Genomic DNA, 40,756 nt, shown 5'->3' with positions numbered 1-40,756 from the left:
AGTACTAGCCGGACTTCAGTGCTGGAATGATCCGTTGGTAGCCCGAACTGGCAGTCCTAGTTAGTAGGTCGACGATGCGGGCATCTTTACCGATCAGCACTCGAGGTCGGCGCCGTTCCACACCGCGCAAAATCGTTTTGGCAGCGGCCGCTGGATCCGTTCTCGCGATGGAACCCTCGAAGGATTCGACGACTTCCGAATGGTCGAGAGTTGTCGCCACACGCGCTGTACGTGCAATTGAAGTCTTGATTCCTCCGGGAAACACACAAATCACAGCTATTTGCCGGTGATGAAGAAGCATCTCCTGGCGGAGCGACTCGGTGAAGCCGCGGACCGCGAACTTCGCGGAGTTGTAGGCCGAGTAACCAGGCGCGGCCATGAGACCGAAGGCCGATGAGATGTTGACGATGGACCCACGATCCGACGCAATAATGTACGGCAAGAAGGCTTTCGACCCATTAACTACGCCCCAGAAGTCGACATTCATCACGTGCTCGATGTCTGCGTAGTCGGAATCCTCCACGGTTCCGGAATACAGAACGCCAGCGTTATTGAAGATCGCATCAACATGCCCGAACTGGGCGAGCGTTGCCGCGGCACACTCCCCCATCGCTTCTCGGTCCGTGACATCCGTCGCCGAGATCATCACCGAGTCGGCGCTGATTCCAGTCAGCTCGACCGTTTCCTCTAGGCCACCTTGGTCGACGTCGATTAGTGCGAGCTTTGCGCCTTGGGCGGCCAGTTGGATGCTTAGTTGCCGCCCGATTCCCGCTCCGGCGCCGGTAACGACTACAACGCGTCCTATGAAATACCCCATGCCGTAAGTATTCCTCGTGAGAACGGCGGTTTCGCGGAACGGGCTTAGTTGGGTGGGTGCGCAAAATTGACTCATGCTGACGTTGCTCGATTGAAATGTCGAGTGAGAGGTGCGACCTACGTGCGACCTACGTGCGGGCCGCCAGGTGCGGTCGAACGGGTGACGTAGTCGTCGAGCCGTGGCGTTCTCCGCCTCACGTCCAGGCATTTTGCGCCATTGCGTCGAACTGAAGAAATGCCAGCATTACTGTCAATAGCAGTAGAGAGTTGAGGGCGAGATCCGGGAACCTGTAATCCCAGTAACACCAGCAATACCAGTAATGCCGTCAATGTTGGTGTGGCAGTCTCGGCTTGTTTCGATTCTCCGCGAACCCCGCCTGCCGTAATGACAGTAATACTGCTATTGGAAACATGCAGTTCACGGTGCTGCCACGGCGAACTGTGCGTAATGCCAGCATTGCTGCCATTACTGGTTTTGAGGCCAGATGTGTTGCTACGACCTGACCGATGGCCGATAGCAGCAATACTGGCATTATGCGAGAACGGCGGTTTCGCGGAACGGGCTTAGTTGGGTGGGTGCGCAAAATTGACTCATGCTGACGTTGCTCGATTGAAATGTCGAGTGAGAGGTGCGACCTACGTGCGACCTACGTGCGGGCCGCCAGGTGCGGTCGAACGGGTGACGTAGTCGTCGAGCCGTGGCGTTCTCCGCCTCACGTCCAGGCATTTTGCGCCATTGCGTCGAACTGAAGAAATGCCAGCATTACTGTCAATAGCAGTAGAGAGTTGAGGGCGAGATCCGGGAACCTGTAATCCCAGTAACACCAGCAATACCAGTAATGCCGTCAATGTTGGTGTGGCAGTCTCGGCTTGTTTCGATTCTCCGCGAACCCCGCCTGCCGTAATGACAGTAATACTGCTATTGGAAACATGCAGTTCACGGTGCTGCCACGGCGAACTGTGCGTAATGCCAGCATTGCTGCCATTACTGGTTTTGAGGCCAGATGTGTTGCTACGACCTGACCGATGGCCGATAGCAGCAATACTGGCATTACTGCTATTGATTGCATTGCTGGCGATGGCGTGGAATGCTGGTAATGCCGTCATATGTGCCAGCGCTGTCGAGGGAGAGCAATGCAGACCGACTTTCACGAAACACGCAAAAGGGTGATCGCCGTAATCAACGGCAAGGGTGGTGTCCTAAAGACGACCCTGACAGCTAACGTCGGTGGAGAACTGGCAGCGTCGGGGCAGAAAATTCTGCTCGTCGACCTCGATCCTCAGGGGAACCTCGCCGAAGACCTCGGGTACACCAGTGAAACCGGCGATGACCAGGGAAGGTCGCTTGCTAGCGCAATCGCTTTCGGCGGTGACGCAAAACCCATCGAAAATGTTCGCGCTAATCTCGATGTTCTCCCTGGGGGAGTTCACCTCGAACAAGCAACAGCAGCGCTTGCCGCTATGGCATCCAAAGATCCCGATGGCGCAAAACTTGCCCTCGCGAGGGTCCTTGCTCCAATGGCGCCCGCATACGACATGATCCTCATCGACTGCCCCCCGGGCGACGAAACCTTGCAGACAGCAGCGCTAGCCGCCGCAAAATGGGCATTCGTGCCAGTCAAATCCGATGCGTCCAGCCGAAAAGGGATGGCAGCCGTTGCACTACGCATCGACGCTGTCGCTGCAATCAACCCCGACCTCGACCTACTGGGCGTCGTTCTCGTAGCCGTCGGTACATCAGCGAAAACCGTGCTCAAGCAAGCCAGGTCTGCAATTGCAGAGGCGTTCGGCAACGACGACGTCGTTTTCACTGCCACCGTCCGTCACTCAGAAGCGACAGCCCAAGCAACACGCGAGCGAGGCATGCTCGCAGCCGAACTCGACGCAGTCGTCCGAAGCGGCCCGAAATGGTACGACGTCATCAAAGGCAACGCCGAGCCTCAGACTCTCGCACCGAAATCGTCCAAATCCGTTGCAGACGACCTCTTTGCAGTTGCGCAAGAAGTTGTCACCCGCGTTGCAACAGCGGAAAGAGAGGAAGCACGGGTATGAATGACCGGCCCGAACGAAAGCTCACGGCGCTACCTCCGCGGAACGTGACTGGTGACCTGTCTCGAATGCAGAGGTCCAACCGCACGGCCGCACAGGTCCCGCCGCCTCCACAGCCCACGCCGACAGCTGTGGAAAAGCCCAAGCCCAAACGTATTACGGTCTACGTCGATCAAGCCGTATTCAGTCGCGCCCGAGGTGCTTACCGAAACACCAGCCACCTTGAGGACGACAAATCCTGGTCGCAATTCGTAGAGAAAGCACTAGCGGCAGAGGCAGAACGCCGGGAAACCGCGCACAACAGCGGAAACCAGTACGAAGCAGAGACTGGCGCACTTCCCAGCGGGCGCCCCATCTCAGACGACTGACCCACACATCGAAGGAGCCTCGCCGGTTGCACCCGACGAGGCTCCAGACCGGGAAACCCCTGGAAGGAAAGAACCCAGTCATGACCGACTTTAGCCTTCGGGCAGCTCGTATTCAGCTAGGCGCATTGCTTGCTGCACTCGCACTCGCGATCGTCATTGCGCTCGGTATCACCACCGGCGCATTCGTACTTTCCTTCGCCGTGCAACGCGACCTCGCGCGGCAAGCACTGATCCCCGAACACCTGACCTGGATCTTCCCAGCGATCGTCGACAGCGCCATCCTCGGCGCCACCATCGCCATCGTCATCATCAGCAAGCTCAACATGAACAAGCGCGACAGGGGCTTCTACATCGCACTCGACGTCAGCGTCGTCGTGATCAGCATTCTCGGAAACGCCTACCACGCCTATCACGCAGCAATCGCCGCGCAGGAGTCGATCGATGGTGGGGGAGACCTTGGGTTCATTCCACTCGCGCCCGCTATTGCAGCGGCCATAGCGATCATTCCGCCGGCCCTGGTCTTGGCTTTCACGCACGGAATCACAATTCTGGTGAAGGCAGTCGGAATGGCGTACGCCGCTTACCGTGCGATCGTCGAAAGTGCCACCGACAGTGAGGATGCAACGAGTATTGCATCTGACCTCACCGTAGGCCGGGGACCGATCCGCGTCCCTCAGCCCCGCGAGAAGATCGCCCACAATATTGCGGAGCAGGAGGACGACGATCTAGACGTAGACGCCAAAGCGGTGGATGCGAAGGCCGGCAACGAGGACGCTTTTGCGGACTTTGCGGAGCCGTTTTTCGTGGACGAAATGACGAATGAAGGCCTCGACGACATCCTCGATCCCCAAGACGCCGCTACGGAGTTCCCAGACCGCCGCGCCGTCGAAGAAGCACAGGCCGACACGGATGCCGACATAGACGACCTCATGTCTTTCATCGCCCGGTCGAATCTCGCGAAGAACGTCAAAGACACAGCGGTCCGCAAGCTGACAAACCCGAACCTCACGTGGGAAACCATCGCTCTGGAATCGAAGCCGCCTGTCGCGACATCGACCGCATGGCGCCGGTACGAGAAGTTCGATGCCGCAGCTCGAGAAGCAGGCTTCGACAGTCCACCATTGCCCGACCTGCGAGCCGCCGAGAACCCGATGCGCAGCGAACTCGCCACCGTTTGACCCACACCCACCAATAAAGGGGTGGCCCTGGCGGTGCTGTAACACCGTCAGGGCCGATGACCACAGAAAGCACCTGTGACCATGAACAATCATACCGACCGCTCCGAAGGCATCGACCACGGCAAAACCGGCCGACCACCTATGCAGCCACGAGCGAAAATCACCCGAGAAGCGATCCTCGAGGTGTCCGCCACCCTCTTCAGTCGAACCGGGTATGCGGGCACCAGCATCAATGACATCTTGGCGATCTCTGAGACCACCAAAGGTGCGATGTACTTCCACTTCTCGAAGAAGGAATCCATCGCGAGCGAGATGCTCTGCCGCTGGTCCGCCGCAGTCTCCGAGACAGTGGGGAAGGCCGCAGCGACAGGTCAACCCGCCGATCGGCAAGTGATCATGATCTACCGGGACCTCGCCCGCCGCACCCAAACAGAAGCGATCACCCGAGCTGGACTCACCCTGTCCGTCGACAAGTCGCTCAGTGATGCGTGTGCCACCTACGAATCGTGGACCGACGCGATCACACCGATCGTCATAGACGCGATCCGTTCCGGCGCCCTCGACTGCGCGGAAAGCATGTCCAGGCTCGCAGACACTCTCTGCGCCGGATTCGTCGGCGCAGTGCAGGTTGCAGCTAGCCTCGACGAGAACCACACCATCACCAAACGAGTCGACGATCTGCTGCTGATGTGGCGCGGAACCGACCCGGCCGCCGTCCGTATGGTCGAAGGAGCATCCCTGTGAACAGCCCCAACGAACCGGCACACACCACGGAAAGCACTTCCGCCACGCCAACCCGCCCCCGGATCGGGCGCATCCCCGGCAGCAAGAACTCGGCAATGCAGGACCGTGCAGTGCGGACACGAGAAGCGATCATCGCCGTCGCGGCACGGCATTTCGACACCGACGGATACGGCCACACCAGCATCAACACCATCAGCGGTACCGGAAAATTCGCCAAAGGCGCTATGTACTACCACTTCCCATCCAAAGAAGCGATGGCCGAACACCTCATCTCGGACTGGAACCACACCCTCGACGAAACCATCAGCGAAGCACTGGCGGCCGGTTCGAGCAGCACAGCAGGGGAGAAGCTGGCAGCGATCTTTATCTCGCTCGCACAGCACATCGGCGAAGACACCAACCTCCGCGCCGGCATGAAACTCACCCTCGAACCCACCATCAACAACGGCGCAGCATTCGCACACTGGGTCGACGCCATCAGCGACATCATCGAACCCGCCATCACCGCAGGCGAACTCACCGACACCCCCACCACACCCCGACTCGCATGGAACCTCTGCGCCGGCACCCTCGGAGCCGCCCACGCATCCGCAACCTTGCGAGAGGACATCGACCTCGCAACCCGCATCGCAGACGCGGTAACAGCGCAGCTGCGCAACGCACTCATGCCTGCATGACAAAATCTCGTTCGACAGAATCCGATGCGGGCCAATCGAGAGCAACTCAGGCAACGATCGGATCAACCCTTCATCCGTCCGGAGCTATGGGACTGAAGCGAGATGCCCCGGCCAGTGGAGGCCGGGGCATCTTCGCTACCGAACCGGGCTACTTTCCCGGCCCTTCCCTGAGCCCCTGGCCAATGAGGGCGAAGAAGGCGCACTCAACCAACCAAAGCCCCGTCTGCCCCTGATAGGGCAGATCTGCTACCCCATAACTCTCGGCAACAGATCGATTGGGGTCGAAGGCATCTCGCATGATCTGACGAGCGAGTAGCAACTCTGCCTCCGCGATCTGGCCGTCTGGCAGCCCCGGATCCAGGTTGGTCAAAAACGCCCAGTCCACCTGCCCATACAGATTGGGAAAAGACTGACGTATCAACTTGGAAGCCGTCTTGGCGATGTGCTGCGACAGATCCTCGGCGAGGCCGAGTTGTGCGAACACAAAAGCAGTTTCGGCGTCACCAAAGAAGTCCTGCAAACCGAAAACGACTGTCGGATCGAGCAAATGCCGCTCAAGTATCTCGTCAACATTGGCGTGAATTTGCAACGGGTTGAGTACCAAGGACTGTCCGTCGGTGACCGAGGCCTCCCGGTAGTCCGGATCAATAAAACGCGGTAAACCCTTATCTCCGAATGACATAGCTGAACCCCCACCTTGCGGAAAAATAGAACCGTCACCCAATCTACCTAATTGTGAACGTATTTGGGTGGAGTGCGGACAAGGCCGATGTCAAGCAGTTTCCGAAGCCCTACGATCGTGGTCATTGCGCTCAATTCGGGCAAGCTGAATATTCGAATACAGTGCCGAACGCTTCAAACCCGTGTTCTTGCAAAGAGTTTCGATTTTGAACTGTCCGGTTTCGTGCACCTGCAACAGGTACGCACGCTCTTCCGGCGTGAGCTTATGTTGACGGCCTTTCATCTTGCCGGCCGCGGCAGCCGCTGCCACTGCGTCCCTGGTCCGACTTCGGATCAGGTCTGACTCGAATTCGGCCATCAGCCCGAGCACTCCGATGAACATTTTGCCCATCGGATCCGACGGGTCGTAGATCTTCCCGTCGATCGACAACGCAACACCCTTGTCCGCCAGTCGCCCCACCGTTTCGTGGAGATCCTTCGCGGACCGGGAGAGCCGGTCGAGTTTGGTCACGCAAAAGACGTCGCCTTCGCGGGCCGCGTTGATCGCATTGTCGAGCCCGGGCCGTCGAGTCTGCCGGCCACTGATTCCGTGATCGACGTAGACCCGGTCTCGGTCGACTCCCTCCTTGGCGAGAAGCTCGACCTGAATCGACGAATCTTGAGCCGCCGTACTGACCCGTGCGTAGCCGATCTTCATTCCACTCCCGATCGTCACCGTTCACGATGTCCCGCACACAAACTGTCCGTTAGAAACTATGCCATACCGGATTTTTTCAACGGACAACAAAATGGACGGAAGGCGCTGAAATTTCCCCAGGTGAATGTCAGTTTCAGAAGACGGCTGCACGATGTCAGAAGTGCACTGCAGTGCAGCTCCGAGTTCTTGAGCACACGTCCGGCCTTATCCAGTGAGCGCTGCGATCCCTGACTGGATAGCGCATTGATGGTCAAATTTCGCATCAAGTTTTACTGGCCGTCGGTGAGCTGCGGGTCTAGCGTCGCGGCCGGCCGTGGACGGCTGTTGTCGCGCGAAGTGCTCGATCGGACACTTGCGGCATGGGCGGCGAGAAAGTTGTCGACGATTTGGATGCAGTCGTCGGCGTGGATGTGGCGCAGTCCTGTGAGGCGAGCGAACACTATCGGTCCGAGGAGCTGAATGAGGGCGAAGGTGGTGTCGATCTCGCCGAGCACAGTGCGGGCGTCAGGGGCCGTCAGGATCTGATCCAGGGACCTGCGGTATTGCTCTATGACACGGGCCCGAAGCGAGACCACCGCGCCAGGATCGAGATCGCGCCGGCTGGCGTCGCCGCTGTTGACGGGTCCCATTGCCAGCCAGGCCAGCGTGGTCATCTGCACCGGAGCTTGGTCGATGAGGTCGGCCTGGGTGGTGAGCACCGAAATCAGACGTTCGCGTAGCGGACCGGTATCGATATCGGTGTCGACTGGGGGTAGTAGTCGCTCGAAGGTTGCAGCGAGCAGGTCAGTGGTACTTCCGAAGTGTCGGTACAGAGTGGCACGTGCAACCTTCGACATGCGGGTGACCGCCTCCACGGTGACCGCCTCGACGCCGCCGGTGGCTAGCAGCTGGCCCGCCGCTTCGAGTAACCGGTTACGTGAGCGCGCCAGCCGGGGGTCGGCCGGGCCCTCGGCCGCAACGAGAGGGTCGACCATGAACGGGCTCCGCTCCATTTTGACTGACAAAACATGTCCTAGCATGACCATTCTGTCACACCCGCAAAGTTATGATACTAATAGTCTCGCACCGAGACGATCAGTCTCAAACTGGGAGGCTGGCCGTTGAACGAACGTAGATCCGACTCTGCCAGCGTCGCTCGATGGAGCGGTGCCCAGTGGTGGATGTTGATTGTGTCGTGCATGGCAGTCGCGTTGGTGGTGGCCGCAATGGCGGCATTGTATTCAGCGTTGCCACAGATCGCGGTCGCGACAAGGGCGACGCAAGCTCAACTGACCTGGATAGTCGACGGTTATACGCTGGTATTGGCGTGCTTCGTTCTGCCTGCCGGTGCGATCGGTGACCGGTACGGTCGCCGGGGGGTGCTCGTGGCGGGGTTGGCGTTGTTCGCTTTCGCGTCGGCATTGCCCTTGTTTCTCGCCGACCCGGCGTGGCTGATCGCTGCTCGCGCGTTGGCTGGGGCGGGTGCGGCGCTGGTCATGCCCTCGACGCTGTCGATACTGACCGCGGGATTTCCACCGGCGCATCGCGGTCGCGCTGTAGGTGTGTGGGCCGGGGTTGCTGGATCCGGGGCGGTCCTGGGCATCCTCGGGGCTGGAGTGCTGCTCGAGCAGTGGTCGTGGACCTCGGTGTTCGTCGGGTTGACCGTCGCCGGAGCGGTTCTGGCCGGGTTGGCATGCAGTATCGCGGAGTCCCGCCAGCAGGAGCATCCACCGGTCGATTGGGTGGGCGCGGTGACCGTAGTTGTCGCGGTCGGGGCGATCGTCTTCGCTGTGATCGAGGTTCCGGCCCGTGGCTGGTCGGATTCGCTCGTCGCCATCAGCACTGCGGTGGGCTTGTTTGCGGTTGTGGTGTTCGTCGTCGTAGAACTACGTTCCTCGGCACCCCTACTCGATGTCCGGTTGTTCGCCCGCCGTGGTTTCGGTGCCGGCGCGCTGTCTGTCTGTATCCAATTTCTGGTGACCTTCGGGGTGTTCTTGTTGTTGGTGCAGTATCTGCAGTTGATTCTCGGTTATGGACCGCTCACCGCCGCGTTGGCGTTGACCCCTATGGTCGTGCCGCTCATCGTGATCTCGGTGATTGCACCCTGGCTGTCGAACATTGTTGGGCTGCGGGTGATGACCACTGTAGGTCTGCTCACCATCGCGGCGGGACTGGTGATGGTGAGCAGACTGACCGTCGCGGCGACTTACCCTGACCTGCTGTGGCCCTTGCTCATCATGAGCGCGGGTTTGGGGTTGTGTACCGCCCCTGCGACTTTCGCCATCGTCTCGGACACTCCTGAGGCCAAGCACGGGGTGGCTGCCGCGGTCAACGACGCAGCTCGCGAAATCGGTGCCGCGATTGGGATTGCGGTAGCCGGTAGCGTGCTCGCGGCCGGTTACGTTCAGCACATTCAGCCGGCTCTGCCCCAGCTACCCGAGCCTGCCCGTGGTCCGGTGGCCGATTCTCTGGCCGCCGCGTTGCAGGTCGCCGACCGCGCAGGACCAGCTGGTCAGCCGCTGGCCGAGTTCGCCAGAGCCGCATTCGTACACGGAAGTGGTCAGGCGACGCTGTCGTTGGCGGCGCTGACCGCCGCTGGGGCACTCGTCCTCGCCGTCTTTGCGCCAGGTAGACGCAGCCGTACGACAGCCACCGCGGGTGATGGACGTCGGTGAAGGTCGGCCAGGGTGTCTATTCTTCGGTGTGATTCGTGTCTGTGGCCCGGAGTTGGGCTCGGGCTTGGGACTGCATGAAGTGTTCGACCTCGACCACCACGAACAGGGCAGTAGCGGTGGCTACGGAGCTGCCCTGCGCATCGTCCATCGTGGCCGTGAGATCCAGTTTGCGCCCATCACGAGACCGAACGGCAGCACGCAACACGTATGGAGTGCCGAGCAGAACCGGCGCTAGGTAGTCGAGCTCGAGACGCCGCGTCACGGCGAGCTCACCCACTGTGTAAAGCAGGAAGCCGAACAGATCGTCGAGAACGGTCGCCACCGCGCCGCCGTGTGCTATCCCGGGTGCCCCGACATGACGTTGATCGAACACATGGTGAGCTACCACGCCGTTCTCGTCACGCTGGACCGACAGGGCGTGGCCGTGCGGGTTCTCCGGCCCACAACCAAGACAGTCGGGGTGGTGGGGCGGTAGATCAGGCGACTCGGAAGTCGTGCTCCAGAACGAGCGCGCCCAGTTCTCGACAGCGGGGCCGGCCGACCCGCTGACCTCGTCCGGAATTCTTTTCATGGTCGGACCTCTCTGTCGTGAAACCGTGCCGAGTCTGTCGCGTCTTCGCGCGCTCGGCCTGCACCGCAGCATCCGGTCGGTCGTTCGTCCGACCGGTCGGCGCACTCGCCCCCGCCATGATTACCACGAGCGGGAGTCTTCTCACTCAACGCACCTCCCGGCCCGATAGCGCACACGACGCGGCCGTCGAGCCGAAAATGGTGACCGCGAAACATCGAGGGCTTCCGTCGGCGGGCTGAATTGTTGTCGGCGTGGGGCAGGGATCAGGGTCTGTTGCCGAGTAACGACACGGCATCGATGCAGCGTCCACCGAGAGGCGTCCGACTGTTCCGTCCGGCAACTCTTCGGTCGTTCGGTGCCTCCGCACGCCTGGGGCGATCCGGCGCGGGCGGCTGCAGCACAGTGCGATGCGCCGTTTACCGCGAGGTGGTTCGGTCGGGTTCAACTCCCGAGACTTCGAGCCCTTCTGGTGGGGGGTAGGGGAGGGCTCATCTGGTTGCCACCTTTAAACTCGATAGCCCGCGGAAGGACAGCCCGGTACGCCAGCGAGGCTGTTCGACGAGCTGGAGACCGGGAAAACGAGCCACCAGGATCGGGAACAGTAGGGATCCTTCGAGCCGGGCCAGCGGCGCGCCGAGACAGAAGTGAATGCCGGCGCCGAACGACAACGGTGGGACTCCGGTTCGGGTGATGTCGAGCTTATCCGGGTCACAAAATCGGTCCGGATCTCTGTTGGCCGCCCCGAGCAAGGTCAATACGATCTGACCGGGATGTAGATCGACTCCTGCCAGCCGTGTCGGCTCGAGCACCGTGCGCCCGTTGGTCTGGACGGGGGAGTCGTAACGCAACAATTCTTCGACGGTATTGCTCGCCAAGTCGGGCCTGGCACCCAGTTCGCGCATTTGGTCGGGGTGAGCGAGCAGCGCGGCGACACCGTTGCCGATGAGGTTTGTGGTGGTTTCGAACCCTGCGGCGAACAACAGAATCGCGGTGCCGACGCATTCGTCGTCATCCAGGATGTCGTCGCCGTGCGCGACGGCGAGTCGGCTGAGTAGGTCATCGGCGGGGCGGGCGCGTTTGACCGCCAACAGGTCAGCGAAATACATGGCAAGTTGGTTCTCGGCTTCACAGGCGGCGGTCAGAGCCTCAACATTGGCTCCGGGTTCCAGTGAGGCGAGCAGGGCACGCACCAATGGCGCGGCAACTGCCCGATCGGCCGCGGGAACTCCCAGAAGTTCGCCTATCACATTCACAGGCAGCGGGAGCGCCAGATCGGTGATGATGTCGACGAAGACCTGTACCTCCATGACGTTAAGTAGGTGATGGATCTGTGTGATGATGCGGCTGCGCAACTCGTCAATGTGTCGAGGGGTGAACACGTCGGCCACCAGTCGACGCAGCCGGTGATGGTCAGGGGGGTTACGGAACAGCATGGTGCGCCGGAATCGATGCATGGCCCGACGTTGCAGCTCGTCAGGGATCTCGGACAAGCCGAAGCCCAGCGACTCGTCGGCCTTGCCGAGTCTGCGGTCGCGGAGCGCCGCCGCGCAATCGTCGTAGCGACTCAATACCAGCACCCCCGATCGCGTAACCAAGACGGGGCGCGTCTCTCGCAGCCGTCGGAACGCTTCGTAAGGTCCGGCTGCGCCGTGATCGGTGAGTAAGGCGTCCAGGAGCAGTTCCCTCTCGGTCGGTACATTCATGCTTGCCTCTTAGTATTCGCCTGTGACTGCAGGAAATGTTCGACGTCGACCAGGATGAACAGGGCGGTCGCCGTGGTGACCGATCGACCCTCTATATCCTCGATCCTGGCCGCGAGATTCAATTTCCGGCCATCGCGAGACCGTGTATCGGCGTGCAGGGTGTAAGGCGTGGCAAGCAGAACCGGCGCGAGGTAGTCGAGTTCGAGACGGCGCGTCACGCCGAGTTCTCCGACCGTGTAGAGCAGGAAACCGAAAAGATCGTCGATTACGGTCGCCACCGCGCCGCCGTGTGCTATCCTGGGCGCCCCTACGTGACGTTGGTCGAAGAGGTGGTGAGCAACGACGCCGTCTCGGCAACGCCGTACCGACAGGTAATGCCCGTGCGGGTTCGTCGGCCCGCACCCAAGACAGTTGGGGTGGTGGGGTGGCAACTCAGGCGAGCTAGATTCTTCCAGCGGCCGGAATGAGCGCACCCAGTCCTCCATGTCTGGGTCGACCGACCCCCCGACCGCATCCGAAGCTTTGCCCATGGTCCGACCTTCCTGTCGATGAAACCGCGCTTAATGCCGGTCTCGAGTGTGACCGTTATGCAAATACACCTGAGCGCACTCCGGAGAGTGCGGTGGCAGCCCTTCGCTCAACTCCACGTTGGTCAGGCGAGGTGTCCCGCCCAACGGGAGATCACGACCCCATCTCCTTCACCAGTGCCGTAGTCTGCGATGGACGCCGGTGTCGTGAAAAACTTCCCGCCCCGCGTTCCATCTGCCTCGTCCTATTCAGAACTCCGGTTGGAAAAAAATTTCCTAGATTTCGATGACAGCTAGCTCTCCTTCGGCGTGCAGGGAGCGTAGGCGCTTCTTGTCGAACTTGCCGACTGAGGTCTTGGGCACCTCGGAGATGAAGCACCAACGCTCGGGCAGCCACCACTTGGCGACCTTGCCGTCGAGGAAGTCGCGCAGATTAGCAGGTGTGGGCTCGTGGCCCTCACGTGGAACGATCACCGCGAGGGGGCGTTCTTGCCACTTCTCGTCCGGCACTCCGATCACAGATGCCTCGAGCACGTCTGGATGACCGGCAAGCAGCAGTTCGAGCTCGACCGAGGAGATCCACTCCCCGCCGGACTTGATCACGTCCTTGGCGCGGTCGGTCAGCGTCACGAAATTGCGTGCATCGATCCGCCCGACGTCGCCGGTGCGTAACCACCCTTCCTGAAACTTCTCACTGTCATGCTCCTCGCCGACGTACGAGCCGGTAATCCAGGGCCCGCGTGCTTGCAACTCACCGACCGCTTCGCCGTCGTGCGGGAGCTTATTGCCCTCGTCGTCGACAATCCTCAGCTCCACCCCTGCAACCGGGCGGCCTTGGGTGGCGCGCAGGCGCCAGCGCTCCTGCACATCGAGCGATACCGGTGGGCGTGCGATGGCGGCCAGCGGCGAGGTTTCGGTCATTCCCCATGCCTGGACGACCTGCACGCCGTACCTCTCCTCGAAGGCCTCCATCAGGTGAAGGGGTACTGCGGAACCACCGCAGGCGACCAGACCGAGAGAGGAGATGTCATAGCTGGAGTTTGCCTCCAAGAAGTTTAAGACGTCATTCCAGATCGTCGGAACTGCGCCCGCGACGGTCGGCCTCTGCGCGTCGATGAGCCGCACCAGCGGCTCAGCCTGCAGGAACCTGTCAGGCATGAGTAGGTCGGCGCCCGACATAAGGGCGGCATAGACTAGTCCCCAAGCGTTGGCGTGGAACATCGGCACGATGGCAAGGATCCGATCATCGCAGCTGACTCGCAGTCCGTCGGCGGCGCAGGCCGCCATCGAATGCAAGTACGTCGACCGGTGGCTGTAGGCGACCCCTTTGGGGTTGCCGGTGGTACCCGAGGTATAACACATAGCGGCTGCGGACTGCTCATCGAGATCAGGCCAGTCGAACGTATCGGACTGAGAGGCGAGGAACTCCTCGTACCCCACGACCCTGACCCCGTCACGGTGCAGCGGGGTAAGGTCCACTTCGCCGGTCACGACGACGGTGTGCACGCTGGTGAGCTGCAGCAGTACAGGGGCCAGCAAGGGCAGCAGGCTTCCATCGAGAATTACGACCTGATCCTCGGCGTGGTTGCCGATGTAGACAAGTTGATCAGGGGTGAGACGTAGGTTCAGGGTGTGCAGCACTGCGCCCATCGAGGGCACCGCACAGTAGGCCTCAACATGCTCCTGGTTGTTCCACATAAAGGTCGCAACACGCTCATCGCCTGTGATCCCGCAACCGCGCAATGCGTTGGCCAACTGTGCGGCTCTCCGTCCGACTTCGGCGAAAGTGCCGACCTTAACGCTCCCGTCGGACTGCAAGGTCCGTACGGTTGCCGAGCTATGCACACTCGAACCGTGGCGCAGAATCGCCGCAGTTGTCAAGGGAAAGTTCATCATCGTGCTCTGCATACCATTCCTTCATTCGATAGTGCCTGCGAACGAACAGCGATCCGCAGATCAATTCACCGGGCGTCCTGGTTAACAGCGGGCTGTCAGAGACCTGCAGCCGTAAGTGAGGTTGAAGCCAATTCCAGGGACTCGACCAGGTTCGACTCGAGTTCTGGTAGTCGGCTAGCCGCCGTGACCACCGCCGCTAAGCGAGCGCGCGCATCAATGTCGCGTTGGGTCCCGGCACGTGCAGTTTCGGTCCATGCCTGCGCACAACGGCTGGCGGCGACGGCGAGGTCGGCGGTGGCTAGATCACCGGTCAGGCGTGCGACATCCGCGCAGCCATCGGCGAGCAACCGGCGGAATAGGCCGCCGCCGGTGCCCGCCTTCTCGATGAAAGCGCCCAGACTGAACAGGAAGATCTCAAGATCTCTTGTCGGAAGGTCTGCCCAGGCTCGAAGGTCGGCCGCCAACTGCTCGACTGCAGCTAGCCCCTCGGCCCCGGCCTCCATGGTCGTGAGATCAACGATCCCCGGCTGTGACGGGTGGCGCATGTTGGCCGCGGATTGGCGAAATGCCTCTGCCGCCACTGTTGCCATGTCTGGCAGCGCGCTCGGCCAGGTGATGCGGTATGTACAGTGGCGCGTCGGTTGAGGGAAGGACGTCGAGGAACGCGCCCGAGCCAGCGAATCGAGCGGGACTTCCTGCACCTCGGCGCGATCATTGTCTACGACGAAGGCAATCCCCTTAGCTTCGTCGTAACCGATCACCACGATGTCGTGGCGACTCATCTGCAACTGGACCTGCAGGTACGGTAGCTCGGCTATGTCGCCCCACACCAGGCTGGGTCTGCCTGCGTCGATCTCGTCGAGAACCCAAGACCATCCCTCACTGGGATCGTCGGTGGTGAGAACGTGGACCTGTCCGCCTAGCCGGCGGGGTAGATCGATTTCGAAGTCGGCCCCTCGTCCCACCAAATACAATGGTGGAACCAGGTCATTCGATCGGAGGTACGCTAGCCCCAGCGAGCCGCCGAGTGCGAACACCAGACCTTCATCGGGTGGCCCTTCCCACCCCAGTCCATGCCAGTGCAGAAGATCCCGCATTGCGCCAGAACCACAGTGCCCCCCGATCTGATGGGGGTAGTCCTTGATCAGGATCTTGCGGGGCATGTATCTTCCTTTTTTGGGTGGTGGGTTCGAAGACCAGGTCAGTTGTTCCGAATTCTGTCCAGGTAGGCCTGACGTGCCCCCATGTCCACGTCGTCGAGGAATACAGAGTCTGTGTCCAGGGCCGATCCGAGCCTGGTGGCGAGCCGTTCGGGGACGAACTTCATCGCTGCGACCATGCTCCCTGCGAGGCGAGTGACGCGCACGAAGGGCCGCGGTTTCTCGATCAGTTCGGCTGTCACTCGAGCGATTTCCTCGGGCTCTGCATTGCGCAGTCCCTTGGCTCCTGCTGTCCCAGCAACGAGTTCGGTGTTGGTGAACGTGGGCCGCACTGTGGACAGCCGCACGCCTGACTTGCGGTATTCCAGTCGCGCCGCCTCCGTGAATCCGATGACCGCGAATTTGGTGCCGCAGTAGGTCGCCAGACCGGGGACGGCGAGCTCGCCGGCCAGTGATGCGGTGTTGATGATGTGTCCAGTACGACGAGGGAGCATCCGTTGAAGGGCGAGTTTGGTCCCAAAGATGACTCCCAGGACGTTGATCTCGACCTGCCGCCGGGTCACCGCGTCGTCTTCCTCGTGGGTGTGCCCGGTGGGCATGATGCCCGCGTTGTTGATCAGCACGTCGAGGGGGCCGAGGTCTCCCTCGACTAGGTCGAGAAAGTCTTTGAACGAGTCAGGGTCGGTGACATCGAGGCGGGTGACAACCTTAACCCCCAGTTCGGCGGCGGTCTCCTTAGCACGTGCCTCGTCGATGTCGCCGATGGCCACGCGGTGACCTCGTCGGATCAGCTCCTTCGCGGTCTGGTAGCCGATGCCGCGGGCTCCCCCGGTGATCGCCACTGTTTTCGCGGCGGTATGGGGATTGTGTGTCGTCACTTGCTGTGCTCCTTGTTCAGGCCGAGGCGTTGTCGTAGACCGCGACCGGCTGCTGCACGCAATACTTTTTCGGCGATGGCCGTACGTCGGGAGGTGTACGGGTACCACGTGAGTTCTCGTGTCAGGACAGGGATCCGCGGCTCGGTCACGGACTGGACCCGGCAGTATTTGTGAAGTCCGTAGGCGCCGCCTAGTCGCGCACCGATACCTGAGGCCTTCCATCCACTGTGCGGCAGTGTGGTGGCGAAGAGGTTGCTGAAGACGTCGTTGATGTTGACTGCACCCGCGTCCAGACGTTGTGCGATACGCCGCGCACGAGCATGGTCGCGGGTCCACACTGTGGCAGACAAGCCGAACGCCGAGTCGTTAGCCAGGTGGATGGCCTCGTCCTCGTCCGCGACACGCATCACAGGGATCGTGGGGCCGAAGGTCTCCTCGGTCATGCAGGCCATTGTGTGGTCGACGCCGACCACAACGGTTGGAGCGTAGTAGTTCCCGACCGCGCTTAGGGTTCCGCCGGCCAGTACCTGCGCACCTGCCGCCACTGCCTGGCTGACGTGGCGATCGGCTATCTCGACCTGTCTCGCCGTGACCATCGCACCTACGTCGTCACCTGCCGCGGCACCTTGGGTAAGTGACCGTACTCGTTGAGCCAGCCGGGCCACGAACTCGTCGTAGATCTCAGAGACCACATACACCCGCTCGACTGAGATGCAGACCTGCCCCGCGTTGAACAGACCGCCCCACGCGATCCCCTCCACAGCACGAGCAAGGTCGGCGTCCTCCAGCACGATCGCCGGATCTTTACCGCCTAACTCCAAGCTCACAGGCTTCAATTGCTCGGCACAGCGGATCGCGATTGTCCTCCCGGTGGCTGTCGAGCCCGTGAACTGAACGAAGTCAGCGGCGTCCACGACCGCAGCACCTGCTTCGCTAGCACCCACAACATGCGCCAAAACCGGTGGGGCGCCGATCTCGTGCCAGCCCTCGACGACTCGTGCACAGGTCAGTGGCGTCTCTTCCGAGGACTTCGCCAGGACTGCGCATCCGGCAGCCAGCGCAGGAGCTGCATCCATGAGGAAGAGGGTGATCGGGAAGTTCCACGGTGTGATGAGCCCGACAACCGGGTACGGGTGGTAGGTCTTGGACAACCGTTTCGGCAGACTTAGCAGACCTGCGGATCGGACTTGCTCGTCAGCGAGAAACTTCTCGGCATGGTTTGCGTAGTAGGTGATGAACTCGCACGATGCTGTCGTCTCAACCAGGGCGTCGGGGCGCACCTTGCCTGTTTCGGCTTGCAGCAGATCGGTGAGTTCGTCGGTGTGAGCCAGGATCCAGTCTCGCCAGCGATGCAACCATCGGGAGCGTTGCCGCGGGCTTGCCTGAGCCCACCCGAGCTGAGCGCGGCGGAGATCGGCCGCGATGCTGTTCACGGTCTCGCGGGTATCGATGGGGACGGTTGCGACCAGCCGGCCGTCGGCGGGGTTGCGTACGTCCAGGGCATCCGCTGTGGTCGCCGTGCTCATCGGGCCTCCGGGAGTGAGTGGAGCCCGCGGGCGATCCCGTCGGGCTGGGTGCATCTGTCGGGTGTGTCGGTGAAAGCGTCAGCGAGCACGGGGGTGCGCTCAAAGATTCGCTGTCCATAGGTATGCCGAAGCTCGGTCAAGATCGTGTTCAAAGGCAGGTCGTCGAAGACGCCGCGCTCGCGGACATACTCCATGTGCAGGGCTCCGTCGGCGGCGAAGGCGTGCAGGAGGGCGTCGTGCTCGCCGTCGAAATCCACCGGCGGCACCCCGAAACGGGCACACAACTCGGTGTTGAACGCCGGGGTCGCCTTCATCCACCGGCCGTTGACGTAGAGATGGCTGTAGCCGTGATAGACGAACAGGTCTGTGCCGCCCATGAGCGCTCGCAACGCTTCGGTCTGCAAATGATTTCGGACGTCGGCAAACCCCAGTAGCGCCGGAATCCCTGCCGCACGGCACACCGCGGTCAAGAGCACCGCCTTCGGGACGCAATAGGCGCGCCCGGTCTCGAGGACGAAGCTTGCTCGATAATGGGCGGGATCGTCCGACACCGTGTAGGGGTCGTACCGGATCTGGTCGCGGACGGCGGCGAAGAGGCGCTTCGCCTTGTCCCGGTCGGTGCCCGCATCCCCAACCGCGGCGGCGGTGAACGCCCGGACGGACTCGTGCTCGATGTCGAGGAAGTCGGTCGCCCACGAGTGCGCCAGCGGTGCCTTATTCATCTGCGCTCCAGAGTTATCGGCAACCCGTCGACCGGAATGGGGAGCGAGGTGTTGTCCCACCTCGCTTCATACTGATCGGGGACCGTCCAGGTGTAGGTGCGTAGCATGTGGTGCAGAATCGCCTTGACTTCGAGGGTGCCGAAGTGCAGACCGATGCACTTGTGTACCCCTCCTCCGAAGGGGATCCACCCGAGGCGGTGATTCTGGTCCTCACGCCGCGGTTCGCTGAAGCGGTCAGGGTCAAAGGTGTCGGGGTCGGTCCAGCACGACTCGTCGAAGTGGTTCACCGACGGAGCCACGGCCACCAGGGTGTCCGCCGGGATGTGGTGGCCGGCGATATCCACGTCTTCGACCGTCTTGCGCATCACGATGGGCACGGGCGCCACCAGACGGAGTGTCTCCTTGATCACCAGGTCGAGAGTCTCCAGTGAGTCCAGGTCGTCGATGTCCGGGCGGCGTCCACCGAGTCGGTCGGACTCGGCCCGCGCCCGTTCCTGCCAGGCCGGGTGCTTGGCGAGGAAGTAGGCGGCAGCGGTGGTGGTGATGGTCGATGTGTCGTGGGCCGCCATCATCAAGAAGATCATGTGGCTAACGACGTCCTCATCGGTGAACGCCTCACCGTCGGCCGTGCGCGCATGGCACAGCCCCGCAAAGAGGTCGCCTCCTTGGCCACTTCGAGCCGCCGGCAGGTGCCGGGTGAAGTAGTCCTCCAAGAGCGCGCGCCCACGGACTCCCGCTCGCCAACGAGTCCCCGGTAACGGGAAACGGATGATCGAGCTGGCCGCACGCACGGTGGCCACGAAGGCGTCGTTGATGGCATCGGTATCCTCGCTACCCCCCCGACCTGCCATGAAGACCTTCGTGGCGACGTCGAGAGTTAGTGCCTTCAGCAGCGGGTAGATGCGCGTGGTGGATTGTCCCGCTGTCCACCCTGGGATGCTGGCCTCCAGCGTCGGGCCGAGCTGGTCGACGTAGCCGGCGAGTCGGTCGCGGGTGAACGCCTCCTGCATGATCCGCCGATGCATCCTGTGTTCGTCGAAGCTCATCAACATCAGGCCCCGATGAAAAAAGGCATCGATGAGATAGGTCCACCCGTCCTGGGAGAACGACTTCGCCTTGGTGGTCAGCACCTCCTGTATGGCATCCGGTCCGGCAACCGCCACTATTTTCGTGCCGAAGGCGCCCATCCACGACACAGGTCCTAGCCGCTGGTACCTGGCCCGGGAGAAGTTAGATCCGAACCGGATGTAGTCCAGGGTGTGACCGAGCAGAGGCATGCCAGCGGTCCCTAAGACCGGTTTGAGGCCTGACCCCGCCGGGGGCGGGGCGAGCTCTCGGACAGGCCACCGGTCACTGGCCCCGAGCAGGGCCGCGTCGACCCGACTCGGCAGTGGCACCATGAGGACCGACGAGAGTCGCTCACGACCCTTCGCCAGCGGGAGATGGATAATGTTCGTCACTTGTGTTCCTTTCCGAAACGCAGCCCGCACTCACCATTTCGTACCCATCGCCCGAAGACCCGTCATCTCAGGCGGAGCTGGCAAGCGCCAGTTCAGTTCGGTCGATGGGGAGTTGCTGCGTGATTACCCGCTTGCTGAACATGAAGTCACGGGGGCGGTTGATGCAGTCGGCGCCAATAAGCTCTCCCTCACGGAGGTAGAAGCAGGTGAAGTCGCGGTCTCGGGTCGGGTCTCCGCTGAGGATGACTTCGTCGTAACCGGTGTTCAGACCGGCGATCTGGAGCTTGAGATCATATTGATCCGACCAGAACCATGGAAGCGCCGCTATCTTCTTGGACTTCCCACACACCGTCGCGGCAGCGACCTTGGCTTGCTCGTGCGCGCTCGGCACAGACTCCAGGCGTAGAGGGCGGCTGTAGCGAGCCATGCTGTGGCTTGCGCAATCCCCGGCGGCCACGATGTCGGGGTCGCTGGTCCGGGCCTGGTCGTCGATCACGACGCCGTTATCAATGACCAGACCTGCGGCGGCGGCAAGATCGGTGTTCGGCTCAACGCCGATGCCGACAATGACGAGGTCAGCGGGAATTGACTCGCCACCGGACAGAACTACTTCACGGACCCTGTCCTCGCCGGACAGAACCTCGACCAGCACACCCGTCCGGATTTTCACGCCCTCCTGCCGGTGAATACGGTCGAAGAACGCTGATACTTCGGGGGCAGTGACCCGCTCAAGGACGCGCCCAGTCGCCTCGAGCACGGTGACCTCCAGCCCCAGTGCACGCAACGAGGCAGCCGTCTCCAGTCCGATGTAACCGCCGCCGATGATCACTGCCCGACGTCCTGCGTGGGCGGCCACTCGGATCATCTCGACGTCTGCGACTGTGCGTAAGTAGTAGACTCCGGCCAAGTTGGCTCCCGGGGTGGGGAGTCGCCGAGGGCGGGCGCCAGTGCACAGCGCAAGCTGGTCGTAAGCTAGTGCGCCGCCGGTACTCAGTGAGAGATGACCACCCGAGCGGTCGATCGCCTCCACCGTCGCATTCAGGACTTGGATTCCCTGCTTGCTATAGAAATCGGCATTGCGGATCGCAAGCTCGTCGAGTGTGCTCTTCCCGGCCAGGTACGCCTTCGACAAAGGAGGGCGTTGGTAGGGCAACGTCGACTCATCGCCGATGAGAACGATCTCGCCGGTCCACCCTTCCTGTCGAAGACTGGCCGCGAGTTGGGCTCCGGCATGGCTGGCCCCGACGACGAGGGCCCGATGTAAGGTCATACGTCGGATTTCGGGGTGAGACGGACCATCATCTTGCTGATGCCCCTGACAAAGTTGGACTGCACATACTCGGGCTCGCCGACGACCTCGATCTTTTCGAAGCGAGAAAGCAACTCTTCCCAGAGAATCCGCAGCTGTAATTCCGCCAGTCGGTTGCCCATGCAGCGGTGGACACCGAAGCCGAAGGAGATGTGGTTGCGAGCGTTGGCCCGGTCGATGATGAAGTCGTCGGGCCGATCGAACATCCGCTCATCACGGTTGCCTGAGGCGTACCACATCACTACCTTGTCGCCCTTGCGGATGAACTGCCCGTTCAGCACGGTGTCGGCCTTGGCGATCCGGCGCATGTAGGCCAACGGTGTTTGCCACCGAATGATCTCCGAGACCATATTGGGGATCAGGTCAGGGTTCGCCTTCAGCTTCTCGAACTGGTCAGGGAACCGGTTCAACGCGAGAACACCGCCGCTCATCGAGTTCCGCGTCGTGTCGTTGCCTCCGACGATCAGCAACACAAGGTTGCCCAGGAACTCCATCGGTCGGTCGATCAGATCCTTGGTGTCTTCGTTGCTCTGCAACAGGGTGATCAAGTCGAATCCGGGTTCCTCCCCGGCAGCTGTCCGGGCAGCCTTGTCGCGCCAGAGAGTGCTGAGACCTCGCGCCATGTCGCGCATGCCGCGGAACACCTCGTCATTGTCCGAGGGGCCGCCGTTGGCTTGCTCCATCGAGGATGCGAGATCAGACCAGTAAGCGAGCTTGCGGCGCTGCTCGTAGGGAAAGTCCAGGAGGGTCGCAAGCATCCGAGCGGTCAACTCGACCGAGACGTTCTGGACCCAGTCGAACGGCTGATCCACGGGCAGGTTGTCCAGCACCTCCTGGACGCGCGATCGAATCAGACCCTCCATCTCACGCAGGTTCTTCGGTGCGACCACGCCTTGGACAGCGGCCCGCTGCGCGTCGTGTCGTGGCGGATCCATCGCTATGAACATCTCGATATCAAGAAAACGAGGTGGAACCCCGATGACGATCAACGGCTCGGCGGAGAAGACCTCGTGGTTCTTGTCGACGGCCATGATGTCGGCATGCCTTGTGACGGACCAGAACGGCCCGAACGGACTGTTAGGCTGGTAGTGGACCGGAGCCTCGTTGCGTACGCGCTCGAAGTACGACTGCCAGCGCCCCTGGCGATAGAGGAAAGGGTTGCTGAGGTCGATGTCGGCGAGTTCGACGTCCTCCACAGGAGGGATGGGGCTCTCGATGAAAAGCCTCTCTCCGTTCGCTCCGGTCACCCATCGCCGCGTCTTGTCGTACAGTTGTGCGCCCTGGATCTGCCGCTCCATCGGGATAGTCGACTGAACCTTAGCGGCGATTGCCTCAGAAAACTTCATTGCGTCTTATCGTCTCTCTCGTCGTCACATCTGAAACTCAGGCATTAGGACGGTCAGGCCGTCCCACGCCTCGGAGACCGGAATCTGGCAGGACAGTCGAGAGGTCGGTTGACGCTCAGGGTTCATCGCGAGCATCTCCTCCTCGTCGGAGCCGGAGAGGCCCACCTCCTCGGACCACTGCGGATCGACGATCACATGGCAGGTGCCGCACGCGGCCTCGCCTCCGCAGTCGCCGTCGATGCCGGGCACTGCATTGTTGGTCGCGACCTGCATCAGCGACTGTCCTTCTTGGAAAGGGACCTCGTGCTTCTTGCCGTCGTGTGAGACAAAGGTGACAACTGCCATAACCAACTCCTGATACGTTGTCCTCGCCTTGGGAACTTGATCAAAGTGTCGTCGGGGATGACCGCTACGGCTATGTTCTGCGGAGTCAAAAACTTGTGAATTCGGCTCAAAGGGATCTGGTGAACCAATGATCCTCGATGACGAGGGTGTGCCCCCGCTCCTGTTCGTGCAATTGCTCGAGCGCCAAGCATTCGACCCAGACGCCGTCGCGCGGCTTCGCAACATCATGTCTCGCGAAGGAACCGACGAGGCGACGCTGATTCAGCGCGACGTTCAGGCCCCCATACGGTGGTTTCGGGAGGTCTACCCCGAACTCGACGTCGACCAGGCAACACTGCTCGGCTTTGCGTTCGCTGAACAGGCCCAGTTGACGTCCTTCGGCCCGTTGAGTTCTCCGCTGGTCAGCGCAGGCTCGGTAGCCGAGATCGTGGAGTTGCTCACCTATCTGCCGTTGATCTCGACAGCTCTCAGTCCACAGTTCCATCCAAGTGACCACGGCCTCACCATCGGGTTCACCGCACACACAAGCGATCCGGCCCTGGACTGCCTGGTCGTCGCCTACTGCGGGTCGGCGCTACTGCGACTGCTTGACATGCTCGCCGGCGACATGCCTACCGTCACACTCCACTTGAGTTGGCCGGTGCCGCCCCTCCTGTCCAATCATGAGGACTTAATAGCCGGGCGCCTGTTTTTCGGCGCTCCGATGTCCTTCCTTCATGTTCCCGCGGACACGCTTAACGAGGTTTGCCGGTTCTCCGATCCCCTCACATACCGACTCGCCATCGGCGATCTGCAGCGAACTCTCGACCAGCGGGGCAGGACCACGTCGTTTTCGGAGAAGACGAGACGGCTGCTGGAGAAGGAGCCCGCACAGGGGAGTATCCACTGGGTCGCACGCGAGTTGTCGATATCCGTCAGCACACTCAAGCGGCGCCTCTCCGAAGAGGGGACCACTTTCCGCGAGTTGCGCCAGTCATTCCTGCGCGAGCGTGCGATGCTGCGGCTACTCGACCGATCAATGTCGGTGACTGAGGTCGCCACGGAGCTCGGATACAGTGACCTCACCAACTTCTCACACGCCTTCAAGCGATGGACCGGCCGTTCTCCGAACGAGTTCCGGCATCCATGACGCTGAGCCGCCCGGTCTCCGGCGGGTTGAGGGGGCTGGCGGATGCGGTAAATCAGTGTGGGGCCGTTCCCAGTGCATGAGATCAGTGGTACTCCAGGGGCCGACCAAGATTTCGGTCCGACAGGATCTTCCTGAGTCTCGGGGTCACCGCAACGGCGTGATCAGTGGTGGAATCCGCGTCGACGTGGGCACTTTGCAGCCAAAGCGAGGGGTTATGCCTGCTGTGTGGGCATGGGCATGTGCTCGGGCATGATCATCTTTCTCGGAAGTGACAGCTCCGCATGGGAACCTAGATTTTCCGGATTGAAGGCAGGTGCTGCGGCAGTTGTGGCCGCGGGCCGGAGCGCCAGCCGACCACCTTTGTTCGAGAACGCCTGCTTGGGCACGTCAAGACACCCCCGAAGTTGGGCGCGGCCGCGTCGAGTAACCGGTTGCGTGAGCGTGCTAGCCGCGGATCGGCCTGCTCGTCGACTGCGGTGAGTGAGTCGGTCGTGGCGTGGTCCGGGGCGGTCATGGGAGCGCGCTCCTCCGATTCGTCTCGTTCAGCCCTGGGCGTATGTGTCGACTCTATCCCGAGCCCCCACCACTATGATACGAATGGTCTCGTACCGAGACTGTTGGTCTTTGAGTTGGGAGGCGCCGGTGGACACACCTGGGACGGGCGCTGTTGAGATCGACGGGTGGACCAGGGCCGAGTGGTGGATGCTGACGGTGTCGTGCCTGGCGGTGGCGCTGGTGGTCGCGGCCATGGCGGCGTTGTACTCGGCGTTGCCGCAGATCGCGGTCGAGACCGGGGCGACGCAAGCCCAGTTGACCTGGATCGTCGACGGTTACACGCTGGTGCTGGCGTGTCTTGTGCTGCCTGCCGGAGCAATCGGTGACCGTTACGGGCGTCGCGGTGTGCTGGTCACGGGGCTGGCGGTGTTCTCGGTCGCGTCGGCGCTGCCGCTGCTGCTGGCCGACCCGGTGTGGCTGATCGCAGCGCGCGCGCTGGCCGGGGTGGGCGCGGCGCTGGTGATGCCTTCGACGCTGTCGATCCTGACCGCGGGGTTCGCCGCTGCCCATCGTGGCCGGGCGGTGGGGGTGTGGGCCGGAGTTGCGGGGTCAGGGGCAGTGCTGGGCATCCTCGGCGCCGGGGTACTGCTCGAGCGGTGGTCATGGCCTTCGGTGTTCGTCGGGTTGACCGTGGCGGGGGTGGTGCTGGCGGGGTTGGCGTGCACTATCGCCGAGTCCCGAGAGAGCGAGCATCCCCCGGTGGACTGGGTGGGTGCGGCGGTGGTGGCCGTCGCGATCGCGGCGATCGTGTTCGCCGCGATCGAGGTTCCCGCGCGGGGCTGGGCCGACCAGCTCGTCGCCGCTATCGCCGGGGTCGGTCTCCTGGCAGCGGTGGTGTTTGTGATCGTAGAGCTGCGGTCTTCTGCGCCACTACTGGACGTGCGGTTGTTCGCCCGCCGCGGTTTCGGGGCCGGCTCGCTGTCGGTGACCATCCAGTTCCTGGTTACCTTCGGAGTGTTCCTGCTGTTGGTGCAGTACCTGCAGCTGATCCTCGGCTATGGGCCGCTGGCCTCGGCACTGGCGTTGGCGCCGATGGTGGTGCCGCTGGTCGTGATCTCGGTAATCGCACCGTGGTTGTCGAGCCTCGTCGGGTTGAAAGTGATGACCGTCTCAGGACTGCTTGCCATCGCTGCCGGACTGGTGCTGGTAAGCCGGTTGACCGTGGCCGCGGACTATCCCGGCCTGCTGTGGCCGCTGCTGATCATGAGCGCGGGTCTGGGATTGTGCACCGCCCCGGCGACCTACGCCATCGTCGCCGACACCCCTGCGGCCAAACAGGGGGTCGCCGCCGCGGTCAACGACGCTGCCCGCGAGATCGGCGCCGCGATCGGGATCGCCGTGGCTGGCAGCGTGCTCGCCGCAGGCTATACCCACCACATCCAGCCCGCTCTGCCCCAGCTTCCCGAGCCCGCCCGCGGCCCGGTCGCCGATTCCCTGGCCGCTGCTCTGCAGGTCGCTGACCAGGCCGGACCGGCGGCCCAACCGCTGGCCGAGTTCGCCAAGGCAGCGTTCGTGCACGGCAGCAGCCAGGCCGCGCTCACGCTGGCCGCCCTCACCGCCGCCGGGGCGATCGTGCTGGCAGTCCTCTCTCCCGGCCCCACCACCCGCCGCTCCCGCGCGTCACGCACTCACACGAACACCCCTCCCCGCTCGAACACCCCCTTCTCGTGAAAGAGGCCCCATCATGACGGCCTATCGCACGATCCTCGTCGACACCGACGGATCCGACTACTCCTACCGCGTGGTCGACCACGCCGCCGAGCTGGCTCACGTCACCCACGCCCGACTCCTGATCATCTGCGCCCGTCACGACATCGACGAACGCGCACTCGGTACTGACGTCGACCGGCTGCGAGCTACCACACCCACCGACGCCATCCTGCGCACCGCGCACCAACATGCGATCGCCCACGGCGCCGTCGACATCGAAACTCGCATCCTGCCCGAGCCCACCGTCCGCGCACTGTTTCACCTAGCCGGCCCGACCGCCGACGACCTCATCGTCACCGCGAACCCCCACCGGTCACCACTGGCCCGGCTGCTATTCACCTCGCCGGCCGAGCTTGCCCACAAAGCCCACTGCGACATCCTCATTGCTAATGGTGAGGACACCTACGGAAGGCGTCCATGACCGAGCACACACCCAACACCAACACACCCGAGACCGCCGGCCCCGAACCTTTCGAGGCCGAGGACTGGATCCGTACCTTCGCTGTGGCGCCGCCTGAACACGTCGACCTGCCGCCTCACCACCCCCACTGCCTTGGTTGCGGACCGGCTAACCCTCACGGCCACCAGTTGCGCGTCCGACGCGACGCACACGGCGTCTACGCCCACCACAGCTTCGATTCCCGCCATGTCGGCGCCCCAGCGATTGCCCACGGGGGCGCGGTCGCCACCGTCCTCGACGACTTGTTCGGGTTTCTGCTCTACACCGTGGGAGAGCTCGCCGTCACCCGCCACCTCGCTATCGACTACCTCGCCCCGGTCCTGCTCGACACCCCCTACACCCTCCGCTCTCACATCCACTCCCGCGCAGGCCGCAAACTACACCTGCGAGCCACCATCGAAAACAACCACGCCCACGTGGTCACTACCGCCACCGCACTGTTCCTCATCGTCGACATCGACCACTTCCTGACCCCCCGACACAACGCCTCGGCGGCGACCGCGCCCACTACACACGAAGACCAACAAGGCCCTCAGATGGACAGTCCCTGACGTGTCCCTCTAGCCGATCCGCGATCGGCAGAGCGCTGTGCCGTCCGTGGCGGCAGTCGGAGACGTGATCGAACCGGGTAAATATCTCCGGCTGTACACCCCCAACCGGAGGCCGGTGCGCGCCATCAGGTCGCAGAACGCGGCGTTGCGGCCGTGTTCGGTCACGACGACGGGACGGTGCTCATGGTTTCAGGGTGAGAGATTGCGTGAGGATCGCATCCCGGTTCCGCGCACCCGTCGCCGGTGTGGGGCGACCTCGGCGGTCGGTTTCGGCTCGTGGCAGCGCAGCGTGACTAGGTGCTGATCGTTGCGCGTAGTCGATAGTCGTCTCCTGTTGAACTATGGGCAGGTGGGGCGCAGTATTTACCGATGAAAACCGAAGAGGAAGAACGACTGATCGCTCATGCGGTGACGCGGTTGTCGGTGAAGTATCCGTCGATATCGGCTGATGTCGTTGCGGACGCTGTTGCGTCTGCTCATGCTCATTTCGACGGTCACAAGGTGCGTGATTTTGTTCCTCTGCTCGTCGAGCGCATGGCGGGTGAGAAACTTTCCTCGCTGGTCGCTTCATAATGGCTGTGTCCGCGGCAGAAGAGTCCGATGTTGCGCAGGCGAGAGTGTTTCTGGCTCTGTTGAATTCGGAGATCGACGAGTTGTCGGAGCGCATCGAATCCGCGCTGCGGCTGGTGCGGGGTGCGCGTCCGGTCGCACCGGTGTTGGCGTCGGCTGCGCGCACCGATGCGGCGGCTCTGCGCAAGGACCTTCATCGGGTGCACGCTCTGGTTGAGCAACTGGTACGCCGCTTTCCTGCCGTCAACAGTCCTACCGATGTGCCTGCCGCACGTTCTCTCCGCAGCTGATCGGTTTCCCTCGCAGCATTGATCGCGCTGAGTACGCGGTCCGGAGTCTCCCTCTATCCACAGGCAGCAATGTACGGGGACGGTGAGCTGCGGGGATGGATCGACAACCAGCATCGAGTGCTGCCCCTGCTGTGGTCGTCTGGGCGGCCTATATCGGCGGGGTGTGCCCTAGCGCACATACTCCGGAGAGTGCATTGGATGAGGTTCGGCGCCGTGGCTTGGGGTTCGTGGTCCTGGGTAACAGTCCGGGATCGAGCGTCAGGAGCAGGTGACGGTCAGGGAATAGATCATTTCCAGATTTGTGGGCTCGCCGTTGGCTTGTTCAATTCGCTGCCTGGTGGGGGCGCGAATTGCGCCTACCTGGACGCGTCGTTTCCGGGTTTTCTTGTCGGCACTGCGTAAAGGTCGGTCGTACGTTGTATTGCTCTTCTGCATCTGTCGGCGGTGAGGAGGTATTTTTCGGCGGCGGTGTAGTCGGTGACGGCGGTGCCGTCCGGGCCAAGGGTGTGGGTGATGAGGTCGAGGTAGCGACGCCGGTAGAGGTAGGCATCGGGCTCTGCGAGTAGAAATTCTACGGCGGCCATGACGTCCGGGGGCGGGGCCGTTCGGGTGCGCCGGGCGCGTGCGTTCAGTTGGTGTGCCGGCGGCACCTCGTGACTGTTCGCGGCAGAGTAGAGCCGCGCGATGCGGCGAGGACTGCTCATCGGGGCTCCGCCGCTGCAGGCAGAATGGTCATCGCGTATCCGAGCCGTATGTCGTGGTGGTGCGAGTGGTGGTAGCGGGGCTTTTCCTGCCGGATGTGGTGGGAAGACCTCGGTGTGTAGGCGCGGCGACGCCGGAGGCAGTCATCGAGGCATCACGAACGAGAAAAGGTCCAGCATGTTCATCGGTCTCCTTGTCGTTAGCCGGGCACATGAGATATGTATACCTTTCTGTCCCGCCGGGTCACAGATATCGAAAGTTACAGATTGGAAAACTCGCGCCACGAGCGAACGTGCCGATGTTCTAACGGATCGGGTTCCGGGGCAGCGACCGAATGCCGTCGCCGGCGCTTCGCGTTCGATCGCCAAAGTTGAATGTGCCGGATGTGTTGCGGTCAATAGATTGCCGCCCATACAACTGGTAACGGGACGTGTTGAACTAGGACGAGTAGACCACCTATCTCAGAGGCCCGACGTCGTTGAGCCCGGCTGGGAAATAATGGGGCTCAAGCGAAGGCAGGGCCACCGAAGTACAACCGAACTCGAACCGAGTACTGGCACGCGCCGTCACCGATAGGGATAGTGCCGCTGACATATACGTCGCCGATGGAGACAGCTCCAGCATCGCGGGCCCTACGGAGTACAGCCTCGTTTATCTGCTCGCTGAGTTCGGGCCCATTCAATTGAGCCGGCAGGATGAAGCGGAACATCGCCTCGTTGCTCTTCGCTCCCACAGGACCATTGTGCGCCGTCCGGAGCCAAGCCGTGCAGGCGTCACCCCGATCAGACATGAAGTGGATGACCAGGCCGAGGTGCGCTTGGTGCAAAGCTCGGCTATCCTGCCATGTCTTGACCTTCCTCGGACATGTCCATACCGGTGAGACGCTTCCATTCCGGAGGAATGTGCAGGGCCACGATCTCTACCTCCTGTTTCGCCCCGAGATCTGGCCTGACTTGGTGAGTATCGGTCCAGCGGATTGGTAGCGAAAAAGTGGTGTCGATGTACAGCTCCGCCTCTGCGGGGGAGGTGTCACGGTTGAGGTGCAGGAGGTAACCGTGCTCGGTGGACTCGGCGCCCTTCATTCTCCACTTATCTCCCGGGCGCCCCCAGATCGGGAATCTACTCGGTGTCATCATCTTGATGAGCAGAGGCCAGTGGTCGAACCCTGATGGTGGTTTGGGAGGGATGAGCTGCCCGTCGTCATCGACCAGCTCCTGTCCGGCGCCACTGGAGTAGCGGCGGGTTTGCGCGGACTTGGTGTCGCGCTGAGACCATGAACCGAGCTCGTTGTCGATGGAGAAGTGCACTGTATCGACGCGGTTCGGCGGGCCCGCTATGTCGTTCTTGGGCCACCGTCGGTACTCGGCGGTCCCGGATATGCGAGCACATTTCTCGGTGTTCTGCAGCAGGCTGATCGCAGCTAAAGTGTCTTCTAGTGTTATCGCCATGCTCATAGCCTGCCAGAAAGGCGAATCGAAGGTTGTTTCGTCGTCTTTCTGGTCCGAGGTTTGCCGCGATTCTCTCTCGACATTCTTAGCTCCATCCCGGCCGCCAATAGTAGCCTGACATATCAGTACCGCGAGTTTATGAACGGCATCGGCCGCAGAAGCAGTTCGAGCTACACAACCCTAGCCATCAGCGTCAATCATCGCTACGTATCGGGCATATGTGGCTGCAGACGCCACCGCATGTCGCTCGATGGTGGCAGGGGAGTAGCCGAGAGTGTCGGCGAGGATTGCGGCGGGTGCGAGCTTGGTGAGTTCGTGCAGGGTGCCGAGCCGGGCGGCGCGGGTGCCGAACGTCGACTTCAGGCGGTTCCGCAAGTGGCCCGGGTTGATGTGTTGGCCAGGGATATAGCCGCGGAACACCCAGCGCGTACTTGGGTGGGCGGCGGTGTTCCCGAGGTCTCGTTCTCCGGCGAGATATCGGAATGGTTCGTCGAGCGGTGCGGGAAGAGCGATGGCGATGTCGCCGAGTGTGACGGTCACGAGTTCGTCTGAGACTATGACGTGGTCCCAGGTGAGTTTCACGACCCGGTCGATCTGTTGGCCGAAGACGAGCACCAGGATCGCCGCGGCTCGATCTCGCGGATTCAGTGCGGGTTGGTTTGATGTAATGCCATCGACGACGTCTTGCTGGGCCTCAGGGCTCATCTTAGAGCTTGTACCACGACGATGTGGTGTCATTGTAAGGTCCCGAGTGTCGACGGCCATCGTAAGCTCCCCACTGGCGGCCATTTATGGCGCATTTTGTGGCCATGGTTTCTCCCCGCGTACGGCCAGATAGTTCCCCACCTGCTGTGAGTCAGATTCGGTCCCGGCAACGCTGGGTGGATGAAATCGAGCAGGGAGATCATGGAAATTTTGGAGGCGTACGACCTCACGGGTAGTTATCGGGCGGCGGCGGAGCTGGCTGGGTGTGATCACCACACGGTGGCCCGGTATGTGCAGATGCGCGCTGCGGGGCAGCCGCCGGACCGCCGGCGGCATCGAGCGCGGGCGATCGACGACTTTCTGCCGAAGATCGAGGAGTTGGTGGTCCGCTCGCAGGGCAAGGTCCGCGCGGATGTCATCCACGAACGGATCGTCGCGCTGGGGTTCACCGGCGGTGAGCGGACCACGCGCCGGACGGTCGCGGAGGCGAAGGCCCAGTTTCGGGCTGGTCGGCGGCGAGTGTATCGGCCGTGGGTAACCGAACCTGGGCTGTGGTTACAGTACGACTTCGGTGACGGGCCAACGATTTCCGGCCGGAAGACGACGTTGTTCTGCGCATGGTTGGCGTGGTCGCGATTTCGGGTGGTGATCCCGATCTGGGACAAGACATTGCCGACGGTGGCGGCGTGTTTGGATGCGACATTCCGCCGCTTGGGCGGGGTTCCGGTCTATGTCCTCACCGACAACGAGAAGACCGCGACGATCGATCACGTGGCCGGGATCGCGGTCCGCAATCCGGAGATCGTGGAGGTGGCACGGCATTACGGCACGACGCTGCGGACGTGTTTACCTGCTGATCCGGAGTCGAAGGGAGGAAGTGAGGCGACGGTGCGGATCGCCAAAGCCGACCTGTTGCCGAAGGAGGTGAACCTGCGCGAGCAGTATCACTCTTTCGGTGAGCTCGAGTCGGCTTGCCGGCAGTTCTGCACCGACGTCAACACCCGCGTCCACAGCTCTACTCGGCGGCGGCCGGTCGAGCGGCTGGCCGAAGAGTTGCAGCGGCTGCATCCGCTGCCGAAATCTCCGTTCACCGCGGTGTTCGGCACTACCCGGCGGGTGAACTGGGAGTCGACGATCTCGGTGGAAGGGGTGCGGTATTCGGTGCCGCACACGTTGATCGACACTCGGGTCTGGGCCCGCTTCCATGGTGAGGAGCTGATCGTGACCGCCGTCGACAATGATGGCGGTGCAGTCGAAGTCGCGCGGCACCGCCGCGGCCAACCCGGTTCACCGGTCCTCGACAACGACCACTACCCACCCCGCCCAGACCGCGACGCCGCCGACCGGGTGCCCAAGCCTCGTACCGCCGCCGAGCTCGCCTTCCTACAGTTGGGCCAGGGTGCCAACAGCTGGCTGGTCGAGGCTGCCGCCGCGGGAGCGCGCCGCATCAGGGCGAAGATGGCCGAGGCCGTGGACCTTTCGAAGCTGCACTCCCCGGACGCAGTCGACAGAGCGTTGGGGACGGCGGCGATGACCGGCCGGTTCGCCGATCGGGACCTGATCTCGATCCTCGACTACCAAGTCACCCACGAACACGCTGATCCGGTCCGTCGCAGCGAGAACCACACTCTGCAACCGGGCACCGCCGCCTGGTCCACCTTCGGCCAGACACCAGCGCCGGCCAGCCCAGCCACTACTGACGATGAAAGCGATGACGCCTGATGAGCACCCCTTTGCGCACTGTTACCAGCGCTAACGGCGACCCGTTGGCCGAGGCGATCGACCTGACTAAACGCCTGAAACTGCCCCATATCCGCAGGTCCTTGAGCGATATCATCCCGACCGCGAAAGCCCAACGCTGGGACCCCGCCGAAGTCGTGCGGGTTCTCCTCGCTGAGGAAGCCGCCGGCCGGGACCGGGCGAACCTGCACACTCGCCGCAAACGCGCGGGTTTCCCTACCGGCAAGACCTTCGGCGACTGGGACGAAACGAAATCGTCGATTCCCCGCGCCACCCAGGACGCGCTCCGCACCCTGGAGTGGGTCGGGCGGCGTGAATGTTTCTGCGTCTGTGGGCCTTCGGGAACTGGCAAGTCTCACTTCACCGAGGCACTCGGGCAGGCCGCAGTCGAAGCTGGGCTGGCGGTGTCTTGGTTCACCATCGAAGACCTCGGTGCCCTGGTCCGCCGGCACCGTGCCGACGACTCCATCGCCCGAGCCCTGACGAGGATCATCCGCTCCGACCTGATCATCGTCGACGACATCGGTCTGCTCCCGGTCTCTGAAGACGCCGCCGAAGGATTCTATCGCCTCGTCGACGCTGCCTACGAACGCCGAGCGATTGCCGTCTCGAGCAACCTGCACCCCTCCGGCTTCGACGAGATCATGCCCAAAACATTGGCCACCGCCACCGTTGACCGGCTCCTGCACCATGCGCACGTCGTCGTCACCGACGGCGACTCCTTCCGCCTCACCGAAGCCACCACCGGCAAGGGGGTGAAGCCCTTCAGCTAACCCAAATCAGAAAGCGGGTGGGGAAAAACAACTGGCCGCCACCGGGGAGAACCCGTGGCCACCAGCGGGGAGAACTACTGGCCGCCTACGGGGAGAACTTCGTGGCCATTGACACCCGAGCGACCAGCTTTGTCTTGACTGCCCACGCGAGGAACCGGATGGCGAACTCTCGCGTGCTCGGGCCTTCGGCCTGCCACGCGTCCAGATCCGCTTGGGATAGATCGTCGATCGAGATGTCCCGGTCGGTGAGCCAGTTGAGGAATTCGATTGTGACGGAAACGGTTTGCTTCGACCGCAGGAACGTGCCGTGTGACACCGACTCCATGCAATACATCTGCCGCAGGTGATGCCAACGAATGTACCGGGTCGCGACTTCCCGGTGCTCGGACGACTTCAGCCGGTCGAGGGCTTCATCGGACCAGTCGATGTAGCGGTGGAGTAGTCCGTCTCTGGGCGGCAGGATCTGGTGGGTGACCAGGAGTTCTCGGACGTATTCTCGGGTGCGCGATCGGGGGAGTTGGTCGATGACGTCGTGGGAAACGAGCGGTGTGCGGGCCAGCTCGGTGAGGAACGCTGTGACATGTTCCTGGTTGATCCAGGTCAGACCGCTGTTGGCCCGTTTCATCGACTTCAGGGCAGCTGCAAAGGGTTTCAGTTCGTCGTTGATGCTAGCAGTCTCTGGATTCGTCAGTAGTCGGTCGACGGTCGCCCTCAGGACGCATCGCCAGCAGCATCCCTGTGCGTACAGTTCTTCCTCGGCGCCGCACTCAACGCAGTCGACGTTGAGTTTTATGCCCGCGCATTTGCGGCACGCCTGCTGGCCGTTGATGATTCCCGGCAACACCCCGTCGTGACCGCACGCGCATACGCCTCGAGTTCGTTTGGCTGCTTGGTAGCAGTAACCGCACACTCCGAGGCCCTGCCAGGTGACGACACATTCTCTGTGCTCACCGCAGCGATCGCATGGAACTTCCCACCGTTGTGGGTCTTCAGGTTTACGTGGTCTTGCCATCGTCATCATCGCTACGGACGACTCGGATCCGGCGGGCAACCGAGCGCTTGTCGCTGATGCCTAGGTCGGCCGGGTTGGCCGGTGCGTCGGCCGTGGCCGCAGCTCGGATCTCGACATATGGTTCGAAGAGATCGTTGGGTGTGCATTCAAGGATGTCGCACAGCGCGGCGAAGGTGCGCGCAGGGATCCGCTCGGGTGTGCCTGTCACCAATCGGTGCACTTGTGCGTTTGATAGGTTGATTCCGCGGGACTTGAGAAGCGGGATGAGTTCCGTTGTCTTCCAGAGGTTGTGATCGGCCATTCGTTGGCGGAGATTCCAGCGATAGCCGATTCGGCGTTGCTCGCTCACGTGTCCTTCCCGGTCCTTCTTTCGTCACGTGTGACGATTCGTTGCTGGATCATCCGTTGGATGGTCTTTTGTTTGAAGTCTGCCGAGACTGAGGTGTAGAGCGCGGTGGTGGATGAGTAGGCGTGGCCAACTTGCTGCTGGACAAACATAGGATCGTATCCGGCCTCGAGGAGATGAGTGACGTAGGAGTGGCGCAGGCAGTGCATCTTCAACTCTGTCGGTAGCCCAGCCAGTTCGCGGACCGCAGTGAAGGTGCGATTGAAGTTGCGGATGCCCGTGGCGCCAGCCCGTTCCGACGGCCACAACGAGGCCGAGCGGTCCGCAGTGGCGAACTGTTCGCGACCCTGCGGCGAGAGCCAGTGATCGAGAAGATCGACCACCCAGTCAAACTCAGGCACCGTGAGAACAGTGCGACGGCGCGGTCCTGACCCCGACATGCCTTTGGCGTAGCGGATCTGAACGGCGCCATAGCGGCCGTACTTGTCTACGTGCGGATTTGGGCCGAAGTCGTGGTAGTCGAGCATGGAAAGTTCCCGACGGCGCAAACCGTAGGCGTAGCACACCTTGAACGCGGTGGAGTCTCGCATCAGTGGGAGCCAGCGCTTCGAGCCCTTGGCGAACTCTTGATCGACGAGGTCATCGCAGGTGTCGAAGAATGTCTGCAACTCGGTCTGAGTGAAGCTGCGCCGGTCCGCTGGGATGGCGTCATCGGTCTTGTGGCGCGGCGTGTTCCACTCGAACACGACTTGGGCGGGAACGTCGTCAAATACTTTGCTGCAGAACGCAGCCCACCCATACCTTTCGTCAGTGACGTAATAGCAGAAGGACCTGATCGTGCCAGCGTTCGCGCGCAGCGTCGACACCGAGACGGCTTTCGGCCCGGTTCGTCGATCAGCCAGGAACTCATCGACATGGATCGGCTGCCAGCCCCACGGATACTCGTTGGAGTGCTCCTGGAACCGAGAGACCAGGCCGCACGAGGACCGAATGAACGGCACACCGAGCCCACGGGCCAGCATTTGCGCTCGCCAGCCATCGAGCATCGCCTCAAAGACTCGGTCCTCGGGTCGCAGCAGCCCGACGACGCCGTTCGACAGGAACTCTGGCAGCCGACCTGGAACACTCTGCATGAACGCAAGTGTAGCGCGAGAATCTCTCATCTGTTTGCATAAACCGATGTCGATCTGGGGATCAGGCTCGTGGGCCACCGTCCGGCAGCAAGTCGTCACCGGCCACAGGCAGCAGTTTCGCTTGAGATCCAATGGGACGAGTTCTCTCATCTAGTTGAACTCGACCTTCTTGTTCGCCGATAACCTATATTATGTCATTTTGTGGATGAAAGTCGCTGCACCGCAACGAAATACACCCACATTGAACGTGCATCGTCAGTATCGAATGGCAATATTCGCTACCAGAGCGAGAGCGGACGTCCTGCAGCCTCGGCCGCAGCGATGCGCTCTTCGATGACGTCGACTCCTACGTTTTGTTCGATCCCGGTACGGATCGCGGTGGCAATGGCGCGAGTGCGACCCGCGGGTCCTCGAACGTCGGCGAGTGGGCTGGCGATGTTGCGTCGCCGGAGCTCGTATTCGCTGCGGTTGCTGCGATTGGTTCCCAACTGCATGTGTGCCGGGTTGGTGCAGCCGGCGAAGTCGCATTGGTGGCACAGCACCGCGTCGTCGGTGTTGGACCAGCCCAACCTCGAGATGACACCGTCTTCGAGTTGGTAGGCGAACAAATGCGCCGGCACGGTCCCGCGGCGGGACGGCCCAGGCAGACTCGCCGCCCGGAAGGAACCATGCCCGGTCGAAGACACACCGCCGATCCACGGCCAGCACTGCTCCCGGCGGCGTCGGAATCGCTTGGACTCGAAACGAGAAACGACGGCAGGATTGTCGAGCCAAGAACGCCACAGACGCTCCGGAATGCGTACAGGCTGGGGCTGCCCGATCAACGTCATCTGGAACGCCCGCAGCGCGGGAGCGCTGTCGGGCATGCCGGGCAGCGGGGATGGAGCATCGTTGACGAACGTCATCGGCCCTGCTCCTGACACTCGATCCGGACTGTTACCCGAGTTGACTGTAGAGACACGTGCCGACAACCAGTTGAAGATCCGGGGTATGACCTGTGGTGGGCTTCGGTAACAGTCCACTCGTACCTGCCATTGCGGCTGCCCTTGCGATCATCCCAATGGCCCTGGTTGCCGAGAACGCCAACCTTTGCGCAGGAATGAAACTCACCCTCGAACCCACCGTCGTCAACGGCGCAGCCTTCGCGCACTGGGTTGACGCGATCAGTGACATCGTCGAAAACTCCATCACCGACGGAGAACTCACCGACACCCCCACCGCGCACCGACTCGCATGGAACCTGTGCGCTGGCACCGTCGGAGCAGCCAACGCATCAGCAACCCTGCGAGAAGACATCGACCTCGCAACCTGTCTCGAAGGCGTGGTAACAGCGCAGTTGCGCAATGCCTTCACGCCCGCCTGATCTAAAATACGGGTGTCGACCTCAATATCAACTGGTCGAAATTGCTTGAGGGACAACTAGACCGACAACATCTGCACCATTGACTTAGCGGCCGGATCCCACTTTCGAGCTCAGTTCTCGACCCGAGGGGTCCGGCCGCTAGCTTCCCGCTCGATCCGCGCAAGCTGGATATTGGTATACAACGACGAACGCTTCAAACCCGTGTTCTTACATAGTGTTTCGATCTTGAACTGGCCCGTCTCATAAATTTGCAGTAGGTACGCACGCTCCTCGGGCGAGAGCTTGTGCGGCCTACCTTTCATCTTCCCAGCAGCTGTCGCGGCGGCAACAGCATCACGAGTGCGGGAACGAATCAGATCCGACTCGAACTCCGCCATCAACGCAAGAATGCCAATGAACATCTTCCCCATCGGATCAGCCGGGTCGTACACCTGACCATCAATCGACAGCGACACACCCTTCTCCGCGATCCGCTCCACCGTCTCATGCAAATCCTTCGCCGAGCGAGACAGCCGATCGAGCTTCGTCACACAAAACACGTCGCCGGCCCGAGCCGCGTTGATCGCATTATCCAAACCCGGCCGGCGAGCCTGCCGGCCACTGACACCATGATCGACATAGACCATGTCACGATCCACCCCGGCCTTCGCCAGAAGATCAACCTGAACCGCCGTGTCTTGCCGGACCGTACTGCACCGCGCATACCCGATTTTCACGCCACCCCCACTGCCGAACACGAATTGTCCACTAGAGCCTATGCCATAACGGACAAATCCAACGGACACCAAAATTGGACGTTTCGGTACGAAATTTCGCCACGTCAGTCGCACCCAGACGCCCGATCTTCACCGTCCGGTATGACGAGGGTCAAAACGCACACCCAAAGCCGCAGAAAGGCGCTCAGGGCTCCGCCGAGGATTCCTGAGCATCTAGCGGTGCTACTCGCCCGGGCCAGATACCCTATGGGGGTGCAACGACAGAATGGTCAGCTGAAATTCGTCTTGGACTCGCGACCTGGTCCGTTACCCGAGCCTCCCTACGTGTGGCTTTGGGAAGATAACTGGGACGACTTCGGTTTCAAAACCATGTACTCCGCTTCGCTTCGTACAAGTGGGTCCGACGAAGATTTCAAGCTCGGGAATGTTAAGATCCTCCAGCGAAATCAGGAGGGTAGTCGCCCCAAACTTTCGCCGCTATTTGAAAATCTTAATGATGACTTCTGTTCAATAGGGCAAAGTATTGAGTACTACGAGCAACTGATGAAGATCCCTCGGGACCTAAGGCATAGCTACTTGGTTGCACTTAGAGATGCGGCCTATGACCCTGTGATCGAAGAAGCGTTCGAAGGGCAGGCGGGGTGGAATACGTCTTTACTGCGATTTGGTGAGGCAGTAAATAACCTTAAGGCGGGAAGGGAACTCCTTCATGGAAATAAGCTAAGTACGGATCGAATGTCATTCCAATTCGAATGGCGCAGAGAAGGATCGACAAGTCTGCTGCCATTCGAGTTTGACGACTCAAGAGATCTACCGGGGCGAAGCAACGTCCTGATCGGATACAACGGAGTGGGAAAAACTACTTTGCTCGCCGATCTCGCGCTCGCAGCAAGCAGTGGCCGAGGTGATGCAGGCTCCAATAAGTCTGAAATATCGGGCACCGACACAACCTTCGGTGCAGTCGTAGCCATCTCCTACAGCGCCTTCGACACATTTAAAACGCCAGAAAGCATTCTTGGCGTGGGGGATAAAAATTCGAATAGTGCCTCGAATGTCGCGTTCGGATACGTGTACTGCGGGCTGCGCCGCCAGACAAGCATGGAGAATGAAAATTTTGAGTTGAAATCAATCGACGAGATTCAGTCCGAATTCATGGAGGCGCTAAATGCAATCGGGCGGCTGGAAACTCGCGAATACTTGATTTCGGCGTTTCAAGCCCTTGCCCGCGAACCATCTTTTGGACAGGCTGGAATCGATCTGACGAAACTGGGCGATGGGATAAATCAAATCGAGGCGATAGCAGCCTTCGAAGAACTCAGCACGGGCCATAAAATTGTTTTGAACATTGTCACTCAACTCGCTACTCGTCTTCGTACCCGATCTCTAGTTCTAATCGACGAGCCAGAGACACACCTGCACCCGCCCTTGGTTGCGGCATTGCTTCGCGCGATCCAGTTGCTACTAGCAGAAAGCAACTCATTTGCAATTATCGCGACACACAGTCCAGTAGTTGTGCAAGAAATGCCGTCGCAATTTGTGCGCATCCTCGAACGTGACGGCGGTCCCGCGACTCTCCGGCAACCCGAAATCGAAACATTTGCAGAGAATATCGGTTCCATCACAAGGCATGTCTTCTCGCTCGACAACAGTGCCACTGATTATCAAGGTACTCTACGAATGCTCGCGAAGAACCATACTGAAGAAGAAATTAGCGAGATGTTTGAGAACGGACTCAGCGTGCAAGGCCGAGCGCTTGTAGCGAACTATCGGAATCTGCAATGATCGGCGCCATTGAGACGACGACCAGTGACGTAGAAAACTACCGGTACGTCGCCGCCGATCAGAAATCTAAGGGAAATCTTCGCCCAGACGCTCTGGCTGCAAAAGTTCTCGAACTTTATGTCACGTATATGGACCGAGTTATGGACAAAGGTGGCCCGCAGGCCGATCCCGATATATCCGAGCTTGATCAAGATGAACTGGAAAAGAACGCGCCTTATCTGAACCTGGTTTACTTCAAGCGTGTGAAAGAGTCGATTAAAAATGAATCAACTCCATGGAAGAAGTGCCCCTACTGTTACCAGCTTAAAGCAACTGAAATCGATCACTATCTCCCCAAATCAATATTTGGTGAGTACGCCGTATATGCGCCTAACCTAGTTCCGATCTGTCGGATATGTAACGGAAAAAAGCTAAACAAATACTCTCATCCAGACGGTGGACGGCGATTCCTTCACCCGTACTTC

At 61.5% G+C, this 40,756-nt stretch carries 43 protein-coding genes (1 of these 43 only partly in view); 16 read left to right on the top strand and 27 right to left on the bottom strand.

Features of this window, described 5'->3' with window-relative positions:
- Positions 1-4: 4 nt before the first annotated feature.
- Both M0639_RS30580 and M0639_RS30575 read right to left on the bottom strand, forming a co-directional pair.
- A complete protein-coding gene (locus M0639_RS30580; protein WP_029538907.1) occupies positions 5-817 on the bottom strand; it encodes an SDR family NAD(P)-dependent oxidoreductase in 813 nt (270 codons plus the stop codon).
- A 635-nt stretch (positions 818-1,452) separates the two neighbouring features.
- Positions 1,453-1,923 carry a hypothetical protein gene (locus M0639_RS30575; RefSeq protein ID WP_197486199.1) on the bottom strand — a complete coding sequence of 157 codons (471 nt, stop codon included), beginning with the start codon at positions 1,921-1,923 and terminating at the stop codon, positions 1,453-1,455.
- Positions 1,924-1,950: 27 nt separating this feature from the next.
- Between M0639_RS30575 and M0639_RS30570 the strand changes: the two genes are divergently transcribed.
- From M0639_RS30570 to M0639_RS30555, 4 genes are all read left to right on the top strand, one after another.
- Positions 1,951-2,868 (top strand): ParA family protein, encoded by a 918-nt coding sequence (locus M0639_RS30570; protein WP_019750059.1) that lies wholly within the window; start codon positions 1,951-1,953, stop codon positions 2,866-2,868.
- 445 nt (positions 2,869-3,313) lie between these two features.
- The gene (locus M0639_RS30565; RefSeq protein WP_075835579.1) at positions 3,314-4,411 is read left to right on the top strand and encodes a DUF2637 domain-containing protein; all 1,098 of its coding nucleotides are present in this window, start codon (positions 3,314-3,316) and stop codon (positions 4,409-4,411) included.
- Positions 4,412-4,492: 81 nt separating this feature from the next.
- On the top strand, positions 4,493-5,155 hold the full coding sequence (locus M0639_RS30560) for a TetR/AcrR family transcriptional regulator (RefSeq protein WP_064074910.1): 663 nt from the start codon (positions 4,493-4,495) through the stop codon (positions 5,153-5,155).
- The gene (locus M0639_RS30555) at positions 5,152-5,832 is read left to right on the top strand and encodes a TetR/AcrR family transcriptional regulator (protein ID WP_019749801.1); all 681 of its coding nucleotides are present in this window, start codon (positions 5,152-5,154) and stop codon (positions 5,830-5,832) included. Before M0639_RS30560 ends, M0639_RS30555 begins: the two co-directional genes overlap by 4 nt.
- Positions 5,833-5,980: 148 nt before the next feature.
- Here M0639_RS30555 and M0639_RS30550 read toward each other — a convergent pair whose 3' ends face one another.
- The 3 genes from M0639_RS30550 to M0639_RS30540 all read right to left on the bottom strand — a co-directional run bounded on the left by M0639_RS30550 (position 5,981) and on the right by M0639_RS30540 (position 8,184).
- Positions 5,981-6,514, bottom strand: coding sequence for a hypothetical protein (locus M0639_RS30550; RefSeq protein ID WP_019749802.1), 534 nt, complete (start codon positions 6,512-6,514; stop codon positions 5,981-5,983).
- Positions 6,515-6,604: 90 nt separating this feature from the next.
- On the bottom strand, positions 6,605-7,228 hold the full coding sequence (locus M0639_RS30545; protein WP_223304651.1) for a recombinase family protein: 624 nt from the start codon (positions 7,226-7,228) through the stop codon (positions 6,605-6,607).
- Positions 7,229-7,479: 251 nt separating this feature from the next.
- A complete protein-coding gene (locus tag M0639_RS30540; RefSeq protein WP_019749804.1) occupies positions 7,480-8,184 on the bottom strand; it encodes a TetR/AcrR family transcriptional regulator in 705 nt (234 codons plus the stop codon).
- 204 nt (positions 8,185-8,388) lie between these two features.
- Here M0639_RS30540 and M0639_RS30535 point away from each other — a divergent pair, with 204 nt between their 5' ends.
- Positions 8,389-9,864 carry an MFS transporter gene (locus M0639_RS30535; protein WP_370671306.1) on the top strand — a complete coding sequence of 492 codons (1,476 nt, stop codon included), beginning with the start codon at positions 8,389-8,391 and terminating at the stop codon, positions 9,862-9,864.
- Positions 9,865-9,880: 16 nt separating this feature from the next.
- Here the strand turns inward: M0639_RS30535 and M0639_RS30530 are convergent, their stop codons facing one another.
- The 12 genes from M0639_RS30530 to M0639_RS30475 all read right to left on the bottom strand — a co-directional run bounded on the left by M0639_RS30530 (position 9,881) and on the right by M0639_RS30475 (position 23,307).
- Entirely contained in the window at positions 9,881-10,435 is a 555-nt protein-coding gene (locus M0639_RS30530) for a PaaI family thioesterase (protein ID WP_064074909.1), read from the bottom strand.
- 488 nt (positions 10,436-10,923) lie between these two features.
- Entirely contained in the window at positions 10,924-12,138 is a 1,215-nt protein-coding gene (locus M0639_RS30525; protein ID WP_064074908.1) for a cytochrome P450, read from the bottom strand.
- The gene (locus M0639_RS30520; RefSeq protein WP_003942418.1) at positions 12,135-12,668 is read right to left on the bottom strand and encodes a PaaI family thioesterase; all 534 of its coding nucleotides are present in this window, start codon (positions 12,666-12,668) and stop codon (positions 12,135-12,137) included. Before M0639_RS30520 ends, M0639_RS30525 begins: the two co-directional genes overlap by 4 nt.
- A 273-nt stretch (positions 12,669-12,941) precedes the next feature.
- Positions 12,942-14,573 (bottom strand): fatty acid--CoA ligase, encoded by a 1,632-nt coding sequence (locus M0639_RS30515; RefSeq protein ID WP_019750066.1) that lies wholly within the window; start codon positions 14,571-14,573, stop codon positions 12,942-12,944.
- Between the two features lie 83 nt (positions 14,574-14,656).
- Entirely contained in the window at positions 14,657-15,724 is a 1,068-nt protein-coding gene (locus M0639_RS30510) for a BtrH N-terminal domain-containing protein (protein ID WP_003942427.1), read from the bottom strand.
- 38 nt (positions 15,725-15,762) lie between these two features.
- Complete coding sequence (locus tag M0639_RS30505) at positions 15,763-16,599, bottom strand: SDR family oxidoreductase (protein ID WP_064074907.1); 837 nt, start codon at positions 16,597-16,599, stop codon at positions 15,763-15,765.
- Positions 16,596-18,125: an aldehyde dehydrogenase family protein gene (locus M0639_RS30500; protein WP_003942430.1), complete on the bottom strand. Its 1,530-nt coding sequence runs from the start codon at positions 18,123-18,125 to the stop codon at positions 16,596-16,598. The genes M0639_RS30505 and M0639_RS30500 overlap by 4 nt, the downstream gene beginning before the upstream one ends.
- On the bottom strand, positions 18,122-18,847 hold the full coding sequence (locus M0639_RS30495) for a transglutaminase-like domain-containing protein (protein ID WP_064074906.1): 726 nt from the start codon (positions 18,845-18,847) through the stop codon (positions 18,122-18,124). The genes M0639_RS30500 and M0639_RS30495 overlap by 4 nt, the downstream gene beginning before the upstream one ends.
- The gene (locus M0639_RS30490; protein WP_019750067.1) at positions 18,844-20,307 is read right to left on the bottom strand and encodes a cytochrome P450; all 1,464 of its coding nucleotides are present in this window, start codon (positions 20,305-20,307) and stop codon (positions 18,844-18,846) included. The genes M0639_RS30495 and M0639_RS30490 overlap by 4 nt, the downstream gene beginning before the upstream one ends.
- A gap of 67 nt (positions 20,308-20,374) precedes the next feature.
- The gene (locus M0639_RS30485; protein ID WP_003942429.1) at positions 20,375-21,577 is read right to left on the bottom strand and encodes an NAD(P)/FAD-dependent oxidoreductase; all 1,203 of its coding nucleotides are present in this window, start codon (positions 21,575-21,577) and stop codon (positions 20,375-20,377) included.
- A complete protein-coding gene (locus tag M0639_RS30480; RefSeq protein WP_003942426.1) occupies positions 21,574-22,962 on the bottom strand; it encodes a cytochrome P450 in 1,389 nt (462 codons plus the stop codon). Before M0639_RS30480 ends, M0639_RS30485 begins: the two co-directional genes overlap by 4 nt.
- A gap of 24 nt (positions 22,963-22,986) precedes the next feature.
- Positions 22,987-23,307, bottom strand: coding sequence for a 2Fe-2S iron-sulfur cluster-binding protein (locus M0639_RS30475; protein WP_003942421.1), 321 nt, complete (start codon positions 23,305-23,307; stop codon positions 22,987-22,989).
- Between the two features lie 127 nt (positions 23,308-23,434).
- Between M0639_RS30475 and M0639_RS30470 the strand changes: the two genes are divergently transcribed.
- Positions 23,435-24,436, top strand: a complete 1,002-nt coding sequence (locus M0639_RS30470; RefSeq protein ID WP_003942428.1) for an AraC family transcriptional regulator — start codon at positions 23,435-23,437, stop codon at positions 24,434-24,436.
- Between the two features lie 289 nt (positions 24,437-24,725).
- Here the strand turns inward: M0639_RS30470 and M0639_RS30465 are convergent, their stop codons facing one another.
- Positions 24,726-24,950, bottom strand: coding sequence for a hypothetical protein (locus M0639_RS30465; RefSeq protein WP_230544131.1), 225 nt, complete (start codon positions 24,948-24,950; stop codon positions 24,726-24,728).
- Between the two features lie 188 nt (positions 24,951-25,138).
- On the opposite strand from M0639_RS30465, the gene M0639_RS30460 reads away from it, so the two are divergent.
- The 5 genes from M0639_RS30460 (at position 25,139) to M0639_RS30440 (ending at position 28,572) form a co-directional block, all read left to right on the top strand.
- Positions 25,139-26,662: an MFS transporter gene (locus tag M0639_RS30460; protein ID WP_019750069.1), complete on the top strand. Its 1,524-nt coding sequence runs from the start codon at positions 25,139-25,141 to the stop codon at positions 26,660-26,662.
- A gap of 13 nt (positions 26,663-26,675) precedes the next feature.
- Positions 26,676-27,122: a universal stress protein gene (locus M0639_RS30455; protein WP_019750070.1), complete on the top strand. Its 447-nt coding sequence runs from the start codon at positions 26,676-26,678 to the stop codon at positions 27,120-27,122.
- Positions 27,119-27,712 (top strand): PaaI family thioesterase, encoded by a 594-nt coding sequence (locus tag M0639_RS30450; RefSeq protein WP_019750071.1) that lies wholly within the window; start codon positions 27,119-27,121, stop codon positions 27,710-27,712. Before M0639_RS30455 ends, M0639_RS30450 begins: the two co-directional genes overlap by 4 nt.
- Positions 27,713-28,081: 369 nt before the next feature.
- On the top strand, positions 28,082-28,285 hold the full coding sequence (locus M0639_RS30445) for a three-helix bundle dimerization domain-containing protein (protein ID WP_019750074.1): 204 nt from the start codon (positions 28,082-28,084) through the stop codon (positions 28,283-28,285).
- Positions 28,285-28,572, top strand: coding sequence for a hypothetical protein (locus M0639_RS30440; RefSeq protein ID WP_019750075.1), 288 nt, complete (start codon positions 28,285-28,287; stop codon positions 28,570-28,572). The genes M0639_RS30445 and M0639_RS30440 overlap by 1 nt, the downstream gene beginning before the upstream one ends.
- A 356-nt stretch (positions 28,573-28,928) precedes the next feature.
- Here M0639_RS30440 and M0639_RS30435 read toward each other — a convergent pair whose 3' ends face one another.
- From M0639_RS30435 to M0639_RS30420, 4 genes are all read right to left on the bottom strand, one after another.
- A complete protein-coding gene (locus M0639_RS30435; RefSeq protein ID WP_223304650.1) occupies positions 28,929-29,276 on the bottom strand; it encodes a hypothetical protein in 348 nt (115 codons plus the stop codon).
- A gap of 503 nt (positions 29,277-29,779) precedes the next feature.
- Positions 29,780-30,007, bottom strand: a complete 228-nt coding sequence (locus M0639_RS30430; RefSeq protein ID WP_156525133.1) for a hypothetical protein — start codon at positions 30,005-30,007, stop codon at positions 29,780-29,782.
- Between the two features lie 100 nt (positions 30,008-30,107).
- Positions 30,108-30,722: a hypothetical protein gene (locus tag M0639_RS30425; protein WP_156525134.1), complete on the bottom strand. Its 615-nt coding sequence runs from the start codon at positions 30,720-30,722 to the stop codon at positions 30,108-30,110.
- 180 nt (positions 30,723-30,902) lie between these two features.
- Positions 30,903-31,427 (bottom strand): hypothetical protein, encoded by a 525-nt coding sequence (locus M0639_RS30420; protein WP_248671235.1) that lies wholly within the window; start codon positions 31,425-31,427, stop codon positions 30,903-30,905.
- Positions 31,428-31,607: 180 nt separating this feature from the next.
- Between M0639_RS30420 and istA the strand changes: the two genes are divergently transcribed.
- Both istA and istB read left to right on the top strand, forming a co-directional pair.
- Complete coding sequence (gene istA / locus M0639_RS30415; RefSeq protein WP_030538069.1) at positions 31,608-33,149, top strand: IS21-like element IS1415 family transposase; 1,542 nt, start codon at positions 31,608-31,610, stop codon at positions 33,147-33,149.
- Positions 33,149-33,940, top strand: coding sequence for an IS21-like element IS1415 family helper ATPase IstB (istB, locus tag M0639_RS30410; RefSeq protein ID WP_003944771.1), 792 nt, complete (start codon positions 33,149-33,151; stop codon positions 33,938-33,940). Before istA ends, istB begins: the two co-directional genes overlap by 1 nt.
- A gap of 85 nt (positions 33,941-34,025) precedes the next feature.
- Here the strand turns inward: istB and M0639_RS30405 are convergent, their stop codons facing one another.
- The 4 genes from M0639_RS30405 to M0639_RS30390 form a co-directional block, all read right to left on the bottom strand.
- Positions 34,026-34,784, bottom strand: coding sequence for a hypothetical protein (locus M0639_RS30405; protein WP_248671234.1), 759 nt, complete (start codon positions 34,782-34,784; stop codon positions 34,026-34,028).
- Positions 34,785-34,935: 151 nt separating this feature from the next.
- Entirely contained in the window at positions 34,936-35,301 is a 366-nt protein-coding gene (locus tag M0639_RS30400) for a helix-turn-helix domain-containing protein (RefSeq protein ID WP_054802584.1), read from the bottom strand.
- The gene (locus M0639_RS30395) at positions 35,298-36,431 is read right to left on the bottom strand and encodes a tyrosine-type recombinase/integrase (RefSeq protein ID WP_064075756.1); all 1,134 of its coding nucleotides are present in this window, start codon (positions 36,429-36,431) and stop codon (positions 35,298-35,300) included. The genes M0639_RS30400 and M0639_RS30395 overlap by 4 nt, the downstream gene beginning before the upstream one ends.
- Before the next feature lie 278 nt (positions 36,432-36,709).
- Complete coding sequence (locus M0639_RS30390; protein WP_019750086.1) at positions 36,710-37,336, bottom strand: hypothetical protein; 627 nt, start codon at positions 37,334-37,336, stop codon at positions 36,710-36,712.
- A gap of 194 nt (positions 37,337-37,530) precedes the next feature.
- Here M0639_RS30390 and M0639_RS30385 point away from each other — a divergent pair, with 194 nt between their 5' ends.
- On the top strand, positions 37,531-37,794 hold the full coding sequence (locus M0639_RS30385) for a hypothetical protein (protein WP_230544130.1): 264 nt from the start codon (positions 37,531-37,533) through the stop codon (positions 37,792-37,794).
- Positions 37,795-37,904: 110 nt separating this feature from the next.
- Here the strand turns inward: M0639_RS30385 and M0639_RS30380 are convergent, their stop codons facing one another.
- On the bottom strand, positions 37,905-38,510 hold the full coding sequence (locus M0639_RS30380; RefSeq protein WP_019750088.1) for a recombinase family protein: 606 nt from the start codon (positions 38,508-38,510) through the stop codon (positions 37,905-37,907).
- Between the two features lie 324 nt (positions 38,511-38,834).
- Here M0639_RS30380 and M0639_RS30375 point away from each other — a divergent pair, with 324 nt between their 5' ends.
- Positions 38,835-40,292, top strand: coding sequence for an AAA family ATPase (locus M0639_RS30375; protein WP_190287616.1), 1,458 nt, complete (start codon positions 38,835-38,837; stop codon positions 40,290-40,292).
- Positions 40,289-40,756, top strand: the 5' portion of a protein-coding gene (locus M0639_RS30370) for an HNH endonuclease (protein ID WP_064075721.1). The gene runs 396 nt beyond the window's last position; 468 of the gene's 864 nt are visible here — the first part of the coding sequence; its start codon is at positions 40,289-40,291; its stop codon lies off the right edge, out of view. Before M0639_RS30375 ends, M0639_RS30370 begins: the two co-directional genes overlap by 4 nt.

The organism is Rhodococcus qingshengii JCM 15477 (genome assembly GCF_023221595.1).
In the GTDB taxonomy this organism is placed as follows: Bacteria; Actinomycetota; Actinomycetes; order Mycobacteriales; family Mycobacteriaceae; genus Rhodococcus_F; species Rhodococcus_F qingshengii.
Note: the sequence above shows the minus strand (reverse complement) of the source record. Positions and strands in the feature narration are given on the sequence as shown.

Excerpts from the sequence above, each read along its gene's own strand:
- M0639_RS30580 (WP_029538907.1), bottom strand. The coding sequence starts at position 817 with ATGGGGTATTTCATAGGACGCGTTGTAGTCGTTACCGGCGCCGGAGCG.
- M0639_RS30575 (WP_197486199.1), bottom strand. The coding sequence starts at position 1,923 with ATGACGGCATTACCAGCATTCCACGCCATCGCCAGCAATGCAATCAAT.
- M0639_RS30570 (WP_019750059.1), top strand. The coding sequence starts at position 1,951 with ATGCAGACCGACTTTCACGAAACACGCAAAAGGGTGATCGCCGTAATC.
- M0639_RS30565 (WP_075835579.1), top strand. The coding sequence starts at position 3,314 with ATGACCGACTTTAGCCTTCGGGCAGCTCGTATTCAGCTAGGCGCATTG.
- M0639_RS30560 (WP_064074910.1), top strand. The coding sequence starts at position 4,493 with ATGAACAATCATACCGACCGCTCCGAAGGCATCGACCACGGCAAAACC.
- M0639_RS30550 (WP_019749802.1), bottom strand. The coding sequence starts at position 6,514 with ATGTCATTCGGAGATAAGGGTTTACCGCGTTTTATTGATCCGGACTAC.
- M0639_RS30540 (WP_019749804.1), bottom strand. The coding sequence starts at position 8,184 with ATGGTCGACCCTCTCGTTGCGGCCGAGGGCCCGGCCGACCCCCGGCTG.
- M0639_RS30535 (WP_370671306.1), top strand. The coding sequence starts at position 8,389 with ATGGCAGTCGCGTTGGTGGTGGCCGCAATGGCGGCATTGTATTCAGCG.
- M0639_RS30530 (WP_064074909.1), bottom strand. The coding sequence starts at position 10,435 with ATGAAAAGAATTCCGGACGAGGTCAGCGGGTCGGCCGGCCCCGCTGTC.
- M0639_RS30525 (WP_064074908.1), bottom strand. The coding sequence starts at position 12,138 with ATGAATGTACCGACCGAGAGGGAACTGCTCCTGGACGCCTTACTCACC.
- M0639_RS30520 (WP_003942418.1), bottom strand. The coding sequence starts at position 12,668 with ATGGGCAAAGCTTCGGATGCGGTCGGGGGGTCGGTCGACCCAGACATG.
- M0639_RS30515 (WP_019750066.1), bottom strand. The coding sequence starts at position 14,573 with ATGCAGAGCACGATGATGAACTTTCCCTTGACAACTGCGGCGATTCTG.
- M0639_RS30510 (WP_003942427.1), bottom strand. The coding sequence starts at position 15,724 with ATGCCCCGCAAGATCCTGATCAAGGACTACCCCCATCAGATCGGGGGG.
- M0639_RS30500 (WP_003942430.1), bottom strand. The coding sequence starts at position 18,125 with ATGAGCACGGCGACCACAGCGGATGCCCTGGACGTACGCAACCCCGCC.
- M0639_RS30495 (WP_064074906.1), bottom strand. The coding sequence starts at position 18,847 with ATGAATAAGGCACCGCTGGCGCACTCGTGGGCGACCGACTTCCTCGAC.
- M0639_RS30485 (WP_003942429.1), bottom strand. The coding sequence starts at position 21,577 with ATGACCTTACATCGGGCCCTCGTCGTCGGGGCCAGCCATGCCGGAGCC.
- M0639_RS30480 (WP_003942426.1), bottom strand. The coding sequence starts at position 22,962 with ATGAAGTTTTCTGAGGCAATCGCCGCTAAGGTTCAGTCGACTATCCCG.
- M0639_RS30475 (WP_003942421.1), bottom strand. The coding sequence starts at position 23,307 with ATGGCAGTTGTCACCTTTGTCTCACACGACGGCAAGAAGCACGAGGTC.
- M0639_RS30470 (WP_003942428.1), top strand. The coding sequence starts at position 23,435 with ATGATCCTCGATGACGAGGGTGTGCCCCCGCTCCTGTTCGTGCAATTG.
- M0639_RS30465 (WP_230544131.1), bottom strand. The coding sequence starts at position 24,950 with ATGACCGCCCCGGACCACGCCACGACCGACTCACTCACCGCAGTCGAC.
- M0639_RS30460 (WP_019750069.1), top strand. The coding sequence starts at position 25,139 with ATGCTGACGGTGTCGTGCCTGGCGGTGGCGCTGGTGGTCGCGGCCATG.
- M0639_RS30455 (WP_019750070.1), top strand. The coding sequence starts at position 26,676 with ATGACGGCCTATCGCACGATCCTCGTCGACACCGACGGATCCGACTAC.
- M0639_RS30450 (WP_019750071.1), top strand. The coding sequence starts at position 27,119 with ATGACCGAGCACACACCCAACACCAACACACCCGAGACCGCCGGCCCC.
- M0639_RS30445 (WP_019750074.1), top strand. The coding sequence starts at position 28,082 with ATGAAAACCGAAGAGGAAGAACGACTGATCGCTCATGCGGTGACGCGG.
- M0639_RS30440 (WP_019750075.1), top strand. The coding sequence starts at position 28,285 with ATGGCTGTGTCCGCGGCAGAAGAGTCCGATGTTGCGCAGGCGAGAGTG.
- M0639_RS30435 (WP_223304650.1), bottom strand. The coding sequence starts at position 29,276 with ATGAGCAGTCCTCGCCGCATCGCGCGGCTCTACTCTGCCGCGAACAGT.
- M0639_RS30425 (WP_156525134.1), bottom strand. The coding sequence starts at position 30,722 with ATGGCGATAACACTAGAAGACACTTTAGCTGCGATCAGCCTGCTGCAG.
- M0639_RS30420 (WP_248671235.1), bottom strand. The coding sequence starts at position 31,427 with ATGAGCCCTGAGGCCCAGCAAGACGTCGTCGATGGCATTACATCAAAC.
- istA (WP_030538069.1), top strand. The coding sequence starts at position 31,608 with ATGAAATCGAGCAGGGAGATCATGGAAATTTTGGAGGCGTACGACCTC.
- istB (WP_003944771.1), top strand. The coding sequence starts at position 33,149 with ATGAGCACCCCTTTGCGCACTGTTACCAGCGCTAACGGCGACCCGTTG.
- M0639_RS30395 (WP_064075756.1), bottom strand. The coding sequence starts at position 36,431 with ATGCAGAGTGTTCCAGGTCGGCTGCCAGAGTTCCTGTCGAACGGCGTC.
- M0639_RS30390 (WP_019750086.1), bottom strand. The coding sequence starts at position 37,336 with ATGACGTTCGTCAACGATGCTCCATCCCCGCTGCCCGGCATGCCCGAC.
- M0639_RS30385 (WP_230544130.1), top strand. The coding sequence starts at position 37,531 with ATGAAACTCACCCTCGAACCCACCGTCGTCAACGGCGCAGCCTTCGCG.